Raw genomic sequence first — 55,521 nt, 5'->3', positions numbered from 1 at the left:
CCCCGCAGGTGAGCCATGATCCCCAGAACCTTGTACAGCCCGGAACACGAACTCTTTCGCGAGAGCGTGCGCACCTTCCTCGAAAAACACGCCGCGCCGTTCCATGGGCAATGGGAGAAACAGGGCTATATCGATCGCGATTTGTGGAGCAAGGCGGGGGAGGCGGGGATGTTGTGCTCCCATCTGCCGGAGGCATACGGCGGCTTGGGTGCGGACTTTCTCTACAGCGCGGTGGTGATCGAAGAGGTCAGCCGCCTGGGCTTGACCGGCATCGGCTTTTCCCTGCATTCGGACATCGTTGCACCGTATATCCTGCATTACGGCAGTGAGGCGCTGAAGCACAAGTACCTGCCCAAGTTGATCTCCGGCGAGATGGTCACGGCCATTGCGATGACCGAACCGGGCGCAGGTTCCGACCTGCAAGGGGTCAAGACCACCGCCGTGCTGGACGGTGATGAGTACGTGATCAACGGCTCCAAGACCTTCATCACCAACGGTTATCTGGCCGAGCTGGTGATCGTCGTCGCCAAGACCGACCCCAAGGCCGGCGCCAAGGGCACCAGCCTGTTCCTGGTGGAAGCCGACACGCCGGGCTTCGCCAAGGGCAAGCGCCTGGAGAAGGTCGGCATGAAGGCGCAGGACACCTCCGAGCTGTTCTTCCAGGACGTGCGCGTGCCCAAGGAAAACCTGTTGGGCCAGGCCGGCGCGGGCTTTGCGTACTTGATGCAGGAGCTGCCGCAGGAGCGTTTGACCGTGGCCATCGGTGCCGTGTCATCTGCCGAGGCGGCGTTGGAATGGACCCTGGACTACACCCGCGAGCGCAAGGCGTTTGGCAAGGCGATTGCGGATTTCCAGAACACCCGCTTCAAGCTGGCGGAGATGGCCACCGAGATTCAGATCGGCCGCGTGTTTGTCGACAAGTGCATGGCGTTGCACCTGGAGGGCAAGCTGGATGTGCCTACCGCTGCGATGGCCAAGTATTGGGCCACGGACCTGCAATGCAAGGTGCTCGACGAGTGCGTGCAGCTGCACGGCGGCTACGGCTTCATGTGGGAATACCCGATTGCGCGGGCCTGGGCGGATGCGCGGGTGCAGCGGATTTATGCGGGGACCAATGAGATCATGAAGGAGATTATTGCGCGGGCGCTGTGAGTATTGCGGTGTGTTTGAGGGCCTCATCGCAGGCAAGCCAGCTCCCACATTTGACGGTGTTCACAAATCAAAATGTGGGAGCTGGCTTGCCTGCGATGGCGGTCTACCGATCAATCAAGGCGCAGGGTTCGGATGATCCTTCTGAATCGCCTCAATCCCCTCCAGCACCTCTTTCGACAGCTTCAGGTCCGCACTGGCAATGTTGCTATCCAGTTGCTCCAGCGACGTCGCCCCAATGATATTGCTGGTCACAAACGGCTGCTGCGTCACAAACGCCAACGCCATCTGCGCCGGGTCCAAGCCATGCTCGCGCGCCAGCGCGACATAACGGCTGCACGCCGCTTCCGACTGCGGGTTGAAGTAGCGGCTGAAGCGGCTGTACTCCGTCAGGCGCGCCTTGGCCGGGCGTGCGCCGCCTTCGTACTTGCCGCTGAGCATGCCGAACGCCAGGGGCGAGTAGGCCAGCAGGCCGCATTGCTCGCGAATCGCGATTTCCGCCAGGCCGACTTCGAAGCTGCGGTTGAGCAGGTTGTAGGGGTTCTGGATCGACACCGCGCGGGGCCAGCCACGGGCTTCGGCCAGGGCGAGGAACTTCATGGTGCCCCATGGGGTTTCGTTGGACAGGCCGATGTGGCGGATCTTGCCGGCCTTCACCTGTTCGTCCAGCGCTTCGAGGGTTTCCTCCAGCGGAGTGAGGTTGTCTTCGTCCTTGTGCTTGTAGCTCAGTTGGCCGAAGAAGTTGGTGCTGCGCTCTGGCCAGTGCAGTTGGTAGAGGTCGATCCAGTCGGTTTGCAGGCGCTTGAGGCTGGCATCCAGGGCTTGGCCGATGTGTTTGCGGTTGTGGCGCAGGTGGCCGTCGCGGATGTAGTCGATGGTGTTGCCGGGGCCGGCGATCTTGCTCGCGAGGACCCAGTCGGCGCGATCGCCACGGCTTTTGAAGTAATTACCGATATAGCGCTCGGTGGTGGCATAGGTGTCGGCCTTGGGCGGCACCGGGTACATTTCCGCCGTGTCGAGGAAGTTGATCCCCGCGGCCTTGGCCCGTTCGATCTGGGCGAAGGCCTCTGCCTCGCTGTTCTGCTCGCCCCAGGTCATGGTGCCCAAGGCTATCGCGCTCACGTTCAGATCCGTACGGCCCAGCTGTCGATAATCCATCGGGTACTCCTTCAGGGAAAACAATCATAAAAGCAGGTTGAATTTTTTTTCGCAATCTGCATAATTGCCCACCTCTTTCTGCAGTGGAAGTGATGCGCCGCCTGCCGAAGAATCTTGCCGTTGAACGGACGCGCCGACCCGAGCCCCCGATAGCGTCTGTATCCGGCTGCCTTTGACTTGTCAAAGTACGCACTATTCAGTAAGATCCGCCGTCTAATTTACAGGGCGGCCCCTGAGGCTATTAAAGAATGACAACTTTTACTGCAAAACCGGAAACAGTTCAGCGCGACTGGTTTGTCGTCGACGCCGCTGGTCAGACCCTGGGTCGTCTGGCCACTGAAGTCGCCAGCCGTCTGCGTGGCAAGCACAAGCCTGAGTACACCCCTCACGTTGACACCGGTGACTACATCGTGATCATCAACGCTGAGCAGGTACGTGTTACCGGCAACAAAGCGCAAGACAAAATGTACTACCGTCACTCCGGTTTCCCAGGCGGTATCAAGTCTTCGAACTTCGAAGGCCTGATCTCCAAGAAGCCTGAAGCCCCGATCGAAATCGCGGTCAAAGGTATGCTGCCTAAGGGCCCACTGGGTCGCGATATGTTTCGCAAGCTGAAAGTCTATGCGGGCGCTGTACACCCTCATGCTGCTCAGCAGCCCCAAGAACTGAAGTTTTAACGGAATAGTTCATTATGTCGGCGACTCAAAATTACGGCACTGGCCGTCGCAAAACCGCAACCGCACGCGTTTTCCTGCGTCCGGGCACTGGTAACATCTCGATCAACAACCGCACTCTGGAAAATTTCTTCGGTCGCGAAACTGCCCGCATGGTAGTTCGTCAGCCGCTGGAACTGACCGAGACCGTTGAGAAGTTCGACATCTACGTCACCGTTATCGGTGGCGGTGTAAGTGGTCAAGCTGGCGCAATCCGCCACGGTATCACTCGCGCTCTGATGCAGTACGACGAAACCCTGCGTGGCGCTCTGCGCAAAGCTGGCTTCGTGACTCGCGATGCCCGTGAAGTTGAACGTAAGAAAGTCGGTCTGCGTAAAGCGCGTAAGCGTCCGCAGTACTCGAAGCGTTAATTCGCTTTACGTTCCACAAAAACGCCCAGTCTCCTCACGGAGCTGGGCGTTTTTTATTGCCTGCGATTTATGCACAAATTTGTGCGTGACAACTTGCCACATCCGTAGACCCCCTATACTACAAGGCCTGGAGGCTGAGCCCTGGGCAATTACCTTGTCAACCGTGGGGCTTTTCATTACCATTCGGCAAAATTTTTATAAGTAAAGATTCAACACTTAGTAGACGCCTGATTTAACAGGCCAAAAAGCTGATGGGAGAGGACTGAATGAGCAATGACGGCGTGAATGCAGGCCGGCGTCGCTTCTTGGTAGCAGCCACATCCGTGGTGGGTGCTGCAGGAGCGGTGGGGGCTGCGGTCCCGTTCGTGGGGTCATGGTTTCCCAGTGCCAAGGCGAAAGCCGCAGGTGCACCGGTGAAGGTGAATATCAGCAAGATCGAGCCAGGCCAGCAGATGATTGCTGAGTGGCGCGGCCAGCCGGTCTTCATTGTTCGTCGTACCGAGGAAATCCTGGGGAATCTCAAGAAGATCGAAGGTCAGTTGTCTGACCCTATGTCTGAGAAGTCCGACCAACCCGCCTACGCCAAAAACGAAGCGCGTTCGATCAAGCCAGAAATTCTGCTGCTGGTCGGTCTTTGTACTCACCTGGGTTGCTCGCCTACCTTCCGCCCGGAAGTTGCTCCGGTCGATCTGGGCAAGGATTGGGTCGGTGGTTATTTCTGCCCTTGCCACGGCTCGCACTACGACCTCGCTGGTCGCGTCTACAAGTCCCAACCTGCTCCCCTGAACCTGCCCGTTCCTCCGCATACCTACGAAACTGACGACCTCATTGTCATTGGCCTCGATAAGGAGAACGCGTGATGAGCAAGTTCATGGATTGGGTGGATGCGCGCTTCCCCGCCACAAAAATGTGGGAAGACCATCTCAGCAAATATTACGCACCAAAAAACTTCAACTTCTTCTACTTCTTCGGCTCGCTGGCACTGCTGGTGCTGGTCAACCAGATCGTCACCGGCGTCTGGCTGACCATGAGCTATACGCCGTCGGCAGAAGAAGCGTTCGCCTCCGTCGAATACATCATGCGTGACGTCGAGTACGGCTCGATCCTGCGTCTGCTGCACTCCACCGGCGCCTCGGCGTTCTTTATCGTCGTCTACATGCACATGTTCCGTGGCCTGCTCTACGGCTCGTACCAGAAGCCTCGTGAGCTGGTGTGGGTGTTCGGCATGCTGATCTACCTGGCGCTGATGGCCGAAGCCTTCATGGGTTACCTGCTGCCGTGGGGCCAGATGTCGTACTGGGGCGCCCAGGTGATCATCTCGCTGTTCGGTGCTATCCCAGTGATCGGCAACGACCTGACCCAGTGGATCCGTGGCGACTACCTGATCTCCGGCATCACCTTGAACCGCTTCTTTGCCTTGCACGTGGTGGCCTTGCCGATCGTGATCCTCGGCCTGGTGGTGCTGCACATCCTGGCGCTGCACGAAGTGGGTTCGAACAACCCGGATGGCGTGGACATCAAGAAGCACAAGGACGAGAACGGCATCCCACTGGATGGCATTCCGTTCCACCCGTACTACACCGTCAAGGACATTGTCGGCGTGGTCGTGTTCCTGTTCGTGTTCTGCTCGATCGTGTTCTTTTTCCCGGAGATGGGTGGTTATTTCCTGGAGAAGCCTAACTTCGAACAGGCCAACGCCTTCAAGACACCTGAGCACATTGCCCCGGTCTGGTACTTCACGCCGTTCTACGCGATCTTGCGCGCGATCCCGGACAAACTCATGGGCGTGATCGCCATGGGTGCGGCCATCGCCGTGCTGTTCGTGTTGCCTTGGCTCGACCGTAGCCCGGTCAAGTCCATGCGCTACAAGGGCTGGCTGAGCAAAATCTGGCTGTGGGTGTTCTGCATTGCCTTCGTGATCCTGGGCGTGTTGGGCGTATTGGCGCCAACCCCTGAGCGTACGTTGCTGTCGCAGGTCTGCACCTTCCTGTATTTCGCCTACTTCATTCTGATGCCGTTCTACACCCGGCTCGAGAAGACCAAACCGGTACCGGAAAGGGTGACTGGCTGATGAAAAAATTACTCGTTGCATTGATGCTTGCGGCCCTGCCGCTGCTGTCCTTCGCTGCCGAACATGGCGGCCCGGAGCTGGAAAAAGTCGATATCGACGTGTCGGACAAAGCCGCCCTGCAAGACGGCGCGCGGACGTTCGCCAACTACTGCATGGGCTGCCACAGCGCCAAGTTCCAGCGTTATGAGCGGGTTGCCGATGACCTCGGCATCCCGCACGAAGTAATGCTGGAGAAACTGGTGTTCACCGGCGCCAAGATCGGCGACCACATGAACATCGGCATGAAGCCTGCCGACGCCAAGGCCTGGTTCGGTGCAGCACCGCCCGACCTGACCCTGGTGGCACGCGTACGTGGCACCGACTGGCTCTACGGCTACCTGAAATCCTTCTACGAAGACCCGGCGCGTCCTTATGGCGTGAACAACAAAGTCTTCCCGAACGTCGGTATGCCTAACGTTCTGGTCGGCCTGCAGGGTCGCCAAGTGGTAGGATGCAAGCAGGTTCAGGTCGTTGAAGACGGCAAGAAGCAATATGACCCGTTGACCGGTACGCCTTTGACTCACGAAGCGTGCGATCAACTGACCATCGTGCCCAAGACCGGCGCGCTGAACGAAGAGCAGTTCGACGAGAAAGTGAAAAATCTCGTGACCTTCCTGGCCTACTCGGCCAACCCGGTCAAACTGCAGCACCAGCGCATCGGTACCTACGTCTTGCTGTACCTGGCTTTCTTCTTTGTATTCGCCTATCTGCTCAAACGCGAATACTGGAAGGATGTGCATTGATCCAACCGTAAGCAATTGCTGTTAATCTTGCGCGCCCAGCGGCATCTCTGAATACGTAGCGACCTGTTTGAACCGGTTGTTACAGAGATGCTCCCTGGGCGCGCTCGTTTTTGAGCTTTCGATAATTTCAACAAGCGAGGAGGACCGCCATGGGCGTGACCAATCGGTTGGCCTGTTACTCCGACCCCGCCGACCACTATTCCCACCGAGTACGTATCGTGCTCGCAGAGAAGGGTGTCAGCGCCGAGATCATCAGTGTGGAGGCGGGCCGTCAGCCGCCGAAACTGATCGAAGTGAACCCCTACGGCAGCTTGCCCACCCTGGTCGATCGTGACCTGGCGTTGTGGGAGTCGACCGTGGTGATGGAATACCTGGATGAGCGTTACCCGCATCCACCTTTGCTGCCGGTGTACCCGGTGGCGCGTGCCAACAGCCGCCTGCTGATCCATCGGATCCAGCGTGACTGGTGTGGGCTGGTGGATGTGATTCTGGATTCGCGTAGCAAAGAAGCGGCCCGTGTCGTGGCGCGCAAGGAATTGCGCGAGAGCCTGACTGGCGTTTCGCCGCTGTTCGCCGATAAACCTTTTTTCCTCAGCGAGGAACAAAGCTTGGTGGATTGCTGCCTATTACCGATACTCTGGCGCTTGCCGATTCTCGGTATTGAACTGCCGCGGCCAGCCAAGCCGCTGCTTGATTACATGGAGCGCCAGTTTGCGCGTGAGGCTTTCCAGGCGAGTCTGTCTGGTGTCGAACGCGATATGCGCTAAGGCTTAAGGAGCCGCTGATGAACTCCAGTCGACCTTACCTGGTCCGCGCGCTCTATGAGTGGATTGTGGACAACGATTGCACCCCGCACATGCTGGTCAATTCCGAATTTCCTGCGGTTCAGGTACCGCAGGGTTTTGCCAGTGACGGGCAGATTGTGCTGAACGTATCGCCCAGTGCCGTGCGCCACCTGCACATGGACAACGAAGCGGTGAGCTTCGAAGGGCGTTTCGGCGGTGTGCCGCATACGCTGTTCGTGCCGATTGGCGCCATTCTCGGGATCTACGCCCGGGAGAACGGCCAAGGCATGGTGTTTGATCTGGAGTCGCCGTTTGACGGCGACGAATCGATCGAAGGCGATGACGACGGTGATCTGCCACCGGATACCGAGCCACCGCGTCCAAGCGGCCGGCCGAGCCTGAAAGTGGTGAAGTAAACGGCGGTTGCCTTCGGGCACGCCTGAAAAATGCCTCGGCCTGTGCCGGGGCATTTTTTTGCGTGCTTGATGTGGATGAAAGTCGTGCCCGGACGGTGATCGTACAACCGCCATGGGCTATGATGCCTGCTCAAGTTCGCCGAGAAAGATGATTCATCATGGAAAACACCAGCGCCGCCCCTCGTCTTCCCCGCAAGCGCCGCAGCCTTGCCCAGGAATTGGTCACGGTGTTGTCCGAGCAGATCCGCGACGGCGAACTCAAGCGCGGTGACAAGCTGCCCACCGAGTCGGCGATCATGGAAGCCCATGGCGTCAGCCGCACCGTCGTACGTGAGGCCATCTCGCGCTTGCAGGCGGCGGGGCAGGTGGAGACCCGTCACGGCATCGGCACCTTTGTGCTGGATACGCCAAGCCCGAGCGGCTTCCGTATCGACCCGGCCACGGTGGTCACGTTGCGTGATGTGCTGGCGATCCTCGAATTGCGGATCAGCCTGGAAGTCGAGTCCGCAGGCTTGGCCGCATTGCGCCGCAGCGACGAACAACTGGCGACCATGCGCGCCGCCCTCGACGCCCTGAATGAAAGCGCAGCACATGCCGGCGATGCGGTGGCGTCCGACTTTGCCTTCCACCTGGAAATTGCCCTGTCCACCGGCAACCGCTACTTCACCGACATCATGACCCACCTGGGCACCAGCATCATTCCGCGTACGCGGCTGAATTCGGCACGCCTGGCCCATGATGACCAGCAGCACTACATGGGGCGTTTGAGTCGTGAGCATGAAGAGATTTACGAGGCGATCGCCCGTAAGGATTCGGATGCGGCGCGAGCGGCGATGCGGTTGCATTTGACCAATAGCCGGGAGCGGCTGCGCCATGCCCATGAAGAGGCAGAATCGCAGCGCAACTGAGGTTCAATCATCGAGCGTGCGGGCCCCAATTCAAGCTGGGTGGAATACGGTCAACTGTGGGAGCTGGCTTGCCTGCGATGGCGGTGTATCAGCCAGCAACTATTGAGCTGACCCGCCGCCATCGCAGGCAAGCCAGCTCCCACATTTGATCTGCGTTTAAGCCGCTGGCTGATTCGGCTTGTAGTCCTTGAGCAACAGATACGTGCTCCATCCCCACCAATCATCCGTCCAGCGCTTGTCGTTCAAATCATTCACGTCCTTGCGTCGCAGCACCTTGTCTCCTTCCATCTTGAACAGCGGCGAGAAGTTATTCGCCGGGTTCTGCGCGGCGTTCAAGTCCGGTACATACAACGGCGCCTTGAAGTTGGCCGGGGAGGGCGCCACGCCGCTGATAAAGGTGTCGAAGATTTCATCCGCCGAAGCCTGCACCGCACGTTTGACCTGCACCCGATTGTCCGCATCGATGGCATCGAAGTAGCGTTTATCCCCATAGGCATGCCATTGCTCCCCGAGGGCATTGCGCACCTTGAGCCCGAACTTGCTGTCTTCATCGTGCATGAAGCGGCTGATCAGCGAACCCAGTTCACCCGGCGTCACCACGGCCGCCAATTGCTTGCGTGGCACTCGCAAGTGCCCGGCAGAAAACAGGTCGGTCAAAAAGTGATCAGCGAAACTGTTCATGGCATACGCCAGTTCCAGCGCCTGGTCGGTACCGGTTTGGTGTGCCACCACGGCCTGCTGCAGGGCCGCCGTATGCCCGGCCAGGTACGCCGATAGCGCCCATTCACCGAAGTGGTCGGCATTGTCTGCCGCCAGTTTCAGATAACGCCCTAGCGGAACGAGCGCCGAAACCGCACTGCCGCCACCGGTGATACGGTTCCACTCCTCGGACAACGTATCACCCAGCGCGTCGTAGGCTTCATGGGCTTGCTTGCCGTCCCTGATCGCTTGGTTGACCGCGTTGATCTCCTTTTGCATCACCGCGAGGATCTTGCGCGCTTCCTCCCGCGACGCCGGCAAAACCGCCAGCGAATTAAACGCGGCGGTAAAGCGCTGCACACGGTCGGCTGGGGAGGCGCCATCGCTGATGGGTTGACCGGGAATGCCGTAGAAATCACCGCCCAGGGCGATCACTTGGCCGTAGGTCAGCGCCAGGCCGTTGGGCAGGTGCAGCTCGACTTGTCGGGCGGGGATTGCCGGGGCGTCCTTGGCGAAACGCAACAGCGTGTCGTCGCCGATGGCGGTGTGTTCGCCGCCTTCGAAGCGCAGGACGGGTTGGTTTTTTGCGGGTGCTGCGAGTTCAAGACCTGACATGTTAGCTCCTTGCTATGTCGTAGGAATCTTCCGTAATAACTGTATGCATATACAGTTATCGCTAGAATAGAGGATTAATTTCCTACGTCAAGAAGGCAGGCAAAACACCGAGTCCTGAAAGTGCTTCGACGAATTGCAGTTGACGAATCTTTTTATAGTTGTACGATGACGTACGACATCACCAAAACCAACAACAACCTTTCGACAGAAAGTCTTCGCCCAGGGTGTTCGAATAATGAATCCACAAGAACTGAAGTCCATCCTCTCCCACGGTCTGCTGTCTTTCCCCGTGACCGATTTCAATGCGCAGGGTGACTTCCACCAGGCGGGCTACATCAAGCGTCTGGAATGGCTGGCTCCCTACGGCGCCACGGCCCTTTTCGCTGCCGGCGGCACCGGTGAGTTTTTCTCCCTCGCCGCCAGCGAATATTCCCAAGTGGTCAAGACTGCTGTTGATACCTGCGCCACCAGCGTGCCCATTCTTGCCGGTGTGGGCGGTTCGACGCGCCAGGCCATCGAGTACGCCCAAGAGGCCGAGCGCCTGGGGGCCAAAGGCCTGCTGTTGCTGCCGCACTACCTCACCGAAGCCAGTCAGGACGGGGTTGCCGCCCACGTTGAAGCGGTGTGCAAATCGGTGAAGATTGGTGTGGTGGTGTACAACCGCAACGTCTGCCGCCTCACCGCGCCATTGCTGGAACGCCTGGCCGAACGCTGCCCGAACCTGATCGGCTATAAGGATGGCCTGGGCGATATCGAGCTGATGGTCTCGATTCGCCGTCGCCTCGGTGATCGTTTCAGCTACCTCGGCGGCCTGCCGACTGCAGAGGTTTACGCCGCTGCCTACAAGGCCCTGGGCGTGCCGGTGTACTCCTCGGCGGTGTTCAACTTCATCCCGAAAACCGCGATGGATTTCTACCACGCCATTGCCCGCGAAGATCACGCCACCGTCGACAAGATCATTGACGACTTCTTCCTGCCGTACCTGGACATCCGCAACCGCAAGGCTGGCTATGCCGTGAGCATCGTCAAGGCGGGCGCCAAGATCGTCGGCTACGACGCAGGCCCGGTGCGCACCCCGCTGACCGACCTGCTGCCGGAAGAATACGAAGCCCTGGCCGCGCTGATCGACAAGCAAGGCGCGCAATAACTTATCTACAAGGCCGCTGAGAGATCAGCGGCCTTTTGCGTCAGGAGAAGATTCGTGTCCCAAGCCCAGCGTTTTGAAAACTACATCAACGGCCAATGGGTGGCCGGTGCCGACTATTGCGTCAACCTCAACCCGTCGGACTTGTCCGATGTGATTGGCGAATACGCCAAGGCCGATGTCGGCCAAGTCAACGCCGCCATCGAGGCGGCACGCGCCGCTTTCCCGGCCTGGTCCACTTCCGGGATTCAGGCGCGCCACGATGCCCTGGATAAAGTCGGCAGCGAAATCCTCGCCCGCCGCGAAGAACTTGGCACCTTGCTGGCCCGGGAAGAGGGCAAGACCCTGCCCGAAGCCATTGGCGAAGTGACCCGCGCCGGTAACATCTTCAAGTTCTTCGCCGGTGAATGCCTGCGCTTGTCCGGCGACTACGTGCCGTCGGTACGCCCGGGCGTCAACGTTGAAGTCACCCGCGAAGCCCTTGGCGTGGTCGGCCTGATCACCCCGTGGAACTTCCCGATCGCGATCCCCGCGTGGAAAATTGCCCCGGCCCTGGCCTACGGCAACTGCGTGGTGATCAAGCCCGCCGAGCTCGTACCGGGCTGTGCCTGGGCCCTGGCGGAAATCATCTCCCGCGCAGGCTTCCCGGCCGGTGTGTTCAACCTGGTGATGGGCAGTGGCCGTGTTGTCGGCGACGTGCTGGTCAACAGCCCGAAAGTCGACGGCATCAGCTTCACCGGCTCCGTCGGTGTGGGTCGTCAGATCGCCGTCAGTTGCGTTTCGCGCCAGGCCAAGGTGCAGTTGGAAATGGGCGGCAAGAACCCGCAGATCATTCTCGACGACGCCGACCTCAAGCAGGCCGTCGAGCTGTCGGTGCAGAGCGCGTTCTACTCCACCGGCCAGCGTTGCACGGCCTCCAGCCGCCTGATCGTCACCGCCGGGATTCACGACCAGTTCGTCGCGGCGATGGCTGAGCGCATGAAGTCGATCAAGGTCGGCCATGCGTTGCAAAGCGGTACCGACATCGGCCCGGTGGTTTCCCAGGCCCAGTTGGACCAGGATCTGAAGTACATCGATATCGGCCAAAGCGAAGGTGCGCGGCTGGTCAGCGGTGGTGGCCTGGTGACCTGCGACACCGAAGGTTACTACCTGGCGCCAACGTTGTTTGCCGACAGCGAAGCCGCCATGCGCATCAGCCGTGAAGAGATCTTCGGCCCGGTGGCCAACGTGGTGCGCGTGGCGGACTACGAAGCAGCACTGGCCATGGCCAATGACACCGAGTTCGGGTTGTCGGCGGGCATTGCCACCACGTCGCTCAAATACGCCAACCACTTCAAGCGCCACTCCCAGGCCGGGATGGTGATGGTCAACCTGCCGACCGCCGGTGTGGACTATCACGTTCCATTCGGTGGCCGTAAGGGCTCATCCTATGGTTCGCGTGAGCAAGGTCGCTATGCGCAAGAGTTCTACACCGTGGTGAAGACCAGCTACATCGGTTCGTAACACGCAACACCTTGTGGGGGCCGGATGCCTGCTGGTCCCCACACTAAAAAACAGAAAACCATTACCCGCAAAAAAAATAATTAGTGGGAGTACTTCTACATGCAAGCGACCAAGCCGACCCATGTCCGCTATTTGATATTGCTCATGCTGTTCCTGGTGACCACGATCAACTACGCCGACCGGGCCACCATCGCCATCGCGGGCTCCAGCCTGCAAAAAGACCTCGGCATCGACGCGGTCACCCTCGGTTACATCTTCTCTGCATTCGGTTGGGCCTACGTGGCCGGGCAAATTCCCGGCGGCTGGTTGCTGGACCGGTTCGGTTCGAAAAAAGTCTATGCCCTGAGCATCTTCACCTGGTCACTGTTCACCGTGCTGCAAGGCTATGTCGGTGAGTTCGGTGTCTCCACCGCCGTCGTCGCGCTGTTTATGCTGCGCTTCATGGTGGGCCTGGCCGAAGCGCCTTCGTTTCCCGGAAATGCCCGTATTGTCGCGGCGTGGTTTCCTACGGCCGAGCGCGGTACGGCTTCGGCGATCTTCAACTCGGCGCAATACTTCGCCACGGTATTGTTTGCACCGCTGATGGGCTGGATCGTCTACAGCTTCGGCTGGCAGCACGTGTTTATCGTGATGGGCGTAATCGGCATCATCTTCTCGCTGATCTGGCTGAAAGTTATCCACAGCCCGCGCCAGCATCCGCTGATCAACGAAGCCGAGTTCAACCACATTGCCGCCAATGGCGCGATGGTGGATATGGACCAGGACAAGGGCAAAGGTAAAAAAACTGACGGTCCGAAGTGGGATTACATCCGCCAACTGCTGACCAACCGCATGATGCTCGGCGTGTACCTGGGCCAGTACTGCATCAATGGCATCACCTACTTCTTCCTGACCTGGTTCCCGGTGTATCTGGTGCAGGACCGTGGCATGACCATCCTCAAGGCCGGTTTCATCGCCTCGTTGCCGGCAATCTGCGGCTTTATCGGCGGTGTGCTCGGCGGGGTGATTTCCGACTACCTGCTGCGCAAGGGCCATTCGCTGACCTTCGCCCGCAAGGCGCCGATCATCGGTGGCCTGCTGATCTCCAGCAGCATCGTGGCCTGCAACTACGTGGATATCGAATGGATGGTGGTGGGCTTCATGGCCTTGGCCTTCTTCGGTAAAGGCGTTGGCGCACTGGGTTGGGCGGTGGTGTCCGACACTTCGCCGAAACAAATCGCCGGCCTCAGTGGCGGCTTGTTCAACACCTTCGGTAACCTCGCGTCGATCACTACGCCGATCGTTATCGGCTACATCATCAGCACCACCGGCTCGTTCAGGTGGGCCTTGGTGTTCGTCGGCGCCAACGCGCTGGTGGCGGTGTTCAGCTACCTGGTCATCGTTGGCCCGATCAAGCGCGTGGTGCTCAAAGAGCCGCCAAGCAAGGGCCCAGAGCTGACCCAACTTACCGAAGCGCACTCCTGAGGGGCGATGTAATGCAGTTGATTGAACATGCCGACTCGCCGCGCTCCATTCGCTTGCACGAGCGCGACAACGTAGTGATCGTGGTGAACGACCAGGGCGTACCGGCCGGGACCGAGTTCCCGGACGGCCTGGTGACCGTGGATTTCATCCCCCAGAGCCACAAGGTGACCCTGGAAGATATCCCCGAGGGCGGTCAGATTATTCGCTATGGCCAGACCATCGGTTACGCCTTGGCACCGATTCCGCGCGGCAGTTGGGTCCAGGAAGATCAACTGCGCATGCCCACCGCACCGCCGCTGGACAGCTTGCCGCTGTCCACCGAGGTGCCGCAAAGCCAGGCGCCGTTGGAGGGGTTCACCTTCGAGGGCTATCGCAACGCCGATGGCACCGTGGGCACGCGCAATATTCTCGGCATCACCACCACGGTGCAGTGCGTCACGGGGGTGCTGGACCATGCGGTCAAGCGCATCAAGGACGAGCTGCTGCCCAAGTACCCCTACGTCGATGACGTGGTGGCGCTGACCCACAGTTACGGCTGTGGCGTGGCGATTACCGCGACGGATGCCTACATTCCGATCCGCACCGTGCGCAACCTGGCGCGCAACCCGAACCTGGGCGGCGAAGCCCTGGTGATCAGCCTGGGCTGCGAGAAACTGCAGGCCGGGCAGGTGATGCACGACAACGACAGCTCGGTCGATTTGAGCGAGCCGTGGCTGTATCGCTTGCAGGATTCCAGCCACGGCTTCACCGAGATGATCGAGCAGATCATGGAACTGGCCGAAACACGCTTGAAGAAGCTCGACCAGCGCCGTCGCGAAACCGTGCCGGCGTCGGAGCTGATCCTGGGCATGCAGTGCGGCGGCAGCGATGCGTTTTCCGGCATCACCGCCAACCCGGCGCTGGGTTATGCCTCGGACTTGCTGCTGCGGGCCGGGGCGACGGTGATGTTTTCCGAAGTGACTGAAGTCCGCGATGCGATTTACCTGCTGACTTCACGCGCCGAGAGCAAGGAAGTCGCCCAAGAGCTTGTCAGGGAAATGGACTGGTACGACCGTTACCTGGCCAAGGGCGAGGCTGACCGCAGCGCCAACACCACGCCGGGCAACAAGAAGGGCGGGTTGTCGAATATTGTCGAGAAGTCCTTGGGCTCCATCGTCAAGTCCGGTAGCAGCGCCATCAACGGGGTGCTGGGCCCGGGCGAGCGTTTCAAGGGCAAGGGCCTGATCTTTTGCGCGACGCCGGCCAGTGACTTTGTGTGCGGCACCTTGCAGTTGGCAGCGGGGATGAACCTGCATGTGTTCACTACCGGGCGTGGCACGCCGTATGGGCTGGCGATGGCGCCGGTGGTGAAGGTGTCGACGCGTACGGAGTTGGCGCAGCGCTGGCCGGATTTGATCGACATTGATGCCGGACGCATTGCCACGGGGCGTGCGAGCATTGAGGAATTGGGGTGGGAGTTGTTCCACTTCTACCTGGATGTGGCCAGTGGCAAGAAGCAGACCTGGGCGGAGCGGCATAAGCTGCATAACGACATCACCCTGTTCAACCCGGCGCCCATCACCTGAGACCGATGCGGACAATGTGGGAGCTGGCTTGCCTGCGATAGCAATGTATCAGTGACAGATGTATCGACTGACACACCGCCATCGCAGGCAAGCCAGCTCCCACATTTGATTGGTGTTGTCCATGCGAGCCTGCTCTTACTGGCTTATCATTAGCCACCTAACGACGCTCACCAAGGTTCTCCCCGGCATGCTGGCAATTTTCCTCACCACCCTGTCCATCACCGCGCCGGTGTTTGCCATGCTGTTTCTCGGTGTGCTGCTCAAGCGCATCGACTGGATAAACGACAACTTTATCCACACGGCGTCGTCCCTGGTGTTCAACGTCACCATGCCGGCGCTGCTGTTCCTGGGCATCCTGCATGCCGACCTGCACTCGGCGCTCAAGCCGGGTTTGCTGATTTACTTTGCTGTCGCGACCTTGCTCAGTTTTGCCCTGGCCTGGGGCTGGGCGATCTGGCGTTGCCCGCGTGAAGACCGCGGCATCTATACCCAAGGCGCGTTTCGTGGAAACAACGGCGTGATCGGCCTGGCGCTGGCAGCCAGTATGTACGGCGATTACGGCATCTCCCTCGGCGCGATCCTCGCCGCGCTGGTGATCCTGTTCTACAACACCCTGTCGACCATTGTGCTGGCGGTGTACAGCCCGGTAATCAAGTCCGACCCGTGGAGCATCCTCAAAAGCGTGGTGGCCAACCCGTTGATTATCAGCGTGATCGTCGCCACGCCGTTCGCGGTGTTCCAGATCGGTTTGCCGGGTTGGCTGGAGTCGTCGGGCCGCTACCTGGCGGACATGACCTTGCCGCTGGCGCTGATCTGCATTGGCGGTACCTTGTCGCTGGCGGCGCTGCGCAAAAGCGGCGGCATGGCCTTGAGCGCGAGCCTGGTGAAGATGATCGGTTTGCCCCTGGTGGCCACATTGGGCGCCTGGCTGCTGGGGTTCCGGGGGCCGGAGTTGGGGATTCTGTTCTTGTACTTCGGTGCACCGACGGCGGCGGCCAGTTTTGTGATGGCCAGGGCGGCAGAGGGCAATCATGAGCTGGCGGCGGCGATTATCGTGATTACTACGCTGATGGCGGCGGTGACGACGAATATCGGGATTTTTGTGTTGCAGGCGGGGGGCTGGATCTGAATTTTGTGGTGTTTGTGAGGGCCAATCGCAGGCAAGCCAGCTCCCACAGTTGACCGAGTTCCAACATGAGAATGCGGTCAACTGTGGGAGCTGGCTTGTCGGGTCGCCGCATCGCTGCGATAGCTATCTAGCAGTCACTGTTGATCAGCCTGATACGCCTCAATCACTTCCTGCGCCGCGCGAAACGCATCAATCGCCGCCGGCACACCCGCATACACCGCACAATGCAGCAGCGCCTCGCGAATCTCCTCCACGGTACAGCCATTGTTCAACGCCCCGCGCACATGGCCCTTGAGCTCCTGCGGGCATTTGAGTGCAGTGAGGGCGGCGAGGGTGATCAGGCTGCGGGTCTTCAGCGGCAAACCCTCGCGATTCCACACGCCGCCCCAGGCGTGTTCGTTGACGAAATCCTGCAACGGCTGGGTGAACTCCGTGGCATTGCCCAGGGCGCGGTCAACGAACACATCGCCCATGACCTGGCGACGCATCTCAACCCCGGACTTTTTCTCATCGGTCATTGCGATTCCCTCTTCTGTTGGCGGCGCCAGGCTCGCAGCGTGCTGAACAACAGGAATGCCACCAGCACTGGCAGGACGTAATAGAGCATCAGGTGTTCAAGCTTGGTGGCCAGGGGCATGCCGGTGGTGAACGACATCACATGCAGCCCATACGCCAGGTACAGCCCCAGCAGCACCAGGCCTTCGGCGCGGGTCACGCGGTAGCCGGTGTAGAACACCGGCAGGCACAACACCAGGGCAGCGAGCATCACCGGCAGGTCGAAGTCCAGGGCATTGGGCGAGACCGACAGCGGCGTCGGCGCCACCAGCGCGGTAAACCCCAGCACGCCGAGCAGGTTGAACAGGTTGCTGCCGATCACGTTGCCCACGGCAATGTCCCGCTCGCCGCGCAGGGCGGCGATCAGCGAGGTGGCGAGGCACGGCAGGGAGGTACCGACGCCGATCAGCGTCAGGCCGATGACCCGTTCCGACAGCCCCAGGTCGCCGGCCACATCCACCGCTGCGCCCAGCAGCAAGTGCCCGGCCAGCACCAGCACAAGGAACCCGCCCAGCAACAGCAGCACACTGCTCAGCCAGGGCGCCTTGGCCACCGTATCCAGGGTGCGCGGGCGGCGGGAGTGGCGGGTCTGGTAGTGCAGCACGCCGAGGTAGGCGAGCAGGGCCACCAACAGCAGCAAGCCGTCGGCGGGGGTGAGCGCTTCATTGGCGGCGAGGGTAAACACCAGCAGGCCCGCGATGATCATCACCGGGATATCCAGGCGTACCAATTGGCGCGAGACCCGCAGCGGAATGATCAGCGCCGACAGGCCCAAGGTCACCAGGATGTTGAAGATGCTGCTGCCGATCACGCTGCCCACGGCGATATCGGTGTTGCCGGCCAGGGTGGCTTGCAGGCTGACGGTCATCTGCGGCGCGCTGCTGCCGAAGGCGACAATGGTCAGGCCGATGATCAACGGCCGCACCTTGAGGCTGGCGGCCAGGCGCACGGCGGCACGCACCAGGATTTCCGCGCCGGTGATCAGCAACAGCAAGCCGCTGACCAGTTCCAGTAGGCTCCAGGGCGAGAGGGCAGTTAATCCGAAAATGGCCAGGGCTCCGTTTTAGTTGCTCAGGGCTTGCACGCGCACTCGCGCGGTGCCGCTGCTGAGCATACCCAGCTGCTCGGCAGCCTTGCGTGAAAGATCGATCAAGCGCCCACGGGTATGCGGGCCGCGATCATTGATACGCACCACCACGGATCTGTCGTTGTTGAGATTGGTCACCTTGACCTGGGTGCCGAACGGCAATTGCCGGTGGGCGGCGGTCAGGGCGTTCTGGTTGAAGGGTTCACCGCTGGCGGTTTTTTTGCCGTGGTGTTTGGCGCCGTAATAGGAGGCGGTGCCGGTTTCGTCGTAGCCGTTGGGGTTGACGAGACCGCTGGCGCAGCCGGTCAGTAGGGAGAATAGTGCCAGGAGGCCAAGTAGACGCTTCATTTTCAAAGGTGCCCCATAACCAATGTGGGAGCTGGCTTGCCTGCGATGCAGACGACTCGGTGCCTCAAGAACACTGAGGTGATGCAATCGCAGGCAAGCCAGCTCCCACAGGGGATCCGGGTGGGGAGTCAAATCTCACCCGGACCATTCATCGCTGTCAGCCTTCGAGCTTGCTTTTCAGCAATTCGTTCACCTGTTGCGGGTTGGCCTTGCCTTTGGAGGCTTTCATCGCCTGGCCCACAAAGAAGCCGAACATCTTGCCGCGCTTGGCTTCGTCTGCCGCACGGTATTGCTCGACCTGCTCGGCGTTGGCCGCGAGCATTTCATCCAGCACGGCGGAAATCGCGCCGCTGTCGGTGACTTGCTTGAGGCCGCGCTTGTCGATGATTTCGTCAGCGTTGCCTTCGCCTGCGGCCATGGCTTCGAACACGGTCTTGGCGATCTTGCCGGAGATGGTGTTGTCCTTGATGCGCAGCAGCATGCCGCCCAACTGCTCGGCAGTGACCGGGGCTTCGTCGATTTCCAGGCCCTGTTTGTTCAACAGGCTGCCCAGCTCAACCATCACCCAGTTGGCCGCCAGTTTGGCGTCACCGGCAATGCTCACGACTTTTTCGAAGTAGTTGGCTTGTTCACGGCTGGAGGCCAGGACGCTGGCATCGTAGACCGACAGGCCGAACTGCTCCTGGAAGCGCTCGCGTTTTTGCTGCGGCAATTCCGGCAGGGTGGCGCGCACGTCATTGAGGAACGAGTCCTCGATGACCACCGGCAACAGGTCCGGGTCGGGGAAGTAACGGTAGTCGTTGGCTTCCTCTTTGCTGCGCATGGCGCGGGTTTCATCTTTGTTCGGGTCGTACAGGCGGGTCTGCTGGATGACCTTGCCGCCGTCTTCGATCAGCTCGATCTGGCGACGCACTTCGCTGTTGATCGCTTTCTCGATGAAGCGGAACGAGTTGACGTTCTTGATCTCGCAGCGGGTGCCGTACTCGGCCTGGCCCTTTGGACGGATCGACACGTTGCAGTCGCAACGCAGCGAGCCTTCAGCCATGTTGCCGTCACAGATGCCCAGGTAGCGCACCAGCGCGTGGATAGTCTTGACGTAGGCCACGGCCTCTTTGGCGCTGCGCATGTCCGGCTCGGAGACGATCTCCAGCAGCGGCGTGCCGGCACGGTTCAGGTCGATACCGGTGGCGCCCGGGAATTCTTCATGCAGGCTCTTGCCAGCATCTTCTTCCAAGTGCGCACGAGTTACGCCGACGCGCTTGATGGTGCCGTCTTCCAGGGGGATGTCCAGGTGGCCCTTGCCGACGATCGGCAATTCCATCTGGCTGATCTGGTAGCCCTTGGGCAGGTCCGGGTAGAAGTAGTTCTTGCGCGCGAACACGTTGTGCTGGCCGATCTCGGCGTCAATCGCCAGGCCGAACATCACCGCCATGCGTACCGCTTCCTGGTTCAGCACCGGCAGCACGCCGGGCATGCCCAGGTCGACCAGGCTGGCCTGGGTGTTCGGCTCGGAGCCGAACGTGGTGGCGCTACCGGAGAAAATCTTCGATTGGGTGGCGAGCTGGGTATGAATCTCCAGCCCGATCACGACTTCCCATTGCATAGTGTTCTCCTCAGAAGCCGGTAGGGGTGCGGGTGTGCCAGTCGGTGTGCAACTGGTACTGGTGCGCCACATTGAGCAGGCGGCCTTCCTGGAAATACGGGGCGAGCAATTGCACGCCGACCGGCAGGCCATCGACGAAACCGGCAGGCATGGACAAGCCCGGCAGGCCCGCGAGGTTGGCGGTGATGGTGTACAGGTCTTCGAGGTACGCAGCCACCGGGTCGCCATTCTTGGCGCCAAGCTTCCAGGCCGGGTTTGGCGTGGTTGGGCCGAGGATCACGTCGACTTCTTCAAAGGCGGCCATGAAGTCGTTCTTCACCAGGCGACGGATTTTTTGCGCCTTGAGGTAGTACGCGTCGTAGTAGCCGGCCGACAGGGCGTAGGCACCGACCATGATGCGCCGTTGTACTTCGGCCCCGAAGCCTTCGCCACGGGAGCGCTTGTACAGATCGGTGAGGTCTTTCGGGTTTTCGCAGCGGTAGCCAAAACGTACGCCGTCGAAACGCGATAGGTTGGACGAGGCCTCCGCTGGCGCGATCACGTAGTACGCAGGAATCGCGTGCCCGTTGTTCGGCAGGCTGATTTCCTTGATCACGGCGCCGAGCTTTTCCAGCTCCTTGACGCTGTTGTGCACCAGTTCGGCGATGCGTGGGTCGAGACCGGCGCTGAAGTACTCCTTCGGCACGCCGATGCGCAGGCCTTTGATCGAGGTGTTGAGGCTGGCGCTGTAGTCCGGCACTGGCTCATCGATGCTGGTGGAGTCCTGTTTATCGAACCCAGCCATGCCTTGTAACAAAATCGCGCAGTCTTCGGCAGTGCGTGCCAGAGGGCCGCCCTGATCGAGGCTGGAAGCGTAGGCGATCATGCCCCAGCGGGAAACGCGACCGTAGGTCGGCTTCAGGCCGGTGAGGTTGGTGAACGCCGCTGGCTGGCGGATCGAACCGCCGGTGTCGGTGGCAGTGGCCGCCGGCAGGAAGCGCGCGGCCACGGCTGCAGCCGAGCCGCCGGACGAACCGCCGGGCACGTGCTCCAGGTTCCACGGGTTTTTCACCGCGCCGTAGTAGCTCGACTCGTTGGCCGAACCCATGGCGAATTCGTCCATGTTGGTCTTGCCCAGGGTCACGGCCCCGGCGGCAGCCAGCTTGGACACCACGGTGGCGTCGTAGGGCGCCTTGAAGTTGTCGAGCATCTTCGAGCCGCAGCTGGTGCGAATGCCCTGGGTGCAGAACAAGTCCTTGTGGGCGATGGGAGCCCCCAGCAGCGCGCCATTTTCACCGTTGGCGCGACGCACGTCGGCGGCCTTGGCCTGGCTCAGGGCCAGTTCTTCGGTGAGGCTGATGAAGCTGTTGACCTTCGGATCGTGCTCGGCGATACGCGCCAGCAGGGTCTTGGTCAGCTCTTCGGAAGAAAACTTTTTGTCGGCGAGACCGCGGGCGATCTCGGCCAGAGTCATGTGATGCATGAAAGGCTCTTTCCCTTTAGTCGATGACTTTCGGAACCAGGTACAGGCCGTTTTCGACCGCTGGCGCGATGGACTGGTAGGCCTCGCGATTATTACTTTCGGTTACAACATCTGCACGCAGGCGCTGGCTGGCTTCCAGCGGGTGCGCCAGGGGCTCGATGCCGTCGGTATTCACGGCCTGCATTTGGTCAACCAGCCCGAGAATGCTGTTCAGGGCTGCGGTAATCGGTGGAAGATCGGCTTCAGCCAGGCCCAGGTGGGCGAGGTGAGCGATTTTTTCCACGTCGGAGCGGTCAAGCGCCATGGGATTCTCCAGTGGAAAACAGAACGGAGGGCGTCCGTGTGTTAGATTGTCGGAACACTACCGCATTTCTACGGTCATATGGCCGCGATTGTGGGGGTTGGTGCGTAGAAAGTCGGCCAATTTAGCACATTGGCGCCTTGCCCAAAATCCCTGTCGTTGTTAGAGTTTGCCGCACTTTTTTACCCACGCGTTGCCTAGGGTCCTTTCCCCATGTTCAAGAAACTGCGTGGCATGTTTTCCAGCGATCTTTCCATTGACCTGGGCACTGCCAACACCCTTATTTACGTGCGCGAGCGCGGTATCGTTCTGAATGAGCCATCGGTTGTGGCCATTCGGACCCATGGTAATCAGAAAAGTGTCGTTGCCGTCGGCACCGAGGCCAAGCGCATGCTCGGCCGTACACCAGGCAATATTGCTGCCATTCGTCCGATGAAAGACGGCGTGATCGCCGACTTCAGTGTCTGCGAGAAGATGCTGCAGTACTTCATCAACAAGGTTCACGAAAACAGTTTCCTGCAGCCCAGCCCTCGTGTGCTGATCTGCGTTCCGTGCAAGTCCACCCAGGTGGAGCGTCGTGCCATCCGTGAATCGGCCCTTGGCGCCGGTGCCCGTGAAGTGTTCCTGATCGAAGAGCCAATGGCTGCTGCGATCGGTGCCGGCCTGCCGGTTGAAGAAGCGCGCGGTTCGATGGTGGTGGATATCGGTGGTGGTACCACTGAAATCGCCCTGATCTCCCTGAACGGTGTGGTGTATGCCGAATCCGTACGCGTTGGCGGCGACCGCTTCGACGAAGCGATCATCACTTATGTGCGTCGCAACTACGGCAGCCTGATCGGTGAATCCACCGCAGAGCGCATCAAGCAGGAAATCGGTACCGCTTACCCGGGCGGCGAAGTGCGCGAAGTCGATGTTCGCGGTCGCAACCTGGCCGAAGGCGTTCCACGTGCCTTCACCCTGAACTCCAATGAAGTGCTGGAAGCTCTGCAAGAGTCCCTGGCCACCATCGTTCAGGCTGTGAAAAGCGCCCTGGAGCAATCGCCGCCGGAACTGGCTTCCGACATCGCCGAGCGTGGCCTGGTGCTGACCGGTGGTGGCGCCTTGCTGCGCGACCTCGACAAGCTGCTGGCCCAAGAGACTGGCCTGCCGGTGATCGTCGCCGAAGATCCGCTGACCTGCGTTGCTCGTGGCGGTGGTCGTGCACTGGAAATGATGGATAAACACACCATGGACCTGCTCTCCAGCGAATAAGCTGCGTTGGGCGGTACAGGCTTGGCCAGCAGGCAGCACTTTGCAGTGCTGCCTGTTGGCGTTTATCTTCTTCAATCTGCATCCAGGCCGGTTAGAAGCCGTATGAATAAAGAAAACATTTGCCTGGGAGGAGCGGCTTATTAAACCGCTTTTTGCCAAAGGCCCCTCATTGGGCGTGCGCCTGCTGGTGCTGGTCGTGCTTTCGGTCGCGCTGATGGTGGTCGATGCCCGTTTCGCATTGCTCAAGCCCGTGCGCAGCCAGATGTCGCTGGTGTTGATGCAGACCTACTGGATCACCGACCTGCCGCAACGTCTCTACCAGGGCGTGGCCAGCCAATTTGGCAGCCGCACCGAACTGGTCGCCGAGAACGAAAAACTCAAGACTGAAAACCTGCTGTTGCAGGGGCGCATGCAAAAGCTCGCGGCTCTCACCGAGCAGAACGTTCGGCTGCGCGAGTTGCTCAACTCGTCTGCGCTGGTCAACGAGAAGGTCGAAGTCGCCGAGTTGATCGGCATGGACCCCAACCCCTTCACCCATCGCATCATCATCAACAAAGGTGAGCGCGACGGTGTGGTCCTTGGCCAGCCGGTGCTCGACGCCCGTGGCCTGATGGGCCAGGTGGTCGAGTTGATGCCCTACACTTCGCGTGTACTGTTGCTGACGGACACCACCCACAGCATTCCGGTGCAGGTCAACCGCAACGGCTTGCGCGCGATTGCCAGCGGCACCGGCAACCCGGAGCGCCTGGAATTGCGCCACGTGGCCGACACCGCTGATATCAAGGAAGGCGACCTGCTGGTCAGCTCCGGCCTGGGTCAGCGGTTCCCGGCGGGTTATCCGGTGGCGACGGTCAAGGAAGTGATCCACGATTCCGGCCAGCCGTTTGCCATCGTCCGCGCCGTGCCGACGGCGGCCCTGAACCGCAGTCGCTACCTGCTGCTGGTGTTCAGCGACAACCGCACGCCAGAAGAGCGCGCTAATGAGGCTGCCCAGGCCCAGGAAGCGGAAGACCAGCAGAACGGCACCGCGCCGATTGTGCCAGCGACCGTGCCCAAGCCTGCCGCTGCTACGCCGGCCACACCTGCGGCCGTTCCCACGCCTGTTGCCACGCCCGTCAAGCCGGCTGCGCATCCAGTCAAGCCTGCGGCCACCAAGCCACCGGCTTCGGCGCCCACCACTGCAACACCGGCGACTAAACCGCCTGCTGCTGCCCCGGCTGCCCGTCCAGCGGCAGCGGCCCCGGCAACCACGCGGCAGAGGGAGGAATAATGGCCGGTACTCATTCGCGCAATGGCTGGATCGTCTGGTTGACCTTTGCAGTCGGCTTGCTGCTCAGCGTTTCACCCTTGCCGCAATTCATGGAAATCCTGCGCCCGCTGTGGCTGGCATTGCTGCTGGCCTTCTGGGCGCTGAACCTGCCGCATAAAGTCGGCATGGTCACCGCGCTGTTTCTGGGCTTGGCGGAAGATGTGCTGTATGGCACCTTGCTGGGTCAGAACGCGTTGATTCTCACGCTGATCACGTTCCTGGTGTTGTCGTTGCAGCAGCGTTTGCGGATGTTCCCGATGTGGCAGCAGTGCCTGGTGATCCTGGTGATCTTCGGCCTGGCGCAGCTTGTTCAACTGTGGCTCAGTGCCTTGACCGGCAATCGCCAGCCAACCCTGGCGTTGGTATTGCCGGCGTTGGTGAGTGCGCTGCTGTGGCCATGGATCAGTTTTGGCCTGCGTGGGTTACGTCGTCGCTATAAGATCAATTGAATGGATTGCGAGGCTCTGCCTGGTTATCGCGCCCTACAGGGAGAGTCTGCATGAATTCGCTTTATCTGGCCTCGGGCTCTCCGAGGCGGCGTGAACTGCTGACCCAGATTGGTGTGCCTTTTACCGTGGTCAGCGCCGCCATTGATGAAACCCCTCTTACAAATGAATCCGCCGTTTCCTACGTCGAGCGTCTTGCGCGCGGCAAGGCAGCGGCGGGTTTGGCTGCGCTCGAAAATACCTCCGGTGCCTGTGTGCTGGGTGCTGACACGGCGGTGATCGTGGACGGCAAGATCCTCGGCAAACCGGTGGATCAGGCGGATGCGCTGGCGATGTTGATGGCCCTGGCGGGGCGTGAACATGAAGTCCTCACCGCCATTGCGCTCACCGACGGCCCGCGTTGCGAAACCGTTTATGTAAGCAGTCGTGTACGTTTTCGCGCTATTACTGTCGAGGAAGCTACAACCTACTGGCACAGTGGCGAACCCCAGGACAAGGCGGGCGGCTATGCTATTCAAGGGCTTGGATCGGTGTTTGTCGCCGGGCTCAATGGCAGTTATTCCGCCGTGGTAGGCCTGCCGGTGTGCGAAACCGCGCAACTGCTCGACCAATTCGGCATACCCTGTTGGCAAAACCTTACCGCGCGCTGAACGCCTTACGCCAGCGCCCAGCCATAAGCGATCGGTCACTATTGTGAAAACGCCTGAACGAGACCCAGCCATGAGTGAAGAGATTCTGATCAATATCACGCCGATGGAATCGCGCGTGGCGGTGGTAGAGAACGGTGTTCTGCAAGAAGTGCACGTCGAGCGCACCCAAAAGCGCGGGATCGTCGGCAATATCTACAAGGGCAAGGTGGTACGCGTACTGCCGGGCATGCAGGCGGCATTCGTCGATATCGGCTTGGATCGTGCCGCGTTTATTCATGCGTCGGAAATCTCCCTGCGCGAAGGCCCTGCGGTGGAAAGCATCAGCGCCCTGGTGCATGAAGGGCAGAGCCTGGTGGTGCAGGTCACCAAGGACCCCATCGGTTCCAAAGGCGCGCGCCTGACCACTCAACTGTCGATTCCATCGCGCTACCTGGTGTACATGCCGCGTACCGCCCATGTCGGCATTTCCCTGAAGATCGAAGACGAAGCCGAGCGTGAGCGCCTGAAAAAGGTGGTCAGCGACTGCGTGGCCGCCGAAGGCATCAAGGAAGCCGGCGGTTTTATCCTGCGCACGGCAGCCGAAGGTGCTGGCGGCGATGAAATCCTCATGGATATTCGCTACCTGCGACGCCTGTGGGACCAGATCGGCGCACAGATCAAAACCATCGGTGCCCCGAGTGTGATCTACGAGGACCTCGGCCTGGCCCTGCGCACCCTGCGTGATCTGGTCAGCCCGAAGATCGAGAAAATTCGCATCGACTCGCGGGAGACCTTCCAGCGCACCACGCAGTTTGTCGCCGAGCTGATGCCGGAAATTGCTGATCGCCTGGAACACTACCCGGGTGAGCGACCGATCTTTGACCTGTATGGCGTCGAAGATGAAATCCAGAAAGCCCTGGAGCGCAAGGTGCCACTCAAGTCCGGTGGCTACCTGGTGGTGGACCCGGCGGAAGCCATGACCACCATCGACGTTAACACCGGTGCGTTCGTGGGCCATCGCAACCTCGAAGAAACCATCTTCAAGACCAACCTCGAAGCCGCTACCGCGATTGCCCGCCAGCTGCGCCTGCGCAACCTGGGCGGCATCATCATCATCGACTTCATCGACATGGAAGATGAAGAGCACCAGCGCCAGGTGCTGCGCACCCTGGAGAAGCAGCTGGAGCGTGATCACGCCAAGACCAATATCATCGGCATCACCGAACTGGGCCTGGTGCAGATGACCCGCAAGCGCACCCGTGAAAGCCTTGAGCAAGTGCTGTGCGAGCCGTGCAGCAGTTGCCAGGGGCGCGGCAAGTTGAAGACCCCGGAAACGGTTTGCTACGAGATTTTCCGGGAAATCTTACGCGAGGCGCGAGCCTACCAGGCTGAAGGTTATAGAGTGCTTGCCAACCAGAAAGTGGTCGACCGACTGTTGGATGAAGAGTCCGGCAACGTCGCGGAATTGGAGGGGTTTATCGGGCGCACGATTCGTTTCCAGGTTGAAACCATGTATTCCCAGGAACAATACGACGTGGTGCTGCTCTGATCCCCATTCGCTTTCTTTTTACTGCCTTGAGGGTCGCCTGACATGGAGCGTCTGATACGCTTTTTTGCCGCTTTGACCCGTTGGGGCCTGGGCCTCTGTGCGTTGCTGCTGGTCCTGGCGGCGGTGTATGTGAGCCTGGGGCGCGAATTGACCCCGCTGGTGGCCGAATACCGTGCCGAGGTCGAAGCCAAGGCCCAGGCGGCAGTGGATATGCCGCTGCACATTGGCAGCCTTGAAGGCCGCTGGAGCGGCTTTGCCCCTGTGCTGTTGGCCCACGACGTGATGGTGGGCGAGGGCAGCAGTGCCTTGCGCCTGGACCAGGTCGAAGTGGTGCCCGATGTCTGGGCCAGCCTGATGGCCCGTGAAGTGCGCATTGCCCACCTGGAAGTCAGCGGCCTGCAACTGAGCGTCAAGGAAGACAAGGACGGCCACTGGGCGCTGCAAGGCCTGCCGGTGCAGGATGAGCAACCGCTGGACCCGCAGCAAGTGCTGCAGCGCATGCAGATGGTCAAGCGCGTGTCGTTGCTCGACAGCCAGGTCACCCTGCAACCCTTCGACCAGCCACCGTTGACCCTGACGTACGTCGGCCTGAGCCTGCACACCGGCATTACCCGTCAGCGCCTCGACGCACGCCTGACCCTGCCCGACGGCCAACCGCTGGCGTTGAGCTTGCGCACGCGGATCCGCGCGAGCCAATGGCAGGACGGTGAAGTCCAGGCTTACTTGAGCCTGCCACAGAGCGACTGGGCCAAGTGGATTCCGGCCCGGCTGACGCAGCAGTGGAAACTCACCCAATTCAAGGCCGGCGGCGAATTCTGGCTGACCTGGGCCAAGGGCGCCGTGCAAAGCGCAGTGGTGCGCCTCAATTCGCCACAGGTGAAGGGCAGCTACGCCGAGCGTAAGCCGGTGCACATTGAAAACCTTGCGCTCAACGCCTACCTGCAACGCAGTGATACGGGCCTCAAGGTGGTGTTCGATTCGCTGGCGATGAACCTCGGGGAGACCCGCTGGGAATCACGTCTGCAATTGCAGCAGAGCCTGGCCACCGACAAGGAGCAGGAAACCTGGAAACTCCAGGCCGACCGTCTGGACCTGACTCCCATCACACCGCTGTTGAATGCCCTGGCGCCGTTGCCGGAGGGGTTTGCCAAGACCATCGAACACTTGAAGGCCACGGGTCTGCTGCGCAATGTGCTGGTGGACTTCCGCCCTCAGGACACCACGGATCAAAAAGTCAGTTTTGCCGCCAACCTGGAGCGGGTCGGTTTTGACGCCTACTTCGGTGCGCCGGCTGCGCGTAACGTGTCCGGCAGCATCAGCGGTGACATGGGCCATGGCGAGCTACGCATGGACAGCAAGGATTTCTCCCTGCACCTCGATCCGATCTTCGCCAAGCCCTGGCAGTACATCCAGGCCAATGCGCGCCTGACATGGAAGCTGGATAAAGAAGGCTTCACCCTGATCGCGCCGTATATCAAGGTGCTGGGCGAAGAAGGCAAGGTCGCCGCCGATTTCCTGATCCGCCTGCACTTTGACCACAGCCAGGAAGACTACATGGACCTGCGGGTCGGCATGGTCGATGGCGATGGGCGCTTCACCCCCAAATACCTGCCGGCGGTGTTGAGCCCGGCGCTGGATGAATGGCTGCGCACGGCGATTCTCAAGGGCGCGGTTGACGAGGGTTTCTTCCAGTACCAAGGCTCGCTGAACCACGACGCGTTGCCGGCCTCGCGCAATATCAGCCTGTTCTTCAAGGTGCATGACGCTGAGCTGGCGTTCCAGCCAGGCTGGCCCCATGTGAGCAAGGTCAAGGGTGAGGTGTTTGTCGAGGAAAGCGGTGTGCGCATCCTCGCCAGCAAGGGGCAGTTGCTCGACACCAAGGTCAAGGATATCTACGTCAATATTCCCCATGCGCCTGCTGGCAAGGACAGTCATCTATTGCTCACCGGTGGTTTTGCCGGAGGCTTGGGTGATGGCCTGAAGATCCTGCAGGAAGCGCCGATTGGTACGGCTGCAACCTTTGCCGGCTGGAAGGGCGAGGGCGACCTGCAAGGCAGCCTGGACCTGGACGTGCCGCTGGCCAAGGGCACCGAGCCGAAAATCGTGGTGGACTTCAAGACCGACAAGGCACGCCTGCAACTGGCCGAGCCGACGCTGGACCTGACCCAGCTCAAGGGTGATTTCCGTTTCGACAGTGCCAAGGGCCTCAGCGGCCAGAACATCACGGCCCAGGCCTTTGACCGGCCCATCACCGCGCAGATTTTTGCCGACGGCAAGCCGGGCAATATCAGCACGCGCGTGACTGCCAAGGGCCAGGTCACGGTCAAGCGGCTGACGGACTGGTTGAAAGTCGGCCAGCCGTTGCCAGTGTCCGGCGACATTCCCTACCAGTTGCAACTGAACCTGGATGGGGCCGACAGCCAACTGATGGTCAGCTCCAACCTCAAGGGCGTGGCGGTGGATTTGCCGGCGCCTTTCGGCATGCCGGCCAGCCAGGGGCGTGACAGCGTGTTCCGCATGACGTTGCAGGGTAACGAGCGGCGCTACTGGTTCGATTATGGCGAGTTGGCGAATTTCACCTTTGCCGCGCCGCCAGACAAGTTCAACGAAGGCCGTGGCGAGTTGTTCCTCGGTGATGGCGATGCGCTGCTGCCTACGGTCAAAGGCTTGCGTATTCGCGGGGTCTTGTCGGAACTCGACATCGATCCGTGGAAAAAACTCGTAGACCGTTATGCCGGCAATGACCCCGGCGGTAGCGCCAAGCAGTTGCTCAGTGGCGCCGATTTCAAGGTCGGCAAGCTGACCGGTTTCGGCACCCAGTTCGACCAGGTCAAGTTGCAGCTAGACCGCAAGCCCGCCGCCTGGGCCTTGCAGCTCGACAGCCAGCAGGCCAAGGGCAGCGTCAACCTGCCGGACGCCAAGGCCGCGCCGATTGCGATCAACCTGCAGTACGTGAAGTTGCCGGCGGTGGACCCGAGCGTCCAGGCCGACGAAAACGCGCCGGACCCCTTGGCCAACATCGATCCCAAGGACATTCCCGCGCTGGATATCGCCATTGATCAACTGTTCCAGGGGCCGGACCTGATCGGCGCCTGGTCGCTGAAGATCCGCCCGACGACCAAGGGCCTGACCTTCAATAACCTGGACCTGGGCCTCAAGGGCATGCAGCTCAAGGGCGACGGCGGCTGGGAAGGCGCACCCGGGACCAGCAGCAGTTGGTACAAGGGGCGCCTGGACGGCAAGAATATCGGCGATGTGCTCAAAGGCTGGGGTTATGCGCCGACCGTGACGAGCAAGGACTTCCATCTGGACGTGGACGGCCGCTGGCCGGGTTCGCCGGCTTATGTGGGGCCTAAACGTTTCTCCGGCAGCCTGGATGCGACCTTCCGCAGCGGCCAGTTTGTTGAAGTGGAAGGCGGTGCCCAAGCGCTGCGTGTGTTTGGCCTGCTCAACTTCAACTCGATCGGGCGCCGGCTGCGCCTGGACTTTTCCGACTTGCTCGGCAAGGGCTTGAGTTACGACCGGGTCAAAGGTTTGCTGGCCGCGAGTAACGGCGTGTTCGTCACCCGCGAGCCGATCACCATGACCGGGCCATCGACCAACCTGGAGCTTAACGGCACCCTGGACCTGGTGGCTGACCGTGTCGACGCCAAGTTGTTGGTGACGTTACCGGTCACCAACAACCTGCCGATTGCCGCGCTGATCGTGGGCGCGCCGGCGATTGGCGGTGCGCTGTTCCTGATCGACAAGCTGATCGGTGATCGTGTGTCGCGTTTTGCCAGCGTGCAATACAAAGTGGAAGGGCCGTGGAAGGACCCGAAAATCACCTTCGACAAGCCATTTGAAAAGCCAAACTGAGAGGCTGTGGAGTAGCATGGCCGCACGCCCATTACGGAGAGTCGGCCCATGTCCTTTGCGGTAATTCAAATGGTCAGCCAGAGCGATGTGCTGGCCAATCTGGCCCAGGCCCGGCGCCTGCTGGAGCAAGCGGCGGCAGGCGGTGCGAAGCTGGCCGTGTTGCCGGAAAATTTCGCCGCCATGGGCCGCCGTGACGTGGCCGATATCGGCCGCGCCGAGGCGTTGGGCGAAGGGCCGATCCTGCCGTGGTTGAAACAGACCGCCCGCGACCTCACCTTATGGATAGTGGCCGGCACCTTGCCGTTGCCGCCCAAGGATCAGCCGAACGCCAAGTCCAACGCCTGCTCGCTACTGGTCGATGACCGCGGCGAAATCGTTGCCCGTTACGACAAGCTGCACCTGTTCGATGTGGATGTTGCCGATGCGCGCGGTCGTTATCGCGAATCCGACGACTATGCTTTCGGGAGCAACGTGGTGGTGGCGGATACGCCGGTGGGGCGCTTGGGCCTGACCGTGTGTTACGACCTGCGCTTCCCCGAGCTGTACAGTGAATTACGGGCGGCGGGGGCTGAATTGATTACCGCGCCGTCGGCCTTTACGGCGGTGACCGGCGCCGCGCACTGGGACGTGCTGATTCGCGCACGCGCCATCGAAACCCAGTGTTACCTGCTGGCGGCTGCCCAGGGCGGCGTGCATCCGGGGCCGCGGGAAACCTATGGCCACGCAGCGATTGTCGACCCCTGGGGGCGTGTGCTGACACAACAGGATCAAGGCGAAGCGGTGTTGTTGGCCGAACGCGACAGCAGTGAACAGGCGTCGATACGGGCGCGCATGCCGGTGGTCAACCATCGGCGCTTTTTCTCGCAGGGCGCACAGCGGCCTGCTTCGGAACGATGAATTTAAGGCCAAACCTATGAGCGAGTTGTTGTCCTCAGTCAGTGAACACCTCCTGGCACCCGGTGGCGTGACCATCGAAAGCTTGCAAACCGTGCTCGGCGATCTGGCCGGGCCGGGTATCGACGCGGCCGACCTGTATTTCCAGGGGCAGATTTCCGAGTCCTGGGCCCTTGAAGACGGCATCGTCAAGGAAGGCAGCTTCAACCTGGATCAGGGTGTAGGCGTGCGCGCGCAATCCGGTGAAAAAACCGGTTTTGCCTATAGCAATGCCATCACGCTGGAAGCCCTGGGCCTGGCGGCGCGTGCGGCGCGCTCGATCTCCCGTGCTGGCCAGAACGGCACGGTGCAGGCGTTTACCACCCAGGACGTGGCGCAGTTGTATGGGCCGGATAACCCCCTGGAAGTGATCAGCCGTGCGGAGAAGGTCGAGCTGCTCAAGCGTGTCGACGCCGCTACCCGCGCCCTTGACCCGCGTATCCAGCAAGTCACGGTGAGCATGGCCGGTGTGTGGGAGCGCATCCTGGTGGCGTCCACCGACGGCAGCCTGGCGGCGGATGTACGGCCGCTGGTGCGTTTCAATGTCAGTGTGATCGTCGAGCAGAATGGCCGTCGTGAGCGCGGCGGGCATGGCGGCGGCGGGCGTACCGACTACCGTTATTTCCTCAGTGATGACCGTGCCATGGGTTATGCCCGTGAAGCGCTGCGCCAGGCCCTGGTCAACCTGGAAGCCATTCCGGCGCCGGCCGGTACGTTGCCGGTGGTGCTTGGGTCGGGTTGGTCCGGCGTGCTGCTGCACGAAGCCGTGGGCCATGGCCTGGAAGGCGACTTCAACCGCAAGGGCAGTTCCGCCTACAGCGGGCGCATGGGCGAGATGGTTGCGTCCAAGCTGTGCACCATTGTCGATGACGGCACGTTGGCCGGCCGTCGTGGTTCGCTGAGCGTTGATGACGAAGGCACGCCGACCGAGTGCACCACGCTGATCGAAAACGGCGTGCTCAAAGGCTATATGCAAGACAAGCTCAACGCCCGCCTGATGGGCGTGGCACGTACCGGCAATGGCCGTCGCGAGTCCTATGCGCACTTGCCGATGCCACGCATGACCAACACCTACATGCTCGCCGGAGAAAGCGATCCGGCGGAGATCATCGCCTCGGTAAAACGCGGGATCTACTGCGCCAACCTTGGCGGCGGCCAGGTGGATATCACCAGTGGCAAGTTCGTGTTCTCCACCAGCGAGGCGTACCTGATCGAAGACGGCAAGATTACCGCGCCGGTCAAAGGGGCAACGTTGATCGGTAACGGGCCGGAAGCCATGAGCAAGGTGTCGATGGTCGGTAACGACCTGTCGCTGGACAGCGGTGTGGGCACGTGCGGCAAGGATGGGCAGTCGGTGCCGGTGGGTGTCGGCCAGCCAACGCTGAAGATTGATGCGATCACCGTGGGTGGCACGGGCTCGTAGGAAGGGTGGAGCTTCGGGTGGCGAAGATCGCCACCCGGGGAAGAGGATCAGCGCAGACCGCGTTGAGTCTCGTCCAGCTCACGGATGTACTTGAAGATTTTACGGCTGGTGGCCGGCGCCTTGTTGTGCGCCTGCTCGTGTTGGGCCTGGCGGATCAGGGAGCGCAATTGCTGGCGGTCCGCGTCCGGGTAGTCCAGCACGAATTTCTCCAGCACGGCGTCATCGCCCGCGATCAGGCGGTCACGCCAACGTTCCAGGTTATGGAAGCGTTCGTTGTACTGGCGAGTGGAGGCATCGGTTTGATCAAGCAAGGCCAGAATGGCGTCAGTGTCCTGATCGCGCATCAGCTTGCCGATAAACATGATGTGCCGTTTACGCGCGATATTCGCGGTGTGCTTGGGTGCATCCGCCAGCGCCCGGCGCATTTCGTCGGTCAGGGGCAGTTTTGCAATCAAGTCTTTCTTGAGCGTTGTAAGGCGCTCGCCAAGGTCAACCAGAGCATGCAGCTCACGTTTGACCTGGGTTTTGCTTTTCTCCCCATCGAGGGAGTCGTCGTAAGAATCAACCATGGTGGCAGTCCGCAAAGAAACGCCGCCATGATAACCAGTCGGGGGCCGCTTGTCCGGCCCGGTCGCTCGATGGCCTTAACCGAAAGCAGAATTTGAGTGGAGAAAACCATGAGTGCAGCCCAAAGCGTCGGTCCGCAAGCGTTACCGGCACTGCAGGAACAAGTCGAGCAGATCCTTGCCGAGGCCAAGCGCCAGGGGGCCAGTGCCTGTGAAGTGGCGGTGTCGCTGGAGCAGGGGCTGTCGACGTCGGTCCGTCAGCGCGAAGTGGAAACCGTTGAGTTCAACCGTGACCAGGGCTTTGGCATCACCCTGTACGTGGGGCAGCGTAAGGGCTCGGCCAGCACCTCGGCCAGTGGCCCGGAAGCGATTCGCGAGACCGTCGCCGCCGCGTTGGCGATTGCCAAGCATACCTCCGAGGATGAAAGCTCGGGCTTGGCCGACAAGGCGCTGATGGCCAAGGATTTGAAGGACTTCGATCTGTTCCATGAATGGGATATCACCCCGGAACAGGCCATTGAATTGGCATTGACCTGCGAAGCCGCGGCGTTCGATGCAGATGCCCGCATCAAGAACGCTGATGGCACCACGTTGAGCACGCATCAAGGTTGCCGCGTGTACGGCAACAGCCACGGTTTTGTCGGCGGTTATGCCTCCACCCGCCATAGCTTGAGCTGCGTGATGATCGCTGAAGCCAACGGCCAGATGCAGCGCGACTACTGGTATGACGTGAGTCGCCAGGGCGAACTGCTGGCCGACCCGGCCAGCATTGGCCAGCGTGCTGCGCAACGTGCCGCCAGCCGCTTGGGCGCCCGTCCGGTGCCGACCTGCGAAGTGCCGGTGCTGTTTTCGGCGGAGTTGGCCGGTGGTTTGTTCGGCAGTTTCCTCAGCGCGATTTCCGGTGGCAACCTGTACCGCAAGTCTTCGTTCCTTGAGGGCGCTATCGGGCAAAAGCTGTTCCCGGAGTGGTTGACCCTCGATGAGCGCCCGCACCTGATGCGTGCCATGGGCAGCTCGGCGTTTGACGGCGATGGCCTGGCGACCTATGCCAAACCGTTCGTCGAAAACGGCGAATTGGTGTCCTACGTCCTGGGCACTTACTCCGGCCGCAAGCTAGGCCTGCCAAGTACGGCCAACGCCGGTGGTGTACACAACCTGTTCGTCACCCATGGCGATGAAGACCAGGCGGCGTTGTTGCGTCGCATGGGACGTGGTCTGCTGGTGACCGAGTTGATGGGCCATGGCCTGAACATGGTGACCGGGGATTACTCCCGGGGTGCGGCGGGCTTCTGGGTGGAAAACGGCGAGATCCAGTTCGCCGTCCAGGAAGTCACCATCGCTGGCAACATGCGCGACATGTTCAAGCAAATTGTCGCGGTGGGTAACGATCTGGAACTGCGCAGCAACATTCGTACAGGCTCGGTGCTGATCGAGCGGATGACTGTCGCCGGCAGCTAATCCCTCCGACGCTTCACCTAAAAAAGGCGCGCCATCTCAACGATGGCGCGCCTTTTTTTGTGGCTGCATTACAGGCGGATTAATCTGCCACTCTTGTTTTGATTCTCAATATCATTTAATAATAAATATCATTACCGGATGAGTGTGGATCATGAGTTCAGTCCTGCATGAGGATCCTTACCTGGAGAGCTGGCGCTGGATGAGTCGCCAGATTCGCTGCGGCCTCAACCCCGACGAGCCGCGCCTGATCGAGCATTACCTCAACGAGGGTCGCTACCTGGCGTGCTGCACCGCGACCCATCCGTGGACGATCGCTGAAACCTCATTCCGCCTGCTGCTCGACACCGCCAGCGATATCGCGCTGCCCTGGCATTGGCGCTCCATGTGCCTGGACCAGGCCTGGCGTCCCCTGCGTGACCTGGAAAAACTCTCTCACTGTGCCTGCCGCCTCAAGCGTTGGCAGAGCTTTGCGTGGCGATTGGCGACCTGCGAATTGCTGCCGTCTATTTCTCACTCCGACCTGGTGCAAGGATCTAACGATGAGTAACACCCGTATCGAACGCGACAGCATGGGCGAACTGCAAGTGCCGGCCGAGGCCTTGTATGGCGCACAAACCCAGCGCGCAGTGAACAACTTCCCGATCAGTCACCAACGCATGCCGGCGCAATTCGTCCGCGCCCTGATCCTGGCCAAGGCCGCCGCCGCCAAGGCCAACGTCGACCTCAAGCAAATCACCGAAGGGCAGGGCAAGGCCATCGTCGATGCCGCCCAGGGCTTGCTCGAAGGCGACTTCATGCAGCATTTCCCGGTGGATATTTTCCAGACCGGCTCCGGCACCAGTTCCAACATGAACGCCAACGAAGTGATCGCGACCCTGGCCAGTCGTCTGCTGGGCGAGGCGGTCAACCCCAATGACCACGTGAACTGCGGCCAAAGCAGCAACGACATCATTCCAACCACTATCCACGTCAGCGCCGCGCTGGTCCTGCACGAACAAACCCTGCCAGCGTTGCTGCACCTGGTGCTGGTGATCGAGCGCAAGGCGGAGGAAGTCCACCCGTTCATCAAGACCGGTCGCACGCACCTGATGGACGCCATGCCGGTGCGCATGAGCCAGGTACTCAATGGCTGGGCACAGCAACTCAAGGCCAACATCGGTCACTTGCAGGATTTGCTCCCGAGCCTGCAGGCCTTGGCCCAGGGCGGCACGGCGGTCGGCACCGGGATCAACGCCCACCCGGAATTCGCCGCGCGTTTCAGCCAGCAGTTGAGCAGCCTGACGGACGTGACCTTCACTCCGGGCAAGAACCTGTTTGCGCTGATTGGCTCCCAGGACACCGCCGTCGCCGTCTCCGGCCAGTTGAAAGCCACTGCCGTGTCGCTGATGAAAATCGCCAACGACCTGCGCTGGATGAACTCCGGACCGCTGGCGGGCCTTGGTGAAATCGAGCTGGAAGGCCTGCAACCGGGCTCCTCGATCATGCCGGGCAAGGTCAATCCGGTTATCCCGGAAGCCACGGCCATGGTCGCCGCCCAAGTCATCGGCAATGACACGGTCATCACCGTCGCAGGCCAATCCGGCAACTTCGAGCTGAACGTGATGTTGCCGATCATCGCCCAGAACCTGCTCAGCAGCCTCGAACTGCTGGCCAATTCCAGCCGTCTGCTGGCGGACAAGGCCATCGCCACCTTCAAGGTCAACGAAGCCAAGCTCAAGGAAGCGCTGTCGCGCAACCCGATCCTGGTTACGGCACTCAACCCGATCATTGGCTACCAAAAGGCCGCTGAAATCGCCAAGAAAGCCTATCAACAAGGCCGCCCGGTGATTGATGTGGCCCTTGAACACACCGACTTGCCCCGCAGCCAACTGGAAGTCCTGCTGGACCCGGAAAAGCTCACGGCCGGCGGCGTGTAATCACCGACCCTGCTTTGGAGGCTCACCATGGAGCACTGGAAACGCACGATCGAACGGGCCAATCGCTGCTTTATGCAGGGCGAACTGGTTGACGCTCGCGAGGCCTATTTGCAAGCCCTGGCCCTGGCCCAAGTGCTGTTCGAACGTTGGGCGGATGCCGACGAAGCAGTGGCGGCTTGCGTCATCTCCCATCACAACCTGGCGGACCTGCATCTGCGCCTGAACCAGCCGGAGGAAAGCGCGGAATACCTCTGCGCTATCCACCAGCGCCTGTTGCAGGCCATGCAGGACCCGCGCCTGACCCCGCAATTGCGTGAGGCGGCGCTGCGCCAGAGCAGCAAGACCTACGTCGAACTGTTGAACTTCATCAGCGACCACGGCGAGTACCCGCGTACCCATCGCCTGCTGGGTGGTACCGCGGCGCAACAGGATGCGTCGACTCGCAACAGTCCTTATTACGGAGCACATTGATATGACCTACACCTTGCCTGCCTTGCCTTACGCCTACGACGCCCTGGAACCGCACATCGATGCGCAAACCATGGAGATTCACTACACCAAGCACCACCAGACCTACATCAACAACCTCAACGCCGCTGTCGAGGGCACCGAGTTTGCGGGCTGGCCAGTCGAGAAACTGGTGTCCAGCGTGCAGCAGCTGCCGGAAAAACTGCGTGCCGCCGTGATCAACCAAGGTGGCGGCCATGCCAACCATTCGCTGTTCTGGGCGGTGATGTCGCCCAAAGGTGGCGGCAAGCCCGAGGGCGCGCTGGCCAAGGCTATCGATGAGCAAGTGGGTGGTTTCGACAGCTTCAAGGAAGCCTTCACCAAGGCTGCGTTGACCCGTTTCGGCAGCGGTTGGGCCTGGCTCAGCGTGACCCCGCAAAAGACGCTGGTGGTGGAAAGCAGCGGTAACCAGGACAGCCCGCTGATGAACGGCAATACGCCAATCCTCGGCCTGGACGTCTGGGAACACGCCTACTATCTGCGGTATCAGAACCGTCGCCCGGAATACATCAACGCCTTCTACAGTGTTATCAACTGGCCGGAAGTCGCTGCGCGCTATCAGGCCGCCTTGGCCTGACATTGACCACCATAACAAGATCTAAGGCCGACTATGGGCACTGAAACACTGGCGATCAGCAGCGGGCGAATGTTTCGTTATGCGTTTGGCTCGCTGCTGCTATTGGCAGGTACTGCATTGCTGGTAGCCCACGGGCTGGACTGGCTGAACCTGGAGCCGCGCATCCTGCGCGCTCTGCAAGGTGGATCGATTTGCGCGCTGGGCACGGCGCTTGGCGCGGTGCCCGTCCTGGTCATTCGACGAATGCCGGTAGCGCTGAGCGACACATTGCTGGGGTTTGGTGCCGGGGTGATGCTGGCGGCGACAGCCTTTTCGCTGATCGTGCCGGGGATCGCTGCTGCTGAAAGCCTGGGGCTCACGCCCTGGGGCGCCAGTGGGTTGATCAGCTTCGGCATCATGCTGGGCGCGTTCGGGCTGTATCTGGTTGATCGCAAGGTCTCCGGGGCGAGCCCGGAAATGTTGGTGGGAACACCGGATCACCCGGTGATACCGCCGCGTATCTGGCTGTTCGTGTTTGCCATCATTGCCCATAACATTCCGGAAGGCATGGCGGTGGGGGTTTCGGCAGGCGGCGGTATGCCGGATGCAGATAGCCTGGCCATGGGCATCGCCTTGCAGGATGTGCCCGAAGGCCTGGTGATTGCCTTGGTATTGGCCGGGGCAGGGATGTCGCGGGTCAAGGCGTTCCTGATCGGTGCGGCTTCAGGTTTGGTCGAACCGGTATTTGCCGTGCTGTGTGCCTGGTTGGTGAGTTTGGCAGAGGTGCTGTTGCCGCTCGGTCTGGCGTTGGCGGCCGGGGCGATGTTGCTGGTGGTGACGCACGAAGTGATCCCCGAATCGCGGCGCAACGGTCACGAAAAGCTTGCCAGCCTGGGGTTGTGTATCGGTTTTTGCTTGATGATGGTGATGGATACCGCATTGGGCTGAAGTCGTTGCGACTTCACGCCCGCCTCAAAGGGTGAGTTTACTCACCCTCATCAAAGAAGTTGTTGATCAGCGCCACCAAGGCGTCCATCGCTTCCTGCTCTTGCTCGCCCTCTGTCTTGAGGTGAATCCTGGTGCCCTTGCCGGCGGCCAGCATCATCATGGCCATGATGCTTTTGCCATCGACCATGGATTCCGGGGTGCGCCCCGCACGGATTTGGCAAGGGAACTGCCCGGCAACGCCGACGAACTTCGCGGAAGCCCGGGCATGCAAGCCCAGCTTGTTGATGATTTCAATTTCCAGAGCGGGCATCGCGGGGGTGATCCTTTCAGCTAAGGTCGCGGTGGCGAACCTGGACGTTCTTGAGGGTTTGTTGCAGCACCTGGCCCAGGCGTTCGGTCAGGTAGACCGAGCGGTGGTGGCCGCCGGTGCAGCCAATGGCGATGGTGACATAGGCCCGGTTGCTTGCAGCAAAGCGCGGCAGCCATTTGAGCAGGTAGCTGGAGATATCCTGGAACATTTCTTCGACATCCGGCTGCGCTGCCAGGTAATCGGCCACGGGCTGGTCTAGCCCGGACTGCTCACGCAGCTCGGGTTTCCAATAGGGATTCGGCAGGCAGCGCACATCGAACACCAGGTCGGCATCCACCGGCATGCCACGCTTGAAGCCAAACGACTCGACCAGGAACGCAGTACCAGGCTCCGGCTGGTTCAGCAGGCGCAGCTTGATGGCGTCGCGCAGCTGGTACAGGTTGAGGCTGGTGGTGTTTATTTTCAGGTCGGCGAGGTCGATGATCGGCCCCAGTAATTTGGTTTCGTCCTCGATGGCTTCGGCCAGGGAACGATGCGGGCTGCTGAGGGGATGGCGTCGACGGGTTTCGGAAAAGCGCTTGAGCAGCGTCTCTTCGTCGGCGTCCAGGTACAGCACATCACAATGAATGTGCTTGGCGCGAACTTCCTCAAGCAGTTGCGGGAACCGCTCAAGGTGGCTGGGCAGGTTGCGGGCATCGATCGAAACGGCCACCAGGGGTTGCGCCAGTTCGGTGTGGATCAGCGCCCGCTCCGCCAACTCCGGCAGCAAGCCGGCGGGCAGGTTGTCGATGCAATAGAAGCCGTTGTCCTCAAGAACGTTGAGGGCGGTGCTTTTACCCGAGCCGGAGCGGCCGCTGACGATGATCAAACGCATGATTACTGCCCGTTCTGTTCATCCAGGACAACCTGGTACAGCGCCTCGTTGCTGCTGGCGCTGCGCAGTTTGTCGCGTACTTCCTTGCGGTCGAGCATGCTGGCGATCTGACGGAGCAGTTCCAGGTGAGCATCGGTGGCGGCTTGCGGGACCAGCAGAACGAACAGCAGGTCAACCGGTGCGCCGTCGATGGCGTCGAAATCGATGGGAGCGTCCAGGTGCAGCAGGGCGCTGACAGGTGCCTCACAGCTTTTGAGGCGGCAATGGGGAATGGCGATGCCGTTGCCAAAACCGGTGGAACCGAGTTTTTCACGGGCAATCAGAGCCTCGTACACATCTTGCATCTCCAGGTCAGGCACTTCGCGGCTGATCAGGTTGGCAATTTGTTCGAGGGCTTTCTTTTTACTGCCGCCCGGCGCGTTCACGAGGGAACGGCCGGGGGTCAGGATGGTTTCAAGTCGAATCATGGGTGGGGAGTGTTAGCGGCCAGTGCCCTGGAGAAGGCTCTGCTGCTTTTCCTTATGCTTTTTGATTTGGCGATCCAGCTTGTCGGTCAGGTCGTCAATGGCGGCATACATATCTGAATGCTCGGCATTGGCGACTACTTCCCCGCCGGGTATACGCAAGGTGGCTTCGATTTTCTGCTTCAGCTTTTCGACAGTCATGATGACTTGCACGTTGGTGATCTTGTCGAAATGCCCCTCAATTCTTTTGAGTTTTTCGCCGATATAGGCGCGCAGCGGTTCGGTCACTTCCAGTTGGTGTCCACTGATGTTGACTTGCATACAGCTTCTCCTTCGTTGCCAGTGCATAAAGCGGTGGGCAGGAATACCCACCACTGGAACGCTGTGGCCCGCCCGTCACATCAAACGCTTACGCTCGCTGGAAGGCGCGATCCCGAGGGACTCGCGGTACTTGGCGACGGTTCGACGGGCGACCTGAATGCCTTGTGCCTCCAGTAAACCAGCGATCTTACTGTCACTCAATGGCTTTTTCTGATTTTCCGCGGCAACCAGTTTTTTGATGATCGCGCGGATCGCCGTGGACGAGCATTCGCCGCCTTCGGAGGTGCTGACGTGGCTGGAGAAAAAGTATTTCAGCTCATAAATACCCCGTGGGGTATGCATGAATTTTTGCGTGGTCACCCGTGAAATCGTCGACTCGTGCATGCCGACCGCCTCGGCGATGTCGTGCAGCACCAACGGTTTCATCGCTTCGTCGCCGTATTCCAGGAAGCCGCGCTGGTGCTCGACGATCTGGGTCGCGACCTTCATCAGGGTTTCGTTGCGGCTCTGCAGGCTCTTGATGAACCAGCGGGCCTCCTGCAACTGGTTGCGCATGAAGGTGTTGTCGGCGCTGGTGTCGGCACGGCGCACAAAGCCCGCGTATTGCGGGTTGACCCGCAGGCGTGGCACCGATTCCTGATTCAGCTCCACCAACCAGCGCTCGTTGTCCTTGCGCACGATCACGTCAGGGACCACATATTCGGCTTCGCTGGACTCGATCTGCGAGCCTGGGCGCGGGTTGAGGCTCTGCACCAGTTCGATGACCTGGCGCAGGTCGTCTTCCTTGAGCTTCATGCGGCGCATCAGCTGGCTGTAGTCACGGCTGCCCAGCAGGTCGATGTAATCCGTGACCAGGCGTTGGGCTTCAGCGAGCCAAGGGGTCTTGGCGGGCAGTTGGCGCAATTGCAGCAGCAGGCATTCGCTGAGGGTGCGGGCGCCGATACCGGCGGGCTCGAACTGTTGGATGCGGTGCAGGACGGCTTCGATCTCGTCCAGTTCGATGTCCAGCTCCGGGTCGAACGCTTCGAGGATCTCCTCTAGCGTCTCGTCCAGGTAGCCCTGGTTGTTGATGCAGTCGATCAGGGTCACGGCGATCAGGCGATCGGTGTCCGACATCGGCGCGAGGTTCAGTTGCCACAGCAGATGGCTCTGCAGGCTCTCGCCAGCGGAGGTGCGGGTGGTGAAGTCCCACTCGTCGTCATCGTTGCTGGGCAGGCTGCTGGCGCTGGTCTGGTAGACGTCTTCCCAGGCGGTGTCCACGGGAAGCTCGTTGGGAATGCGTTCGTTCCATTCGCCTTCTTCCAGGTTATCCACCGTTGGGGCGGTTTCCTGGTAGGAAGGTTCTTGCACGTCGGAGTTGGGTTTTTGCTCGATGTTGTCGGCCAGCGGGTCTGCGTTATCGAAGTCGTCGCCTTCTTCCTGGCGTTCGAGCATCGGATTGGACTCCAGGGCCTCCTGGATTTCCTGTTGCAGGTCCAGGGTCGACAATTGGAGCAGGCGGATGGCCTGTTGCAGCTGCGGTGTCATCGTCAGCTGCTGGCCCATTCTCAGGACTAGCGATGGTTTCATGGCAGGGGCTTAACACCTTATTCGCCGGCGCAATGCGCCATCCACGACAGGGCGCGTGAGCGCCAAACATAAGCAAATTATATGCCTGATATCGCGGGCTTTGCCTAGAGCGCGGTAACAATAAAAATCCGGAGGTTCCTATTGACTCCCGCGCACCTTGGCAAACAGGCCGTGACACCACGGTGTTTACAGGCGGAACTCGTGACCCAGGTACACTTCCTTCACCAGTTCGTTGGCCAGGATAGTGGCTGAATCGCCTTCGGCGATCAGTTGGCCATCGTTGACGATATACGCGGTCTCGCAGATATCGAGGGTTTCACGCACGTTGTGGTCGGTGATCAGTACGCCGATGCCCTTCGCCTTGAGGTGATGGATGATCTGCTTGATATCGCCGACCGAGATCGGGTCGACACCAGCAAACGGTTCATCCAGCAAGATGAACTTCGGCGCGGTAGCCAGGGCACGGGCGATTTCCACACGACGACGCTCACCACCCGACAAGCTCATGCCGAGGTTGTCGCGGATGTGGTTGATGTGGAACTCCTGCAGCAGGCTTTCCAGCTCCTTGCGACGGCCGTCACGGTCGAGTTCCTTGCGGGTCTCGAGAATCGCCATGATGTTGTCGGCTACCGACAGTTTGCGGAAGATCGACGCCTCCTGCGGAAGATAGCCGATACCGGCGCGTGCACGACCGTGCATGGGCTGGTGGCTCACATCCAGGTCGTCGATCAGCACGCGACCCTGATCCGCCTGGACCAGGCCGACGATCATATAGAAGCAGGTCGTCTTGCCGGCGCCGTTGGGGCCGAGCAAGCCGACGATCTGGCCGCTGTCGATCGACAGGCTGACGTCACGCACGACCTGCCGGCTTTTATAGGCCTTGGCCAGATGCTGGGCTTTCAGGGTTGCCATTACTCGGCCTTCTTCTTCGGCTGGATAACCATGTCGATACGCGGACGTGGTGCGGTCACCTTGGAGCCATTGGCGCGGCCGGCGTTGGCGATCTGCTTCACGGTGTCGTAGGTGATTTTCTCGCCTTCCGTGGAGTTGCCGTCCGGGCTGAGCACCTTGGCTTGGTCGATCAGGACAATGCGGTTCTGCTGGGCGTGGTACTGGATGGTCTTGCCGTAGCCCTTCATCGGGCCGGTGTCGGTAGGCGACTGCTTCTGTTCGAAGTAAGCCAGGTTGCCCACCGAGGTCACCACATCAATGTCGCCATTGGGGGTACGGGTCAGGGTCACCGTGTTGCCGGTGATCTTCATCGAGCCTTGGGTGATGATTACGCCGCCGGTGTAGGTGGCGACGCCTTGCTTGTCGTCCAGTTGCGCATCGTCAGCCGAAATGTGGATCGGTTGCTGGCTATCGTTCGGCAGAGCCCAGGCGCTCACGCTTCCCAGTGCTGCGCCCAGACTGAGCAAAATAGGGAGAGTTTTAACGAGCCTCATACTGTCCTCTTACGTTCGATAGCAGGTGTATCCTGCTTTCTTTCAAATACGCTTTCATTCCCTTGCCAGTCGATACCCCGCCAGCGCCGTCGATTCTAACGTCTTGCTCGGTCTGCGCATATTGCTTCTGCGGGAATACGGTCATGCGACTGCTGGTAATCACGGTGTCACGGTTTTTATCATCGGTGCGCGCAACGCGTACCGAATCGATCAGTTCCACTTCGGTGCCGTCCGGGTTGACCTCGCCACGCTTGCTGGTGACGTGCCACGGAAACTCGGTGCCGCGGTAGATGTTCATGTCCGGGTTGGTCAGCAGGGTCACTTCGGAGGTCTTCAAATGCTCGACCTTGTCCGAGGTGATCTCGTACTGCACCTTGCCATCCGGCAGGTACTGGATGCTGTAGGCATTGGTGGCGTAATAGTCGATAGCGCCTTGATCAACCTGCGCGACAGGCTGGTCGAGAAAGCGCTCCGGGCTGATATTCCAGTAGCCCACCGCCAGGAACAGCGCGGCGATGACCCCGAATAACAGGAAGTTGCGAATCTTTTTACTCAGCATAAAACGCTCTATAGGTAGGCGGCGTGGGCCGCTTCAAGGCTGCCTTGGGCACGCAGGATCAGCTCGCAGAACTCGCGGGCGGCACCTTCACCGCCGCGGGCGGTGGTGATGCCGTGGGCGTGCTCGCGAACAAACGCCGCCGCATTAGCGACGGCCATGCCCAGGCCGACCCGGCGGATCACCGGCAGGTCAGGCAAGTCGTCGCCCAAGTAGGCGACCTGCTCATAGCTTAGGTTGAGTTGGCCAAGAAGCTCGTCCAGAACCACCAGTTTATCCTCGCGGCCCTGATACAGGTGAGGAATCCCCAGGTTTTGTGCACGGCGTTCCACAACGGGGGTTTTTCTGCCGCTGATAATTGCCGTTTGCACGCCCGCCGCCATCAGCATCTTGATGCCTTGGCCGTCGAGAGTGTTGAAGGTCTTGAATTCGCTGCCATCTTCGAGGAAGTACAGGCGGCCGTCAGTCAGCACGCCGTCCACGTCGAAAATCGCCAATTTGATGTGTTTGCCGCGTTGCAGCAAGTCGCTGGTCATTTACATCACTCCCGCACGCAGCAAGTCGTGCATGTTCAGGGCGCCGATTGGGCAGTCGTTGCTATCAACGACCACCAGCGCACCGATCTTGTGGTCTTCCATGATTTTCAAGGCTTCGGCCGCCAGCATCTCGGGGCGGGCCGTCTTGCCGTGGGGGGTCATCACGGCGTCGATGGTGGCCGTGTGGATGTCGATGGTGCGGTCCAGGGTGCGGCGCAGGTCGCCGTCGGTGAAGACGCCGGCGAGTTTGCCGTCGGTTTCCAGGATCACGGTCATGCCCAGGCCCTTGCGGGTCATTTCCATCAACGCGTCTTTCAGCAGCGTGCCGCGTTGGACGTGGGGCAATTCATCGCCCGAATGCATGACGTTTTCCACTTTCAGCAGCAGGCGACGGCCGAGGGCGCCGCCAGGGTGGGAAAACGCGAAGTCTTCTGCGGTAAAGCCGCGGGCTTCCAGCAACGCCACGGCCAGGGCGTCGCCCATGACCAGTGCGGCGGTGGTGGACGAGGTCGGCGCCAGGTTCAGCGGGCAGGCTTCGTGGGCCACGTGAACATTGAGGTTCACTTCGGCAGCCTTGGCCAGCGTCGAATCTGGGTTGCCGGTGAGGCTGATCATCTTGATGCCCAGGCGCTTGATCAGCGGCAACAGGGTCACGATCTCGTTGGTGGTGCCCGAGTTGGACAATGCCAGGATGATGTCATCCTTGGTGATCATGCCCATGTCGCCGTGGCTGGCTTCGGCGGGGTGCACGAAAAAGGCGGTAGTCCCGGTGCTGGCCAGGGTGGCGGCAATCTTGTTGCCGACATGGCCGGATTTGCCCATGCCGACCACGACAACGCGGCCCTTGCTGGCCAGAATCATCTCGCAAGCGCGTACGAAATCCGCGTCGATATGGGCCAGCAAGCCTTCTACGGCTTCAAGCTCAAGGCGGATGGTGCGTTGTGCGGATTGAATAAGGTCGCTGGATTGGCTCATGTCTGAAATCGTATAGCCTGACGAAAAGTCGGCGATTATAGCGGCAATGCGCAATTCCCTCACGTAAGTTCGTCAGGGTTTATTCGCAATGCCCGTGAGATTCATCTAAAGCAACGCTTTTTCCCTGTCCTGTGTCTGAACAAGCACGGTTCCGGCCTTGGGCGCGTTGTACCAGCAGTGATATAGTTCGCCGCCAGTTCGGTCCGCCCAGCCCATGTGGCTAACTATTGCACGAGCGTTGCAAACGTTTGGCGCAAACATGGTGTCTGAGTGAAAGGCTGCATCCCAAGGAGTTTAGATGAGTGCCGATAACGCCTACGCGGTCGAGCTGAAGGGCCTTACCTTCAAGCGCGGGACGCGCAGCATCTTCAATAACGTCGATATCCGCATTCCGCGCGGCAAGGTCACGGGCATCATGGGGCCTTCCGGTTGCGGCAAGACCACCTTGCTGCGCCTGATGGGCATGCAATTGCGCCCGACTGCCGGTGAAGTTTGGGTCAACGGCCAGAACCTGCCGACGTTGTCGCGCAGCGATCTGTTCGATGCGCGCAAGCACATGGGTGTGCTGTTCCAGAGCGGTGCGCTGTTCACCGATCTCGATGTTTTCGAAAACGTAGCCTTCCCGCTGCGGGTGCATACCCAGCTGTCCGATGAAATGATTCGTGACATCGTGTTGCTGAAACTACAGGCCGTCGGGCTGCGTGGTGCCATCGACCTGATGCCTGACGAGCTGTCCGGCGGTATGAAGCGCCGTGTGGCCCTGGCCCGTGCCATTGCCCTCGACCCGCAGATCCTCATGTACGACGAGCCTTTCGTGGGCCAGGATCCGATCGCCATGGGCGTGCTGGTGCGCCTGATCCGCCTGCTCAACGATGCGCTGGGCATTACCAGTATCGTGGTTTCCCACGACCTGGCAGAAACCGCGAGCATTGCCGACTACCTTTATGTGGTTGGCGATGGCCAGGTGCTGGGGCAGGGCACGCCTGAAGAGCTGATGAACGCCGATAACCCGCGCATTCGCCAATTCATGACGGGCGACCCCGATGGCCCGGTGCCTTTCCATTTTCCGGCAGCGGACTACCGCTCAGATCTTCTGGGGAAGCGTTGATGCGCAAGACTTCACTTATCGAGAAGGTCCGCCTTTTCGGTCGCTCCGGCATCGACATCATCGAAGTGCTCGGCCGTTCGACGATTTTCCTCTTCCACGCCTTGCTGGGCCGTGGCGGCATTGGTGGCGGTTTTGGCCTGCTGCTCAAGCAACTGCACGCAGTGGGCGTGATGTCCCTGGTGATCATCGTGGTCTCCGGGGTCTTTATCGGCATGGTGCTGGCGCTGCAGGGCTTCAATATCCTTTCCAGCTACGGTTCGGAGCAGGCGGTCGGGCAGATGGTGGCCCTGACGCTGCTGCGTGAACTGGGGCCGGTGGTCACCGCCTTGCTGTTTGCCGGGCGCGCAGGTTCTGCGCTGACCGCCGAGATCGGCAACATGAAGTCCACCGAGCAACTGTCCAGCCTGGAAATGATCGGCGTGGACCCGCTCAAGTACATTGTTGCGCCGCGCCTGTGGGCCGGCTTCATTTCCCTGCCACTGCTGGCGATGATCTTCAGCGTGGTCGGTATCTGGGGCGGTTCTTGGGTGGCGGTGGACTGGCTGGGGGTCTACGACGGCTCTTATTGGGCCAACATGCAAAACAGCGTGACCTTCAGCGGTGACGTGCTCAATGGCATCATAAAGAGCATTGTCTTCGCCTTTGTAGTGACCTGGATCGCCGTATTCCAAGGCTACGACTGTGAGCCCACCTCAGAAGGGATCAGTCGCGCCACCACCAAGACCGTTGTGTACGCCTCGCTGGCGGTACTGGGCCTTGACTTCATTTTGACCGCCTTGATGTTTGGAGATTTCTGATGCAAAACCGCACTGTGGAAATCGGTGTCGGCCTTTTCTTGCTGGCTGGCATCCTGGCTTTACTGTTGCTGGCCCTGCGAGTCAGCGGCCTTTCGGCCAGCCCCACCGCCGATACTTATAAACTTTACGCGTACTTCGACAATATCGCCGGTTTGACTGTCAGAGCTAAAGTGACCATGGCCGGTGTAACCATCGGCAAGGTCACGGCAATCGATCTGGATCGCGACAGCTTCACCGGTCGAGTGACGATGCAGTTGGACAAGAAGGTAGATAATCTGCCGACTGACTCCACGGCATCTATCCTCACTGCGGGTCTGCTGGGCGAGAAGTACATCGGTGTCAGCGTGGGTGGGGAGACAGCCCTGCTCAAGGATGGCTCGACCATCCACGACACGCAGTCGTCGCTGGTGCTTGAGGACCTGATCGGTAAATTCCTGCTCAATACGGTCAATAAAGACGCCAAATGAGGAATCTGTTCATGATCTCTACCTTGCGACGTGGCCTGCTGGTACTGCTTGCAGCGCTGCCGCTGATGGCCAACGCGGCAGGTTCTGCGCACGAACTGGTGCAGGACACGACCAACAAGATGTTGGCTGACCTGACGGCCAACAAAGAACAGTACAAGCAAGACCCGACCAAGTTCTACGATGCGCTGAACACTATTGTCGGCCCGGTGGTCGATGCCGAAGGCATTTCCCGCAGCATCATGACGGTCAAGTATTCGCGCAAGGCCACGCCTGCACAGATGCAGACCTTCCAGGAAAACTTCAAGAAAGGCCTGTTCCAGTTCTATGGCAACGCTTTGCTGGAGTACAACAACCAGGGTATTACCGTGGCGCCGCCAGGTGATGAGTCGGGCGATCGCACCAGCGTCAACATGACCGTCAAGGGCACCAACGGTGCGGTCTACCCTGTGCAGTACACCCTGGAGAAGATCAACGGCGAGTGGAAACTGCGCAACGTGATCATCAATGGCATCAACATCGGCAAGCTGTTCCGTGACCAGTTCGCCGACGCCATGCAGCGCAATGGCAACGACCTGGACAAGACCATCAATGGTTGGGCCGGTGAAGTCGCCAAGGCCAAGGAAGAAACCGACAAGCAAGCTGCCGGGAAGCCTGCGCAATGACCGAATCGGCCGTTCGTCTCGGCGATGCCGGCGAGTTGTTCATCAGTGGCGTGTTGGACTATCGCTCCGGGCCGGGCCTGCGCAAGCAGGGCCAGGCGCTGATCAATGGCAGCAGCGCGCCTGCGCTGGTGGTGGATTGCTCGCAAGTGACCAAATCCAGCAGCGTGGGTTTGTCCCTGCTGCTGTGCTTCATGCGTGACGCCGAGGCGGCCAATAAAACGGTCAGCATCCGTGCCATGCCCGAAGACATGCGCGAAATCGCCGAAGTTTCCGGTCTGACCGAGCTGTTGGCACATCCTTAATACACATTATTAGAGAAGCCCCCCGTCAGAGTCCTGCTATGCGGGGTTCGCAGGCGCGGGGCTTTTTTGTATGATGTGCGACCCGTGCGCACTGGGCGCCGATAGAGGTTGAGCATGCAGGCCCTAGAAGTTAAGAGCTTTCTTGAAGGAAAGCTGCCGGAAACGACCGTAGAAGTTGAAGGCGAAGGCTGCAACTTCCAGCTGAACGTGATTAGCGATGAACTGGCGGCACTGAGCCCAGTCAAGCGTCAGCAGCAGATCTATGCCCATTTGAACCCGTGGATCACCGATGGCAGCATCCATGCGGTCACTATGAAATTTTTCAGCCGCGCGGCCTGGGCCGAGCGCACCTGAGCCCCCAAGGCGTCGAGATTCTTATGGATAAATTGATTATTACCGGTGGTGCCCGCCTTGATGGCGAGATCCGCATCTCCGGCGCGAAAAACTCCGCCTTGCCGATCCTGGCAGCGACCCTGCTGTGTGATGGCCCGGTCACCGTGGCCAACCTGCCGCACTTGCACGACATTACCACCATGATCGAGCTGTTCGGTCGCATGGGCATCGAGCCGGTGATCGACGAGAAGCTCTCGGTCGAAATCGACCCGCGCACCATCAAGACCCTCATCGCCCCGTACGAACTGGTGAAAACCATGCGTGCGTCGATCCTGGTACTGGGCCCGATGGTTGCCCGTTTCGGCGAAGCCGAAGTCGCACTGCCTGGCGGTTGCGCCATTGGCTCGCGTCCGGTTGACCTGCACATCCGTGGTCTTGAAGCCATGGGCGCAGTGATCGACGTCGAAGGCGGCTACATCAAGGCCAAGGCGCCGGAAGGCGGCCTGCGTGGCGCCAACTTCTTCTTTGATACCGTCAGCGTGACCGGTACCGAGAACATCATGATGGCCGCTGCTCTGGCCAAGGGCCGCAGCGTCCTGCAGAACGCCGCGCGCGAGCCGGAAGTGGTCGACCTGGCCAACTTCCTGAACGCCATGGGCGCCAAGGTTTCCGGCGCTGGCACCGACACCATCACCATTGATGGTGTCGAGCGTCTGCACACGGCGACCTACAAGGTCATGCCCGACCGTATCGAGACCGGCACCTACCTGGTTGCCGCTGCCGTCACCGGTGGCCGCGTCAAGGTCAAGGACACTGATCCGACCATCCTGGAAGCCGTCCTGGAAAAACTGCGTGAAGCTGGCGCAGACATCACCACCGGCGAAGACTGGATCGAGCTGAACATGCACGGCAAGCGGCCAAAAGCCGTCAACGTGCGTACCGCTCCGTACCCAGCGTTCCCGACCGACATGCAAGCGCAGTTCATCTCCCTGAACGCGATTGCCGAAGGCACCGGCGCGGTGATCGAGACCATCTTCGAAAACCGCTTCATGCACGTGTACGAACTGCATCGCATGGGCGCGAAGATCCAGGTCGAGGGCAACACGGCCATCGTCACCGGTATCGACAAGCTCAAGGGCGCGCCAGTCATGGCCACCGACCTGCGTGCGTCGGCCAGCCTGGTGATTTCGGCACTGTGCGCCGACGGCGACACGCTGATCGACCGCATCTACCACATCGACCGTGGCTACGAGTGCATCGAAGAAAAACTGCAGATGCTCGGCGCGAAAATCCGCCGCGTACCGGGCTAGTCCGGGGCTGCAATGCTGGTGAGGGAGCTTGCTCTCTCACCACAGGATTTGTTTCAAATCGAGGCTGTCATGGCCTCGATCTGTGTCCGGCGCCGTTTGCGACCGGACCGCAATAGCCTGATGAAGGACTGACGTTTCCCATGTTGACCATCGCACTGTCCAAGGGCCGCATCCTTGACGACACTTTGCCGCTTCTGGCTGAAGCGGGCATCGTGCCGACCGAGAATCCGGACAAGAGCCGCAAGCTGATCATCCCCACGACCCAGGACGACGTTCGCCTGTTGATCGTGCGGGCTACCGACGTGCCGACCTACGTTGAACATGGCGCGGCCGACCTCGGTGTCGCCGGTAAAGACGTGCTGATGGAATACGGCGGCCAGGGCCTGTACGAGCCCCTGGACCTGCGTATCGCCCTGTGCAAGCTGATGACCGCCGGCCGTGTCGGTGACGTCGAGCCCAAGGGCCGCCTGCGTGTGGCCACCAAGTTCGTCAACGTCGCCAAGCGCTACTACGCCGAGCAAGGCCGCCAGGTCGATATCATCAAGCTCTATGGCTCGATGGAGCTGGCGCCGCTGATCGGCCTGGCCGACAAGATCATCGACGTGGTCGACACCGGCAACACCCTGCGTGCCAACGGTCTTGAGCCGCAAGACTTCATTGCCGACATCAGCTCCCGCCTGATCGTCAACAAGGCCTCGATGAAGATGCAGCACGCCCGTATCCAGGCGTTGATCGACACCCTGCGCACGGCAGTGGAGTCGCGACACCGCGGTTGACTTACCTGCGTAGCCGCAAGGCTGCGCCCGTCTATCCGCCTCATAGCCAGAATTCTCAGGTGCCCAAGCGGAAACGACTGCTAGTTTAGGGCGCCTGAGTTTTTGCCAATTCTATTGAGGCCCTCGCTATGACCACGTCCACTGCAATTGCCCGACTCAACGCTGCCGACCCGGATTTTGCCCATCATCTGGATCATCTGCTGAGCTGGGAAAGCGTGTCCGACGAGTCGGTCAACGGGCGAGTACTCGACATCATCAAGGCCGTGCGTGAGCGCGGTGATGCGGCGCTGGTGGATTTCACCCGCCAGTTCGACGGCCTGGACGTCGCGTCCATGGCCGACCTGATCCTGCCCCGCGAACGCCTGGAGTTGGCCCTGACGCGCATCACTGCGCCACAGCGCGAAGCGCTGGAAGTGGCGGCGACGCGGGTGCGCAGCTACCACGAAAAGCAGAAGCAGGATTCCTGGAGCTACACCGAGGCCGACGGCACTGTGCTGGGCCAGAAGGTCACGCCGCTGGACCGTGCCGGCCTGTACGTGCCGGGCGGCAAGGCGTCGTACCCGTCATCGGTACTGATGAACGCGATTCCGGCGAAAGTGGCGGGCGTGACCGAAGTGGTCATGGTCGTGCCGACCCCGCGCGGTGAAATCAACGAGCTGGTGCTGGCCGCTGCGTGCATCGCCGGTGTCGACCGCGTGTTCACCATCGGCGGCGCACAGGCCGTTGCCGCCCTGGCCTACGGCACCGAAAGCGTGCCGAAAGTGGACAAGGTGGTCGGCCCCGGCAACATCTACGTCGCCACCGCCAAGCGCCATGTGTTTGGCCAGGTCGGTATCGACATGATCGCCGGCCCCTCGGAAATCCTCGTGGTGTGTGATGGCCAGACCGACCCGGACTGGATCGCCATGGACCTGTTCTCCCAGGCCGAGCACGACGAAGACGCCCAGGCGATCCTGGTCAGCCCGGACGCCGAGTTCCTCGACAAGGTCGCCGCGAGCATCGACAAGCTGCTGCCGACCATGGACCGCGCCGAGATCATCGAGAAGTCGATCAACGGCCGTGGCGCGTTGATCCTGGTGCGTGACATGGAGCAGGCCATTGAAGTGGCCAACCGCATCGCGCCGGAGCACTTGGAGCTGTCGGTAGCCGACCCACAAGCCTGGCTGCCATCGATTCGTCATGCCGGTGCGATCTTCATGGGGCGCCACACCAGCGAAGCCCTGGGCGACTACTGCGCAGGCCCCAACCACGTGCTGCCGACCTCTGGCACCGCACGCTTTTCGTCGCCGCTGGGGGTGTATGACTTCCAGAAACGTTCGTCGATCATCTTCTGCTCGCCACAAGGCGCGTCCGAGCTGGGCAAGACTGCCTCGGTGCTGGCCCGTGGCGAATCGCTGAGCGCACACGCACGTAGCGCCGAATACCGCATCGTCAAGGGAGAGTGAGGCATGAGCAAATTCTGGAGCCCTTTCGTCAAGGACCTCGTGCCTTACGTGCCGGGTGAACAACCGAAGCTGACCAAGCTGGTCAAACTCAACACCAATGAAAACCCCTACGGCCCATCGCCCAAGGCGTTGGCCGCGATGCAGGCCGAGTTGAACGACAACCTGCGCCTGTACCCGGACCCCAACAGCGACCTGCTCAAGCAGGCCGTGGCCAAGTATTACGGGGTGGATGCGGGCAAGGTGTTCCTCGGCAACGGTTCCGACGAAGTCCTCGCGCACATCTTTCACGGGCTGTTCCAGCACGATTTGCCGCTGCTGTTCCCGGACATCAGCTACAGCTTCTATCCGGTGTACTGCGGCCTGTATGGCATCCAGTCCGACCCGGTGCCGCTGGACGAGCAGTTCCAGATCCGCGTGGCGGACTACGCCAAGCCGAACGGCGGGATCATCTTCCCCAACCCTAACGCGCCGACCGGCTGCGTGCTGGCGCTGGATGCGGTGGAGCAGATCCTCAAGGCCAGCCCGGATTCGGTGGTGGTGGTCGATGAAGCCTATATCGACTTCGGCGGTGAAACCGCCATCAGCCTGGTGGATCGCTACCCGAACCTGCTGGTGACGCAGACCCTGTCCAAATCGCGCTCACTGGCCGGTTTGCGTGTAGGCCTGGCCGTGGGCCACCCGGACCTGATCGAGGCGCTGGAACGCGTCAAGAACAGCTTCAACTCCTATCCGCTGGATCGCCTGGCGATTGTCGGCGCGGCGGCGGCGTTTGAAGACCGTGAGTACTTCGAGAAGACCTGCCAACTGGTGATCGACAGCCGCAACACGGTGGTCGCGCAACTGGAAGGGAAGGGCTTTGAAGTGTTGCCGTCGGCGGCCAACTTTATCTTTGCCCGTCACCCCAGGCACGACGCTGCCGGCCTGGCGGCCAAGTTGCGTGAGCAGGGTGTGATCGTGCGGCACTTCAAGCAGGAGCGGATTGCCCAGTTCCTGCGGATCAGTATTGGTACGCCGGAGCAGAACCAGGCGTTGATTGATGGGCTTGGCGAACTTTAAATCTTCATTGGCTTGACTGGCCCCATCGCGGGCAAGCCCGGCTCCCACAGGGAAATGCATTCCAAATGTGGGAGCGGGCTTGCCCGCGATGGGGCCATCAGCAACACCGCATAGTTACAGCAGTGGCTCGTCAGGCTTCTTGTTCTTCCAGCCATCATTGCCCGGCAGCAGCAGGTTCAAGGCAATCGCCACCACCGCACACAGGGCGATGCCCTTCAGGCCGAAATCATCCGGGCCCGTACCGGTGCCGACCAGCACACCGCCAATCCCGAACACCAAGGTCACCGAGACAATCACCAGGTTGCGCGCCTCGCCCAGGTCGATCTTGTGGCGAATCAGCGTGTTCATCCCCACCGCAGCAATCGAACCGAACAGCAGGCACAGAATCCCGCCCATCACCGGCACCGGGATGCTTTGCAGCAGTGCGCCGAACTTGCCGATAAACGCCAGGCTGATGGCAAACACCGCCGCCCAGGTCATGATTTTCGGGTTGTAGTTCTTGGTCAGCATCACGGCGCCAGTCACTTCGGCGTAGGTGGTGTTCGGCGGGCCGCCAAACATCCCGGCAGCCGTGGTGGCAATGCCGTCACCCAGCAGGGTGCGATGCAGGCCTGGCTTCTTCAGGTAGTCGCGACCGGTCACGCTGCCCACCGCAATCACACCGCCGATGTGTTCGATCGCCGGGGCCAGGGCCACGGGGACGATGAACAGGATCGCCTGCCAGTTGAACTCCGGCGCGGTGAAGTGGGGCAGGGCGAACCATGGCGCGGCGGCGATCTTCGCCGTGTCGACCACGTCAAAGTAGAACGCCATCGCGAAGCCCACCAGCACGCCGGAGATGATCGGCACCAGGCGGAAAATGCCTTTGCCGAACACCGCCACGATCAACGTGGTCAGCAGCGCCGGCATCGAGATCATCATCGCCGTCTGGTAGTGAATCAGCTCGCTGCCATCACCGGCTTTGCCCATGGCCATATTGGCGGCAATCGGCGCCATGGCCAGGCCGATGGAGATGATCACCGGACCGATCACCACCGG

At 60.6% G+C, this 55,521-nt stretch carries 58 protein-coding genes (1 of these 58 running past the window's edge); 38 read left to right on the top strand and 20 right to left on the bottom strand.

Translation table 11 applies throughout. From position 1 onward, the window contains the following. The first annotated feature begins 15 nt into the window (after window positions 1-15). On the top strand, window positions 16-1,152 hold the full coding sequence (locus J1G37_RS02610; RefSeq protein WP_124527488.1) for an acyl-CoA dehydrogenase family protein: 1,137 nt from the start codon (window positions 16-18) through the stop codon (window positions 1,150-1,152). A 114-nt stretch (window positions 1,153-1,266) separates the two neighbouring features. On the opposite strand, the gene J1G37_RS02605 is transcribed toward J1G37_RS02610, so the two are convergent. Next, a complete protein-coding gene (locus J1G37_RS02605) occupies window positions 1,267-2,307 on the bottom strand; it encodes an NADP(H)-dependent aldo-keto reductase (RefSeq protein WP_017734509.1) in 1,041 nt (346 codons plus the stop codon). A gap of 248 nt (window positions 2,308-2,555) precedes the next feature. Between J1G37_RS02605 and rplM the strand changes: the two genes are divergently transcribed. The 8 genes from rplM to J1G37_RS02565 all read left to right on the top strand — a co-directional run bounded on the left by rplM (window position 2,556) and on the right by J1G37_RS02565 (window position 8,353). Next, window positions 2,556-2,984: a 50S ribosomal protein L13 gene (gene rplM / locus J1G37_RS02600; RefSeq protein WP_003171742.1), complete on the top strand. Its 429-nt coding sequence runs from the start codon at window positions 2,556-2,558 to the stop codon at window positions 2,982-2,984. A gap of 14 nt (window positions 2,985-2,998) precedes the next feature. Beyond that, complete coding sequence (rpsI, locus tag J1G37_RS02595) at window positions 2,999-3,391, top strand: 30S ribosomal protein S9 (protein WP_003216038.1); 393 nt, start codon at window positions 2,999-3,001, stop codon at window positions 3,389-3,391. Between the two features lie 266 nt (window positions 3,392-3,657). Beyond that, complete coding sequence (gene petA, locus J1G37_RS02590) at window positions 3,658-4,251, top strand: ubiquinol-cytochrome c reductase iron-sulfur subunit (RefSeq protein ID WP_026136492.1); 594 nt, start codon at window positions 3,658-3,660, stop codon at window positions 4,249-4,251. Continuing rightward, complete coding sequence (locus J1G37_RS02585) at window positions 4,251-5,462, top strand: cytochrome bc complex cytochrome b subunit (RefSeq protein ID WP_017734511.1); 1,212 nt, start codon at window positions 4,251-4,253, stop codon at window positions 5,460-5,462. The genes petA and J1G37_RS02585 overlap by 1 nt, the downstream gene beginning before the upstream one ends. After that, window positions 5,462-6,244, top strand: a complete 783-nt coding sequence (locus J1G37_RS02580) for a cytochrome c1 (protein ID WP_207040078.1) — start codon at window positions 5,462-5,464, stop codon at window positions 6,242-6,244. Before J1G37_RS02585 ends, J1G37_RS02580 begins: the two co-directional genes overlap by 1 nt. A 149-nt stretch (window positions 6,245-6,393) precedes the next feature. Then, the gene (locus tag J1G37_RS02575) at window positions 6,394-7,011 is read left to right on the top strand and encodes a glutathione S-transferase N-terminal domain-containing protein (RefSeq protein WP_017734513.1); all 618 of its coding nucleotides are present in this window, start codon (window positions 6,394-6,396) and stop codon (window positions 7,009-7,011) included. A gap of 17 nt (window positions 7,012-7,028) precedes the next feature. Further along, window positions 7,029-7,445, top strand: a complete 417-nt coding sequence (locus J1G37_RS02570; protein WP_207040077.1) for a ClpXP protease specificity-enhancing factor — start codon at window positions 7,029-7,031, stop codon at window positions 7,443-7,445. 158 nt (window positions 7,446-7,603) lie between these two features. Continuing rightward, window positions 7,604-8,353: a FadR/GntR family transcriptional regulator gene (locus J1G37_RS02565; RefSeq protein WP_207040076.1), complete on the top strand. Its 750-nt coding sequence runs from the start codon at window positions 7,604-7,606 to the stop codon at window positions 8,351-8,353. 156 nt (window positions 8,354-8,509) lie between these two features. Here J1G37_RS02565 and J1G37_RS02560 read toward each other — a convergent pair whose 3' ends face one another. Further along, window positions 8,510-9,667: a phospholipase gene (locus J1G37_RS02560; RefSeq protein WP_207040075.1), complete on the bottom strand. Its 1,158-nt coding sequence runs from the start codon at window positions 9,665-9,667 to the stop codon at window positions 8,510-8,512. 235 nt (window positions 9,668-9,902) lie between these two features. Here J1G37_RS02560 and kdgD point away from each other — a divergent pair, with 235 nt between their 5' ends. From kdgD to J1G37_RS02535, 5 genes are all read left to right on the top strand, one after another. Beyond that, window positions 9,903-10,814, top strand: coding sequence for a 5-dehydro-4-deoxyglucarate dehydratase (kdgD, locus tag J1G37_RS02555; protein ID WP_124527484.1), 912 nt, complete (start codon window positions 9,903-9,905; stop codon window positions 10,812-10,814). Between the two features lie 54 nt (window positions 10,815-10,868). Further along, window positions 10,869-12,314 (top strand): aldehyde dehydrogenase family protein, encoded by a 1,446-nt coding sequence (locus tag J1G37_RS02550; protein ID WP_207040074.1) that lies wholly within the window; start codon window positions 10,869-10,871, stop codon window positions 12,312-12,314. Window positions 12,315-12,413: 99 nt separating this feature from the next. After that, window positions 12,414-13,778, top strand: coding sequence for an MFS transporter (locus J1G37_RS02545; protein WP_207040073.1), 1,365 nt, complete (start codon window positions 12,414-12,416; stop codon window positions 13,776-13,778). An 11-nt stretch (window positions 13,779-13,789) separates the two neighbouring features. Continuing rightward, window positions 13,790-15,343, top strand: a complete 1,554-nt coding sequence (gene garD, locus J1G37_RS02540; RefSeq protein WP_207040072.1) for a galactarate dehydratase — start codon at window positions 13,790-13,792, stop codon at window positions 15,341-15,343. Between the two features lie 187 nt (window positions 15,344-15,530). Then, window positions 15,531-16,472, top strand: a complete 942-nt coding sequence (locus J1G37_RS02535) for an AEC family transporter (protein ID WP_124527481.1) — start codon at window positions 15,531-15,533, stop codon at window positions 16,470-16,472. Window positions 16,473-16,606: 134 nt separating this feature from the next. Here the strand turns inward: J1G37_RS02535 and J1G37_RS02530 are convergent, their stop codons facing one another. The 6 genes from J1G37_RS02530 to gatC all read right to left on the bottom strand — a co-directional run bounded on the left by J1G37_RS02530 (window position 16,607) and on the right by gatC (window position 21,831). Next, the gene (locus J1G37_RS02530; protein WP_207040071.1) at window positions 16,607-16,990 is read right to left on the bottom strand and encodes a carboxymuconolactone decarboxylase family protein; all 384 of its coding nucleotides are present in this window, start codon (window positions 16,988-16,990) and stop codon (window positions 16,607-16,609) included. Next, the gene (locus tag J1G37_RS02525; protein ID WP_207040207.1) at window positions 16,987-18,033 is read right to left on the bottom strand and encodes a calcium/sodium antiporter; all 1,047 of its coding nucleotides are present in this window, start codon (window positions 18,031-18,033) and stop codon (window positions 16,987-16,989) included. The genes J1G37_RS02530 and J1G37_RS02525 overlap by 4 nt, the downstream gene beginning before the upstream one ends. Before the next feature lie 57 nt (window positions 18,034-18,090). After that, window positions 18,091-18,462 (bottom strand): septal ring lytic transglycosylase RlpA family protein, encoded by a 372-nt coding sequence (locus tag J1G37_RS02520; protein ID WP_207040070.1) that lies wholly within the window; start codon window positions 18,460-18,462, stop codon window positions 18,091-18,093. A gap of 157 nt (window positions 18,463-18,619) precedes the next feature. Then, window positions 18,620-20,065 carry an Asp-tRNA(Asn)/Glu-tRNA(Gln) amidotransferase subunit GatB gene (gene gatB, locus J1G37_RS02515; protein ID WP_017738776.1) on the bottom strand — a complete coding sequence of 482 codons (1,446 nt, stop codon included), beginning with the start codon at window positions 20,063-20,065 and terminating at the stop codon, window positions 18,620-18,622. Between the two features lie 10 nt (window positions 20,066-20,075). Then, complete coding sequence (gene gatA / locus J1G37_RS02510) at window positions 20,076-21,527, bottom strand: Asp-tRNA(Asn)/Glu-tRNA(Gln) amidotransferase subunit GatA (protein ID WP_207040069.1); 1,452 nt, start codon at window positions 21,525-21,527, stop codon at window positions 20,076-20,078. A 16-nt stretch (window positions 21,528-21,543) separates the two neighbouring features. Beyond that, the gene (gene gatC, locus J1G37_RS02505; protein ID WP_017738774.1) at window positions 21,544-21,831 is read right to left on the bottom strand and encodes an Asp-tRNA(Asn)/Glu-tRNA(Gln) amidotransferase subunit GatC; all 288 of its coding nucleotides are present in this window, start codon (window positions 21,829-21,831) and stop codon (window positions 21,544-21,546) included. A 210-nt stretch (window positions 21,832-22,041) separates the two neighbouring features. Here gatC and mreB point away from each other — a divergent pair, with 210 nt between their 5' ends. The 8 genes from mreB to tldD all read left to right on the top strand — a co-directional run bounded on the left by mreB (window position 22,042) and on the right by tldD (window position 33,226). Next, window positions 22,042-23,079: a rod shape-determining protein MreB gene (gene mreB / locus J1G37_RS02500; RefSeq protein WP_002555108.1), complete on the top strand. Its 1,038-nt coding sequence runs from the start codon at window positions 22,042-22,044 to the stop codon at window positions 23,077-23,079. A gap of 139 nt (window positions 23,080-23,218) precedes the next feature. Then, window positions 23,219-24,349: a rod shape-determining protein MreC gene (gene mreC / locus J1G37_RS02495; protein WP_207040206.1), complete on the top strand. Its 1,131-nt coding sequence runs from the start codon at window positions 23,219-23,221 to the stop codon at window positions 24,347-24,349. Continuing rightward, a complete protein-coding gene (gene mreD, locus J1G37_RS02490) occupies window positions 24,349-24,837 on the top strand; it encodes a rod shape-determining protein MreD (RefSeq protein WP_207040068.1) in 489 nt (162 codons plus the stop codon). Before mreC ends, mreD begins: the two co-directional genes overlap by 1 nt. Before the next feature lie 50 nt (window positions 24,838-24,887). Then, a complete protein-coding gene (locus J1G37_RS02485; RefSeq protein WP_207040067.1) occupies window positions 24,888-25,484 on the top strand; it encodes a Maf family protein in 597 nt (198 codons plus the stop codon). Window positions 25,485-25,554: 70 nt separating this feature from the next. Then, complete coding sequence (gene rng / locus J1G37_RS02480; protein ID WP_078740732.1) at window positions 25,555-27,012, top strand: ribonuclease G; 1,458 nt, start codon at window positions 25,555-25,557, stop codon at window positions 27,010-27,012. Window positions 27,013-27,054: 42 nt separating this feature from the next. Beyond that, complete coding sequence (locus tag J1G37_RS02475; RefSeq protein ID WP_207040066.1) at window positions 27,055-30,870, top strand: YhdP family protein; 3,816 nt, start codon at window positions 27,055-27,057, stop codon at window positions 30,868-30,870. Between the two features lie 48 nt (window positions 30,871-30,918). Then, a complete protein-coding gene (locus J1G37_RS02470) occupies window positions 30,919-31,767 on the top strand; it encodes a carbon-nitrogen hydrolase family protein (protein ID WP_207040065.1) in 849 nt (282 codons plus the stop codon). A gap of 16 nt (window positions 31,768-31,783) precedes the next feature. Continuing rightward, complete coding sequence (tldD, locus tag J1G37_RS02465) at window positions 31,784-33,226, top strand: metalloprotease TldD (RefSeq protein ID WP_124527472.1); 1,443 nt, start codon at window positions 31,784-31,786, stop codon at window positions 33,224-33,226. Between the two features lie 47 nt (window positions 33,227-33,273). On the opposite strand, the gene yjgA is transcribed toward tldD, so the two are convergent. Further along, window positions 33,274-33,795: a ribosome biogenesis factor YjgA gene (gene yjgA, locus J1G37_RS02460; RefSeq protein ID WP_017738766.1), complete on the bottom strand. Its 522-nt coding sequence runs from the start codon at window positions 33,793-33,795 to the stop codon at window positions 33,274-33,276. A gap of 108 nt (window positions 33,796-33,903) precedes the next feature. Between yjgA and pmbA the strand changes: the two genes are divergently transcribed. From pmbA to J1G37_RS02430, 6 genes are all read left to right on the top strand, one after another. Beyond that, complete coding sequence (gene pmbA, locus J1G37_RS02455) at window positions 33,904-35,250, top strand: metalloprotease PmbA (RefSeq protein ID WP_207040064.1); 1,347 nt, start codon at window positions 33,904-33,906, stop codon at window positions 35,248-35,250. A 151-nt stretch (window positions 35,251-35,401) separates the two neighbouring features. Continuing rightward, window positions 35,402-35,797, top strand: coding sequence for a FagA protein (locus tag J1G37_RS02450; protein ID WP_207040063.1), 396 nt, complete (start codon window positions 35,402-35,404; stop codon window positions 35,795-35,797). Further along, complete coding sequence (locus J1G37_RS02445; protein WP_207040062.1) at window positions 35,790-37,166, top strand: class II fumarate hydratase; 1,377 nt, start codon at window positions 35,790-35,792, stop codon at window positions 37,164-37,166. Before J1G37_RS02450 ends, J1G37_RS02445 begins: the two co-directional genes overlap by 8 nt. 27 nt (window positions 37,167-37,193) lie before the next feature. Then, on the top strand, window positions 37,194-37,637 hold the full coding sequence (locus tag J1G37_RS02440; protein WP_207040061.1) for a hypothetical protein: 444 nt from the start codon (window positions 37,194-37,196) through the stop codon (window positions 37,635-37,637). Window position 37,638: 1 nt separating this feature from the next. Next, window positions 37,639-38,250, top strand: a complete 612-nt coding sequence (locus J1G37_RS02435) for a superoxide dismutase (protein WP_207040060.1) — start codon at window positions 37,639-37,641, stop codon at window positions 38,248-38,250. Between the two features lie 33 nt (window positions 38,251-38,283). Then, on the top strand, window positions 38,284-39,177 hold the full coding sequence (locus J1G37_RS02430) for a ZIP family metal transporter (protein WP_207040059.1): 894 nt from the start codon (window positions 38,284-38,286) through the stop codon (window positions 39,175-39,177). Window positions 39,178-39,214: 37 nt separating this feature from the next. Here J1G37_RS02430 and J1G37_RS02425 read toward each other — a convergent pair whose 3' ends face one another. The 10 genes from J1G37_RS02425 to J1G37_RS02380 form a co-directional block, all read right to left on the bottom strand. Continuing rightward, complete coding sequence (locus J1G37_RS02425) at window positions 39,215-39,487, bottom strand: HPr family phosphocarrier protein (protein WP_017738759.1); 273 nt, start codon at window positions 39,485-39,487, stop codon at window positions 39,215-39,217. Window positions 39,488-39,503: 16 nt separating this feature from the next. Further along, on the bottom strand, window positions 39,504-40,361 hold the full coding sequence (rapZ, locus tag J1G37_RS02420; RefSeq protein ID WP_028618857.1) for an RNase adapter RapZ: 858 nt from the start codon (window positions 40,359-40,361) through the stop codon (window positions 39,504-39,506). 2 nt (window positions 40,362-40,363) lie between these two features. Beyond that, window positions 40,364-40,828 carry a PTS IIA-like nitrogen regulatory protein PtsN gene (gene ptsN, locus J1G37_RS02415; protein WP_017738757.1) on the bottom strand — a complete coding sequence of 155 codons (465 nt, stop codon included), beginning with the start codon at window positions 40,826-40,828 and terminating at the stop codon, window positions 40,364-40,366. A 12-nt stretch (window positions 40,829-40,840) separates the two neighbouring features. Beyond that, a complete protein-coding gene (gene raiA, locus J1G37_RS02410) occupies window positions 40,841-41,146 on the bottom strand; it encodes a ribosome-associated translation inhibitor RaiA (RefSeq protein WP_010170586.1) in 306 nt (101 codons plus the stop codon). A gap of 75 nt (window positions 41,147-41,221) precedes the next feature. Then, window positions 41,222-42,715, bottom strand: coding sequence for an RNA polymerase factor sigma-54 (locus J1G37_RS02405; RefSeq protein ID WP_016974289.1), 1,494 nt, complete (start codon window positions 42,713-42,715; stop codon window positions 41,222-41,224). A gap of 186 nt (window positions 42,716-42,901) precedes the next feature. Beyond that, window positions 42,902-43,627 (bottom strand): LPS export ABC transporter ATP-binding protein, encoded by a 726-nt coding sequence (lptB, locus tag J1G37_RS02400; RefSeq protein WP_003171806.1) that lies wholly within the window; start codon window positions 43,625-43,627, stop codon window positions 42,902-42,904. Continuing rightward, the gene (gene lptA, locus J1G37_RS02395) at window positions 43,627-44,160 is read right to left on the bottom strand and encodes a lipopolysaccharide transport periplasmic protein LptA (RefSeq protein WP_207040058.1); all 534 of its coding nucleotides are present in this window, start codon (window positions 44,158-44,160) and stop codon (window positions 43,627-43,629) included. Before lptA ends, lptB begins: the two co-directional genes overlap by 1 nt. Further along, a complete protein-coding gene (gene lptC, locus J1G37_RS02390) occupies window positions 44,147-44,719 on the bottom strand; it encodes an LPS export ABC transporter periplasmic protein LptC (RefSeq protein ID WP_207040057.1) in 573 nt (190 codons plus the stop codon). Before lptC ends, lptA begins: the two co-directional genes overlap by 14 nt. A gap of 8 nt (window positions 44,720-44,727) precedes the next feature. Beyond that, on the bottom strand, window positions 44,728-45,252 hold the full coding sequence (locus J1G37_RS02385) for an HAD family hydrolase (RefSeq protein WP_017738753.1): 525 nt from the start codon (window positions 45,250-45,252) through the stop codon (window positions 44,728-44,730). After that, window positions 45,253-46,227, bottom strand: coding sequence for a KpsF/GutQ family sugar-phosphate isomerase (locus tag J1G37_RS02380; protein ID WP_124527463.1), 975 nt, complete (start codon window positions 46,225-46,227; stop codon window positions 45,253-45,255). Between the two features lie 298 nt (window positions 46,228-46,525). Here J1G37_RS02380 and J1G37_RS02375 point away from each other — a divergent pair, with 298 nt between their 5' ends. From J1G37_RS02375 to hisC, 10 genes are all read left to right on the top strand, one after another. Continuing rightward, a complete protein-coding gene (locus J1G37_RS02375) occupies window positions 46,526-47,335 on the top strand; it encodes an ATP-binding cassette domain-containing protein (RefSeq protein WP_017738751.1) in 810 nt (269 codons plus the stop codon). Beyond that, window positions 47,335-48,132, top strand: a complete 798-nt coding sequence (gene mlaE / locus J1G37_RS02370; protein ID WP_207040056.1) for a lipid asymmetry maintenance ABC transporter permease subunit MlaE — start codon at window positions 47,335-47,337, stop codon at window positions 48,130-48,132. Before J1G37_RS02375 ends, mlaE begins: the two co-directional genes overlap by 1 nt. Continuing rightward, complete coding sequence (gene mlaD, locus J1G37_RS02365; RefSeq protein WP_003171814.1) at window positions 48,132-48,599, top strand: outer membrane lipid asymmetry maintenance protein MlaD; 468 nt, start codon at window positions 48,132-48,134, stop codon at window positions 48,597-48,599. Before mlaE ends, mlaD begins: the two co-directional genes overlap by 1 nt. Window positions 48,600-48,610: 11 nt before the next feature. Continuing rightward, on the top strand, window positions 48,611-49,261 hold the full coding sequence (locus tag J1G37_RS02360; protein ID WP_207040055.1) for an ABC transporter substrate-binding protein: 651 nt from the start codon (window positions 48,611-48,613) through the stop codon (window positions 49,259-49,261). Next, complete coding sequence (locus tag J1G37_RS02355; protein WP_207040054.1) at window positions 49,258-49,563, top strand: STAS domain-containing protein; 306 nt, start codon at window positions 49,258-49,260, stop codon at window positions 49,561-49,563. Before J1G37_RS02360 ends, J1G37_RS02355 begins: the two co-directional genes overlap by 4 nt. A gap of 114 nt (window positions 49,564-49,677) precedes the next feature. Beyond that, window positions 49,678-49,917 (top strand): BolA family protein, encoded by a 240-nt coding sequence (locus J1G37_RS02350; protein ID WP_003188597.1) that lies wholly within the window; start codon window positions 49,678-49,680, stop codon window positions 49,915-49,917. A gap of 23 nt (window positions 49,918-49,940) precedes the next feature. Continuing rightward, on the top strand, window positions 49,941-51,206 hold the full coding sequence (murA, locus tag J1G37_RS02345) for a UDP-N-acetylglucosamine 1-carboxyvinyltransferase (protein WP_207040053.1): 1,266 nt from the start codon (window positions 49,941-49,943) through the stop codon (window positions 51,204-51,206). A gap of 140 nt (window positions 51,207-51,346) precedes the next feature. Beyond that, window positions 51,347-51,982 carry an ATP phosphoribosyltransferase gene (gene hisG / locus J1G37_RS02340; RefSeq protein WP_003171824.1) on the top strand — a complete coding sequence of 212 codons (636 nt, stop codon included), beginning with the start codon at window positions 51,347-51,349 and terminating at the stop codon, window positions 51,980-51,982. A gap of 128 nt (window positions 51,983-52,110) precedes the next feature. Then, on the top strand, window positions 52,111-53,427 hold the full coding sequence (hisD, locus tag J1G37_RS02335) for a histidinol dehydrogenase (protein ID WP_207040052.1): 1,317 nt from the start codon (window positions 52,111-52,113) through the stop codon (window positions 53,425-53,427). A gap of 3 nt (window positions 53,428-53,430) precedes the next feature. Further along, on the top strand, window positions 53,431-54,483 hold the full coding sequence (hisC, locus tag J1G37_RS02330) for a histidinol-phosphate transaminase (protein WP_207040051.1): 1,053 nt from the start codon (window positions 53,431-53,433) through the stop codon (window positions 54,481-54,483). Window positions 54,484-54,597: 114 nt separating this feature from the next. Here the strand turns inward: hisC and J1G37_RS02325 are convergent, their stop codons facing one another. Beyond that, on the bottom strand, window positions 54,598-55,521 hold the 3' portion of the coding sequence (locus tag J1G37_RS02325; protein WP_207040050.1) for a uracil-xanthine permease family protein. The gene runs 351 nt beyond the window's last position; only the last 924 of its 1,275 coding nucleotides appear in the window; its start codon lies beyond the right edge, outside the window; its stop codon occupies window positions 54,598-54,600.

Origin of the sequence: Pseudomonas sp. Marseille-Q1929 (assembly GCF_017316265.1) — a bacterium.
Classification (GTDB): Bacteria; Pseudomonadota; Gammaproteobacteria; order Pseudomonadales; family Pseudomonadaceae; genus Aquipseudomonas.
This window is presented reverse-complemented; position numbering and strand designations above follow the sequence as displayed.

Coding starts and splice junctions, on each gene's coding strand:
- J1G37_RS02610 (WP_124527488.1), top strand. CDS start 16: ATGATCCCCAGAACCTTGTACAGCCCGGAACACGAACTCTTTCGCGAG.
- J1G37_RS02605 (WP_017734509.1), bottom strand. CDS start 2,307: ATGGATTATCGACAGCTGGGCCGTACGGATCTGAACGTGAGCGCGATA.
- rplM (WP_003171742.1), top strand. CDS start 2,556: ATGACAACTTTTACTGCAAAACCGGAAACAGTTCAGCGCGACTGGTTT.
- rpsI (WP_003216038.1), top strand. CDS start 2,999: ATGTCGGCGACTCAAAATTACGGCACTGGCCGTCGCAAAACCGCAACC.
- petA (WP_026136492.1), top strand. CDS start 3,658: ATGAGCAATGACGGCGTGAATGCAGGCCGGCGTCGCTTCTTGGTAGCA.
- J1G37_RS02585 (WP_017734511.1), top strand. CDS start 4,251: ATGAGCAAGTTCATGGATTGGGTGGATGCGCGCTTCCCCGCCACAAAA.
- J1G37_RS02580 (WP_207040078.1), top strand. CDS start 5,462: ATGAAAAAATTACTCGTTGCATTGATGCTTGCGGCCCTGCCGCTGCTG.
- J1G37_RS02575 (WP_017734513.1), top strand. CDS start 6,394: ATGGGCGTGACCAATCGGTTGGCCTGTTACTCCGACCCCGCCGACCAC.
- J1G37_RS02570 (WP_207040077.1), top strand. CDS start 7,029: ATGAACTCCAGTCGACCTTACCTGGTCCGCGCGCTCTATGAGTGGATT.
- J1G37_RS02565 (WP_207040076.1), top strand. CDS start 7,604: ATGGAAAACACCAGCGCCGCCCCTCGTCTTCCCCGCAAGCGCCGCAGC.
- J1G37_RS02560 (WP_207040075.1), bottom strand. CDS start 9,667: ATGTCAGGTCTTGAACTCGCAGCACCCGCAAAAAACCAACCCGTCCTG.
- kdgD (WP_124527484.1), top strand. CDS start 9,903: ATGAATCCACAAGAACTGAAGTCCATCCTCTCCCACGGTCTGCTGTCT.
- J1G37_RS02545 (WP_207040073.1), top strand. CDS start 12,414: ATGCAAGCGACCAAGCCGACCCATGTCCGCTATTTGATATTGCTCATG.
- garD (WP_207040072.1), top strand. CDS start 13,790: ATGCAGTTGATTGAACATGCCGACTCGCCGCGCTCCATTCGCTTGCAC.
- J1G37_RS02535 (WP_124527481.1), top strand. CDS start 15,531: ATGCTGGCAATTTTCCTCACCACCCTGTCCATCACCGCGCCGGTGTTT.
- J1G37_RS02530 (WP_207040071.1), bottom strand. CDS start 16,990: ATGACCGATGAGAAAAAGTCCGGGGTTGAGATGCGTCGCCAGGTCATG.
- J1G37_RS02520 (WP_207040070.1), bottom strand. CDS start 18,462: ATGAAGCGTCTACTTGGCCTCCTGGCACTATTCTCCCTACTGACCGGC.
- gatB (WP_017738776.1), bottom strand. CDS start 20,065: ATGCAATGGGAAGTCGTGATCGGGCTGGAGATTCATACCCAGCTCGCC.
- gatA (WP_207040069.1), bottom strand. CDS start 21,527: ATGCATCACATGACTCTGGCCGAGATCGCCCGCGGTCTCGCCGACAAA.
- gatC (WP_017738774.1), bottom strand. CDS start 21,831: ATGGCGCTTGACCGCTCCGACGTGGAAAAAATCGCTCACCTCGCCCAC.
- mreB (WP_002555108.1), top strand. CDS start 22,042: ATGTTCAAGAAACTGCGTGGCATGTTTTCCAGCGATCTTTCCATTGAC.
- mreD (WP_207040068.1), top strand. CDS start 24,349: ATGGCCGGTACTCATTCGCGCAATGGCTGGATCGTCTGGTTGACCTTT.
- J1G37_RS02485 (WP_207040067.1), top strand. CDS start 24,888: ATGAATTCGCTTTATCTGGCCTCGGGCTCTCCGAGGCGGCGTGAACTG.
- rng (WP_078740732.1), top strand. CDS start 25,555: ATGAGTGAAGAGATTCTGATCAATATCACGCCGATGGAATCGCGCGTG.
- J1G37_RS02475 (WP_207040066.1), top strand. CDS start 27,055: ATGGAGCGTCTGATACGCTTTTTTGCCGCTTTGACCCGTTGGGGCCTG.
- J1G37_RS02470 (WP_207040065.1), top strand. CDS start 30,919: ATGTCCTTTGCGGTAATTCAAATGGTCAGCCAGAGCGATGTGCTGGCC.
- tldD (WP_124527472.1), top strand. CDS start 31,784: ATGAGCGAGTTGTTGTCCTCAGTCAGTGAACACCTCCTGGCACCCGGT.
- yjgA (WP_017738766.1), bottom strand. CDS start 33,795: ATGGTTGATTCTTACGACGACTCCCTCGATGGGGAGAAAAGCAAAACC.
- pmbA (WP_207040064.1), top strand. CDS start 33,904: ATGAGTGCAGCCCAAAGCGTCGGTCCGCAAGCGTTACCGGCACTGCAG.
- J1G37_RS02450 (WP_207040063.1), top strand. CDS start 35,402: ATGAGTTCAGTCCTGCATGAGGATCCTTACCTGGAGAGCTGGCGCTGG.
- J1G37_RS02445 (WP_207040062.1), top strand. CDS start 35,790: ATGAGTAACACCCGTATCGAACGCGACAGCATGGGCGAACTGCAAGTG.
- J1G37_RS02440 (WP_207040061.1), top strand. CDS start 37,194: ATGGAGCACTGGAAACGCACGATCGAACGGGCCAATCGCTGCTTTATG.
- J1G37_RS02435 (WP_207040060.1), top strand. CDS start 37,639: ATGACCTACACCTTGCCTGCCTTGCCTTACGCCTACGACGCCCTGGAA.
- J1G37_RS02430 (WP_207040059.1), top strand. CDS start 38,284: ATGGGCACTGAAACACTGGCGATCAGCAGCGGGCGAATGTTTCGTTAT.
- J1G37_RS02425 (WP_017738759.1), bottom strand. CDS start 39,487: ATGCCCGCTCTGGAAATTGAAATCATCAACAAGCTGGGCTTGCATGCC.
- rapZ (WP_028618857.1), bottom strand. CDS start 40,361: ATGCGTTTGATCATCGTCAGCGGCCGCTCCGGCTCGGGTAAAAGCACC.
- ptsN (WP_017738757.1), bottom strand. CDS start 40,828: ATGATTCGACTTGAAACCATCCTGACCCCCGGCCGTTCCCTCGTGAAC.
- raiA (WP_010170586.1), bottom strand. CDS start 41,146: ATGCAAGTCAACATCAGTGGACACCAACTGGAAGTGACCGAACCGCTG.
- J1G37_RS02405 (WP_016974289.1), bottom strand. CDS start 42,715: ATGAAACCATCGCTAGTCCTGAGAATGGGCCAGCAGCTGACGATGACA.
- lptB (WP_003171806.1), bottom strand. CDS start 43,627: ATGGCAACCCTGAAAGCCCAGCATCTGGCCAAGGCCTATAAAAGCCGG.
- lptA (WP_207040058.1), bottom strand. CDS start 44,160: ATGAGGCTCGTTAAAACTCTCCCTATTTTGCTCAGTCTGGGCGCAGCA.
- lptC (WP_207040057.1), bottom strand. CDS start 44,719: ATGCTGAGTAAAAAGATTCGCAACTTCCTGTTATTCGGGGTCATCGCC.
- J1G37_RS02385 (WP_017738753.1), bottom strand. CDS start 45,252: ATGACCAGCGACTTGCTGCAACGCGGCAAACACATCAAATTGGCGATT.
- J1G37_RS02380 (WP_124527463.1), bottom strand. CDS start 46,227: ATGAGCCAATCCAGCGACCTTATTCAATCCGCACAACGCACCATCCGC.
- J1G37_RS02375 (WP_017738751.1), top strand. CDS start 46,526: ATGAGTGCCGATAACGCCTACGCGGTCGAGCTGAAGGGCCTTACCTTC.
- mlaE (WP_207040056.1), top strand. CDS start 47,335: ATGCGCAAGACTTCACTTATCGAGAAGGTCCGCCTTTTCGGTCGCTCC.
- mlaD (WP_003171814.1), top strand. CDS start 48,132: ATGCAAAACCGCACTGTGGAAATCGGTGTCGGCCTTTTCTTGCTGGCT.
- J1G37_RS02360 (WP_207040055.1), top strand. CDS start 48,611: ATGATCTCTACCTTGCGACGTGGCCTGCTGGTACTGCTTGCAGCGCTG.
- J1G37_RS02355 (WP_207040054.1), top strand. CDS start 49,258: ATGACCGAATCGGCCGTTCGTCTCGGCGATGCCGGCGAGTTGTTCATC.
- J1G37_RS02350 (WP_003188597.1), top strand. CDS start 49,678: ATGCAGGCCCTAGAAGTTAAGAGCTTTCTTGAAGGAAAGCTGCCGGAA.
- murA (WP_207040053.1), top strand. CDS start 49,941: ATGGATAAATTGATTATTACCGGTGGTGCCCGCCTTGATGGCGAGATC.
- hisG (WP_003171824.1), top strand. CDS start 51,347: ATGTTGACCATCGCACTGTCCAAGGGCCGCATCCTTGACGACACTTTG.
- hisD (WP_207040052.1), top strand. CDS start 52,111: ATGACCACGTCCACTGCAATTGCCCGACTCAACGCTGCCGACCCGGAT.
- hisC (WP_207040051.1), top strand. CDS start 53,431: ATGAGCAAATTCTGGAGCCCTTTCGTCAAGGACCTCGTGCCTTACGTG.